General features: G+C 39.2%; 46 protein-coding genes, 5 pseudogenes and 1 other annotated feature (2 of these 52 running past the window's edge). Of the genes and pseudogenes, 33 read left to right on the top strand and 18 right to left on the bottom strand.

What is annotated here, in order from left to right:
• The 3 genes from pdxA to NSU02_RS18410 all read right to left on the bottom strand — a co-directional run.
• Positions 1–886: the 5' portion of a 4-hydroxythreonine-4-phosphate dehydrogenase PdxA gene (gene pdxA, locus NSU02_RS18420; RefSeq protein ID WP_339193548.1), read on the bottom strand. It extends 131 nt beyond the left edge of the window; only the first 886 of its 1,017 coding nucleotides appear in the window; it begins with the start codon at positions 884–886; its stop codon lies off the left edge, out of view.
• Complete coding sequence (locus tag NSU02_RS18415) at positions 870–2,192, bottom strand: four-carbon acid sugar kinase family protein (protein ID WP_339193546.1); 1,323 nt, start codon at positions 2,190–2,192, stop codon at positions 870–872. Before NSU02_RS18415 ends, pdxA begins: the two co-directional genes overlap by 17 nt.
• A 151-nt stretch (positions 2,193–2,343) precedes the next feature.
• The gene (locus NSU02_RS18410; protein WP_339193543.1) at positions 2,344–3,111 is read right to left on the bottom strand and encodes a DeoR/GlpR family DNA-binding transcription regulator; all 768 of its coding nucleotides are present in this window, start codon (positions 3,109–3,111) and stop codon (positions 2,344–2,346) included.
• 311 nt (positions 3,112–3,422) lie between these two features.
• On the opposite strand from NSU02_RS18410, the pseudogene NSU02_RS18405 reads away from it, so the two are divergent.
• Together NSU02_RS18405 and NSU02_RS18400 are read left to right on the top strand one after the other, a co-directional pair.
• Positions 3,423–4,610: pseudogene (locus NSU02_RS18405) on the top strand (YifB family Mg chelatase-like AAA ATPase); the annotation flags it as partial.
• Positions 4,603–4,791 (top strand): IS3 family transposase, encoded by a 189-nt coding sequence (locus tag NSU02_RS18400; protein ID WP_327848440.1) that lies wholly within the window; start codon positions 4,603–4,605, stop codon positions 4,789–4,791. The pseudogene NSU02_RS18405 and the gene NSU02_RS18400, both read left to right, overlap by 8 nt.
• A gap of 283 nt (positions 4,792–5,074) precedes the next feature.
• Here NSU02_RS18400 and NSU02_RS18395 read toward each other — a convergent pair whose 3' ends face one another.
• Entirely contained in the window at positions 5,075–6,613 is a 1,539-nt protein-coding gene (locus NSU02_RS18395; RefSeq protein ID WP_339193540.1) for an amidase, read from the bottom strand.
• Positions 6,614–6,794: 181 nt separating this feature from the next.
• Between NSU02_RS18395 and NSU02_RS18390 the strand changes: the two genes are divergently transcribed.
• From NSU02_RS18390 to galE, 5 genes and pseudogenes are all read left to right on the top strand, one after another.
• Positions 6,795–7,910 carry an IS4 family transposase gene (locus NSU02_RS18390; protein ID WP_339193538.1) on the top strand — a complete coding sequence of 372 codons (1,116 nt, stop codon included), beginning with the start codon at positions 6,795–6,797 and terminating at the stop codon, positions 7,908–7,910.
• Between the two features lie 371 nt (positions 7,911–8,281).
• Positions 8,282–8,452 (top strand): annotated as a pseudogene (locus NSU02_RS18385) (IS3 family transposase); the annotation flags it as partial.
• Between the two features lie 370 nt (positions 8,453–8,822).
• On the top strand, positions 8,823–10,181 hold the full coding sequence (locus NSU02_RS18380) for an AAA family ATPase (RefSeq protein WP_339193536.1): 1,359 nt from the start codon (positions 8,823–8,825) through the stop codon (positions 10,179–10,181).
• Entirely contained in the window at positions 10,165–10,722 is a 558-nt protein-coding gene (locus NSU02_RS18375; protein ID WP_339193533.1) for a hypothetical protein, read from the top strand. Before NSU02_RS18380 ends, NSU02_RS18375 begins: the two co-directional genes overlap by 17 nt.
• Before the next feature lie 43 nt (positions 10,723–10,765).
• A pseudogene (gene galE, locus NSU02_RS18370) lies at positions 10,766–11,745 on the top strand (UDP-glucose 4-epimerase GalE).
• A 454-nt stretch (positions 11,746–12,199) separates the two neighbouring features.
• Here the strand turns inward: galE and NSU02_RS18365 are convergent.
• From NSU02_RS18365 to NSU02_RS18350, 4 genes are read right to left on the bottom strand one after another with little or no spacing between them, the layout of a single operon-like run.
• Entirely contained in the window at positions 12,200–13,027 is an 828-nt protein-coding gene (locus NSU02_RS18365) for an energy-coupling factor transporter transmembrane component T (RefSeq protein ID WP_339193531.1), read from the bottom strand.
• Positions 12,999–14,729, bottom strand: coding sequence for an ABC transporter ATP-binding protein (locus NSU02_RS18360; RefSeq protein WP_339193529.1), 1,731 nt, complete (start codon positions 14,727–14,729; stop codon positions 12,999–13,001). Before NSU02_RS18360 ends, NSU02_RS18365 begins: the two co-directional genes overlap by 29 nt.
• A 50-nt stretch (positions 14,730–14,779) precedes the next feature.
• Complete coding sequence (locus NSU02_RS18355) at positions 14,780–15,334, bottom strand: ECF-type riboflavin transporter substrate-binding protein (protein WP_144597802.1); 555 nt, start codon at positions 15,332–15,334, stop codon at positions 14,780–14,782.
• A 31-nt stretch (positions 15,335–15,365) separates the two neighbouring features.
• Positions 15,366–16,235, bottom strand: coding sequence for an S-adenosyl-l-methionine hydroxide adenosyltransferase family protein (locus NSU02_RS18350; RefSeq protein ID WP_094244298.1), 870 nt, complete (start codon positions 16,233–16,235; stop codon positions 15,366–15,368).
• A 56-nt stretch (positions 16,236–16,291) separates the two neighbouring features.
• Positions 16,292–16,587 (bottom strand) — a binding site (T-box leader).
• A 732-nt stretch (positions 16,588–17,319) separates the two neighbouring features.
• On the opposite strand from NSU02_RS18350, the gene NSU02_RS18345 reads away from it, so the two are divergent.
• The 3 genes from NSU02_RS18345 (at position 17,320) to NSU02_RS18335 (ending at position 21,276) form a co-directional block, all read left to right on the top strand.
• On the top strand, positions 17,320–18,240 hold the full coding sequence (locus NSU02_RS18345) for an Rpn family recombination-promoting nuclease/putative transposase (protein ID WP_339195848.1): 921 nt from the start codon (positions 17,320–17,322) through the stop codon (positions 18,238–18,240).
• A 432-nt stretch (positions 18,241–18,672) separates the two neighbouring features.
• Entirely contained in the window at positions 18,673–18,912 is a 240-nt protein-coding gene (locus NSU02_RS18340) for a hypothetical protein (RefSeq protein WP_339193526.1), read from the top strand.
• 1,020 nt (positions 18,913–19,932) lie between these two features.
• Complete coding sequence (locus tag NSU02_RS18335; RefSeq protein ID WP_339193525.1) at positions 19,933–21,276, top strand: MFS transporter; 1,344 nt, start codon at positions 19,933–19,935, stop codon at positions 21,274–21,276.
• 463 nt (positions 21,277–21,739) lie between these two features.
• Here the strand turns inward: NSU02_RS18335 and NSU02_RS18330 are convergent.
• Together NSU02_RS18330 and NSU02_RS18325 are read right to left on the bottom strand one after the other, a co-directional pair.
• Positions 21,740–22,246: pseudogene (locus NSU02_RS18330) on the bottom strand (4-hydroxythreonine-4-phosphate dehydrogenase PdxA); the annotation flags it as partial.
• Positions 22,247–22,473: 227 nt separating this feature from the next.
• Positions 22,474–23,886 (bottom strand): PLP-dependent aminotransferase family protein, encoded by a 1,413-nt coding sequence (locus NSU02_RS18325; RefSeq protein WP_327847794.1) that lies wholly within the window; start codon positions 23,884–23,886, stop codon positions 22,474–22,476.
• Positions 23,887–24,230: 344 nt separating this feature from the next.
• Here NSU02_RS18325 and NSU02_RS18320 point away from each other — a divergent pair, with 344 nt between their 5' ends.
• The 3 genes from NSU02_RS18320 to NSU02_RS18310 all read left to right on the top strand — a co-directional run bounded on the left by NSU02_RS18320 (position 24,231) and on the right by NSU02_RS18310 (position 28,643).
• The gene (locus NSU02_RS18320) at positions 24,231–25,613 is read left to right on the top strand and encodes an amino acid permease (protein WP_339193523.1); all 1,383 of its coding nucleotides are present in this window, start codon (positions 24,231–24,233) and stop codon (positions 25,611–25,613) included.
• 225 nt (positions 25,614–25,838) lie between these two features.
• Positions 25,839–27,140 (top strand): 4-aminobutyrate--2-oxoglutarate transaminase, encoded by a 1,302-nt coding sequence (gabT, locus tag NSU02_RS18315; RefSeq protein ID WP_117017409.1) that lies wholly within the window; start codon positions 25,839–25,841, stop codon positions 27,138–27,140.
• 105 nt (positions 27,141–27,245) lie between these two features.
• Entirely contained in the window at positions 27,246–28,643 is a 1,398-nt protein-coding gene (locus NSU02_RS18310; protein ID WP_327847792.1) for an NAD-dependent succinate-semialdehyde dehydrogenase, read from the top strand.
• 31 nt (positions 28,644–28,674) lie between these two features.
• On the opposite strand, the gene NSU02_RS18305 is transcribed toward NSU02_RS18310, so the two are convergent.
• Positions 28,675–28,839: a hypothetical protein gene (locus tag NSU02_RS18305; protein ID WP_311066610.1), complete on the bottom strand. Its 165-nt coding sequence runs from the start codon at positions 28,837–28,839 to the stop codon at positions 28,675–28,677.
• A gap of 1,132 nt (positions 28,840–29,971) precedes the next feature.
• Here NSU02_RS18305 and NSU02_RS18300 point away from each other — a divergent pair.
• Complete coding sequence (locus NSU02_RS18300; RefSeq protein ID WP_339193520.1) at positions 29,972–30,397, top strand: SIR2 family protein; 426 nt, start codon at positions 29,972–29,974, stop codon at positions 30,395–30,397.
• A gap of 149 nt (positions 30,398–30,546) precedes the next feature.
• Here the strand turns inward: NSU02_RS18300 and NSU02_RS18295 are convergent, their stop codons facing one another.
• Positions 30,547–31,461 (bottom strand): tyrosine-type recombinase/integrase, encoded by a 915-nt coding sequence (locus tag NSU02_RS18295; RefSeq protein WP_066250192.1) that lies wholly within the window; start codon positions 31,459–31,461, stop codon positions 30,547–30,549.
• Positions 31,462–31,979: 518 nt separating this feature from the next.
• Between NSU02_RS18295 and NSU02_RS18290 the strand changes: the two genes are divergently transcribed.
• The 11 genes and pseudogenes from NSU02_RS18290 (at position 31,980) to NSU02_RS18240 (ending at position 42,420) form a co-directional block, all read left to right on the top strand.
• Positions 31,980–32,675, top strand: a complete 696-nt coding sequence (locus NSU02_RS18290; RefSeq protein ID WP_082829551.1) for a GntR family transcriptional regulator — start codon at positions 31,980–31,982, stop codon at positions 32,673–32,675.
• 7 nt (positions 32,676–32,682) lie between these two features.
• Positions 32,683–33,813: an LLM class flavin-dependent oxidoreductase gene (locus tag NSU02_RS18285; protein ID WP_066250196.1), complete on the top strand. Its 1,131-nt coding sequence runs from the start codon at positions 32,683–32,685 to the stop codon at positions 33,811–33,813.
• A 30-nt stretch (positions 33,814–33,843) separates the two neighbouring features.
• On the top strand, positions 33,844–34,428 hold the full coding sequence (locus tag NSU02_RS18280; protein WP_066250199.1) for an amino acid synthesis family protein: 585 nt from the start codon (positions 33,844–33,846) through the stop codon (positions 34,426–34,428).
• 16 nt (positions 34,429–34,444) lie between these two features.
• Positions 34,445–35,242, top strand: a complete 798-nt coding sequence (locus NSU02_RS18275; protein WP_261308780.1) for an alpha/beta hydrolase — start codon at positions 34,445–34,447, stop codon at positions 35,240–35,242.
• A gap of 1 nt (position 35,243) precedes the next feature.
• On the top strand, positions 35,244–36,728 hold the full coding sequence (locus NSU02_RS18270) for an aldehyde dehydrogenase (RefSeq protein ID WP_066250206.1): 1,485 nt from the start codon (positions 35,244–35,246) through the stop codon (positions 36,726–36,728).
• Positions 36,729–36,766: 38 nt separating this feature from the next.
• Positions 36,767–37,312 (top strand): NAD(P)H-dependent oxidoreductase, encoded by a 546-nt coding sequence (locus NSU02_RS18265; protein WP_066250209.1) that lies wholly within the window; start codon positions 36,767–36,769, stop codon positions 37,310–37,312.
• Between the two features lie 115 nt (positions 37,313–37,427).
• Complete coding sequence (locus NSU02_RS18260) at positions 37,428–37,703, top strand: hypothetical protein (protein WP_066250213.1); 276 nt, start codon at positions 37,428–37,430, stop codon at positions 37,701–37,703.
• 49 nt (positions 37,704–37,752) lie between these two features.
• On the top strand, positions 37,753–39,186 hold the full coding sequence (locus NSU02_RS18255; protein WP_066250215.1) for an aldehyde dehydrogenase family protein: 1,434 nt from the start codon (positions 37,753–37,755) through the stop codon (positions 39,184–39,186).
• A 266-nt stretch (positions 39,187–39,452) separates the two neighbouring features.
• Positions 39,453–40,838, top strand: a complete 1,386-nt coding sequence (locus NSU02_RS18250) for a cytosine permease (protein WP_066250219.1) — start codon at positions 39,453–39,455, stop codon at positions 40,836–40,838.
• Positions 40,839–41,019: 181 nt separating this feature from the next.
• Positions 41,020–41,526 (top strand): flavin reductase family protein, encoded by a 507-nt coding sequence (locus tag NSU02_RS18245; RefSeq protein WP_066250220.1) that lies wholly within the window; start codon positions 41,020–41,022, stop codon positions 41,524–41,526.
• Positions 41,527–41,806: 280 nt separating this feature from the next.
• Positions 41,807–42,420 (top strand): annotated as a pseudogene (locus tag NSU02_RS18240) (ECF transporter S component).
• Between the two features lie 239 nt (positions 42,421–42,659).
• Here the strand turns inward: NSU02_RS18240 and NSU02_RS18235 are convergent.
• Positions 42,660–43,816 (bottom strand): IS3 family transposase gene (locus tag NSU02_RS18235; RefSeq protein WP_339193515.1). Its coding sequence is split into 2 segments (ribosomal slippage): positions 42,660–43,558 and positions 43,558–43,816, totalling 1,158 coding nucleotides; the frame shifts between segments, so codons are not numbered across the junction.
• A gap of 133 nt (positions 43,817–43,949) precedes the next feature.
• Between NSU02_RS18235 and NSU02_RS18230 the strand changes: the two genes are divergently transcribed.
• The gene (locus NSU02_RS18230; RefSeq protein WP_339193513.1) at positions 43,950–44,771 is read left to right on the top strand and encodes an IS3 family transposase; all 822 of its coding nucleotides are present in this window, start codon (positions 43,950–43,952) and stop codon (positions 44,769–44,771) included.
• Positions 44,772–45,590: 819 nt separating this feature from the next.
• Here the strand turns inward: NSU02_RS18230 and nagA are convergent.
• Positions 45,591–46,775: an N-acetylglucosamine-6-phosphate deacetylase gene (gene nagA / locus NSU02_RS18225; RefSeq protein ID WP_339193511.1), complete on the bottom strand. Its 1,185-nt coding sequence runs from the start codon at positions 46,773–46,775 to the stop codon at positions 45,591–45,593.
• 506 nt (positions 46,776–47,281) lie between these two features.
• Between nagA and NSU02_RS18220 the strand changes: the two genes are divergently transcribed.
• From NSU02_RS18220 to NSU02_RS18190, 7 genes are all read left to right on the top strand, one after another.
• A complete protein-coding gene (locus tag NSU02_RS18220) occupies positions 47,282–47,833 on the top strand; it encodes a sigma-70 family RNA polymerase sigma factor (RefSeq protein WP_063388899.1) in 552 nt (183 codons plus the stop codon).
• Positions 47,823–48,581, top strand: a complete 759-nt coding sequence (locus tag NSU02_RS18215) for a hypothetical protein (RefSeq protein WP_066251127.1) — start codon at positions 47,823–47,825, stop codon at positions 48,579–48,581. The genes NSU02_RS18220 and NSU02_RS18215 overlap by 11 nt, the downstream gene beginning before the upstream one ends.
• A gap of 2 nt (positions 48,582–48,583) precedes the next feature.
• Complete coding sequence (locus NSU02_RS18210; protein WP_339193509.1) at positions 48,584–49,453, top strand: ABC transporter ATP-binding protein; 870 nt, start codon at positions 48,584–48,586, stop codon at positions 49,451–49,453.
• Complete coding sequence (locus NSU02_RS18205; RefSeq protein WP_339193507.1) at positions 49,453–50,706, top strand: hypothetical protein; 1,254 nt, start codon at positions 49,453–49,455, stop codon at positions 50,704–50,706. The genes NSU02_RS18210 and NSU02_RS18205 overlap by 1 nt, the downstream gene beginning before the upstream one ends.
• A gap of 11 nt (positions 50,707–50,717) precedes the next feature.
• Positions 50,718–51,851 (top strand): hypothetical protein, encoded by a 1,134-nt coding sequence (locus NSU02_RS18200; protein WP_339193504.1) that lies wholly within the window; start codon positions 50,718–50,720, stop codon positions 51,849–51,851.
• A gap of 872 nt (positions 51,852–52,723) precedes the next feature.
• Positions 52,724–53,644, top strand: a complete 921-nt coding sequence (locus NSU02_RS18195; RefSeq protein WP_339193501.1) for an Rpn family recombination-promoting nuclease/putative transposase — start codon at positions 52,724–52,726, stop codon at positions 53,642–53,644.
• Between the two features lie 117 nt (positions 53,645–53,761).
• Positions 53,762–54,100 carry a hypothetical protein gene (locus NSU02_RS18190; protein WP_339193499.1) on the top strand — a complete coding sequence of 113 codons (339 nt, stop codon included), beginning with the start codon at positions 53,762–53,764 and terminating at the stop codon, positions 54,098–54,100.
• A 333-nt stretch (positions 54,101–54,433) separates the two neighbouring features.
• Here the strand turns inward: NSU02_RS18190 and NSU02_RS18185 are convergent, their stop codons facing one another.
• The 4 genes in view from NSU02_RS18185 to NSU02_RS18170 are tightly spaced (at most 43 nt apart) and all read right to left on the bottom strand, a layout consistent with a single transcriptional unit that may run on beyond the window.
• The gene (locus tag NSU02_RS18185) at positions 54,434–55,855 is read right to left on the bottom strand and encodes a PepSY domain-containing protein (RefSeq protein WP_339193497.1); all 1,422 of its coding nucleotides are present in this window, start codon (positions 55,853–55,855) and stop codon (positions 54,434–54,436) included.
• A 34-nt stretch (positions 55,856–55,889) separates the two neighbouring features.
• A complete protein-coding gene (locus NSU02_RS18180) occupies positions 55,890–56,591 on the bottom strand; it encodes an ABC transporter ATP-binding protein (protein WP_339193495.1) in 702 nt (233 codons plus the stop codon).
• Positions 56,588–57,400, bottom strand: coding sequence for an ABC transporter permease subunit (locus NSU02_RS18175; RefSeq protein WP_339193492.1), 813 nt, complete (start codon positions 57,398–57,400; stop codon positions 56,588–56,590). The genes NSU02_RS18180 and NSU02_RS18175 overlap by 4 nt, the downstream gene beginning before the upstream one ends.
• A gap of 43 nt (positions 57,401–57,443) precedes the next feature.
• A protein-coding gene (locus NSU02_RS18170) for a nitrous oxide reductase accessory protein NosL (RefSeq protein ID WP_327848122.1) crosses the window boundary here: on the bottom strand, positions 57,444–57,671 show its 3' portion. 318 nt of this gene lie beyond the right edge of the window; the window shows 228 of its 546 coding nt (coding positions 319–546); its start codon lies off the right edge, out of view; the stop codon is at positions 57,444–57,446.

Here is a 57,671-nt window from a genome sequence, read left to right as displayed (position 1 = left end):
AAAATGGAAGACCGTTTGTAATCGAAATCGTTCTTTCAAAATCCGCCATCTTCCCGGCAATATGACCTTGATCATGGTAAAGGGATAGTACAGCATCATAACGCCCATTTAGTGCGTGATGAAAAACAGAGTCAGCAGGGACTGGCCCAACGGCGTTAATCCCTTTTTCTTGAGCCATTTGAATGCCTGGGAGAATCTCATCGATTTCTTCCCTTCCAAACAGCCCGTTTTCTCCGCCGTGTGGGTTTAATGCTGCAACGGCGATTTTGCGATTTTCCACTCCTAGGCGTTGCAATGCTTGATCACAACGAATTAAATAGTCGCAAACCCTCTCTTTTGTCATTGCGGCGATGGCGTCTTTTAGGGACAGGTGTCTCGTTAAAAAGAAAATTCTCATGTTTCTTACTTCAAACATCGTCAGTGGATCATGGGTGTTGGTCAATGCGGCTAATATTTCTGTATGTCCGATAAAAGGAACGTTTGCCGCTTTCAACGATTCTTTATTGATTGGTGTCGTGGCTAAAGCTGACACTTTTCCGTTAAGGGCTAGATGGACAGCTGTTTCAATATATTCATAAGATGCCTTTCCGCATTGTGCCTGAACTTTCCCCATTTCAAGGGTGTCTATGTTTACGTTGTTTAATGAGATAACATCTATTATTCCATGTTCGTATTTTCCATCTGAAGGATCTTTAATTTCACGGATGTTCAGCGAGATACTTGTAAAATTCATAGCCTTTTTCAATACTTCACTATGACCAATAACAAGGGGTGAGCAAACTTCATATATTTTTGGCTTATTCAAGGCTTTAACTGTGATCTCTGGTCCGATTCCTGCCGGATCTCCCATTGGAATTGCGATAATCGGTTTAGTTTGTGCTGACATGTTTTCCACTCCTTTGGTGATTGATTTTCATTTGCAAAAACCGTAAACTTTTATAAATGGACCGTTGGTCGCCAACCATGCCTCCCTTTGTGACGACAGGGAGTCCGTCCAAGTATCCTCCCGAGAAGTATCCGAATGATGTCAATGGGAGAACTTCGTCTTCAATTTCAATGCCATTTGCTCTTCCTACGGCGCAAAGGGATGCGGTTACATCGCCGCCGCTTGTGAAGCATCCAGAAATGGGATACTTGGAACTCTCGATAATTTTCCTGCTAATTACGGCAAGTCCGTCTGTTATTCTTTTAGCTAGTGCATCTTCAGATACTTGCTCTATATATGATAACGCTTTCAAATTGATCAGTTTATTCGCTGGGTGGTACGTAGTCACAATTAAGATGTTTTCTGTTTCTAATCTTTTTAGGCCAATGGATACGGCCCGTTCAACTTCTTCATTCCAGCTATTTGTGAAACTCGCTAATTTTTCTGGATTTACGTATACCGGGTTAGCGTTTGTTTTAGCTAAGAGATAATGAAGTTGTCGGCCGGTTAAAGAGGTCACACTTCCGATGACGATTAATATTTTTTGCGTGTTGAGTTCTTGATGTAAGTATAATCTTACATAGTAAGCGGTTAAGGGACCTGGATCGACGGGAACAATGATTTTATCTTTAATCTTTGTCATCGCAAGGGCAATTGTTTCGATATGTTCATCGTTTACTGCATCAACCACGATGATTCGGTTTCCCTGTTCGATTTCTTCCCGTAATTTATTGGTGATTCTCCCGACGCCGGAAAGAACGGCATCCAGCCCTATCAATGAGACTGAATGGATGCTTTGTTGTCGAATGATGTCTGGGACAAACGACTGATTGACGGGCATAAGAGGATCTTTGGCTACGTCGGTTTCCTGGACAGGTACACCATCAACGAGCAAATATCCCCCGGTTGTTATTCTTCCCGAGTCGGGAAAAGAAGGGACGACGATGGCGATAGAATGTTCGCCAAGTTCATTTAAAACGGTATCAATTTCGATCCCAATATTACCACGGATGGTGCTGTCAATTCTCTTGCAAAATATCTTCACATTCCATTGTTTGAGGTTTTTGATTGCCTGGCGTACGCGATTTTCCGCAATCTCCCTAGAAGCGTATCGGCTATCGGTATCAATACAAATAGCATCGTAGTTTTCTATATTTGTCAAAGGTGCGTTTCTGACGAAGGTAGCTGTTTTGAATCCTTGTTTGGCCAATCTGACTCCTGTTGCATTAGCGCCGGTCAGATCATCTGCAATTACTCCTATTCTCATAAGTATTGTTCCCCCTCCCTGTCTATCAAAATCGTTTATATCGCTGCCGATGGATCACCCCCTTATTTTTGTTTATCACCAAGCAGGACAGTAAGGGGTTTTTCATATGACGTTGATTTTTAGTTGAAGTTGGGACTGCTTATACTCATTCTCATTCAATAGGGCGTACAACAATCACGTTTACATGTTCACTATATTTACACTGGTCTTCTTGGCTTAATCCCGTGTCTGTAATAATCCCTTCCAACTCTGAAAGTTGGCAAACGAGAGAAAAAGCCTTTTGGTTAAACTTGCTGGAATCGGCCAGCAACCAAGTAGATTCGGCCGCTTGCATCATCAGTTTTTTGATTAGCGATTTTTCAAAAGTGGGCGATGTTACTCCTGATGCAATATCGACAGCATGGGCCCCTAAAAAGAAAATATCTGCATGGATGTTTTTCAGTAACTCTTGGGTAGGCCAGCCATACAAAGTACCAACTTGGTTTTGCAATTCACCTCCCGTCACGATCACCTTTAATTTACTTTCCATTAATTCGGCTGCAATCTTAATGTCATTAGTAATAACAGTTAAATCTTCCCTGTCTTTAATCAACCTAGCGACTTCAATAGTGGTCGTTCCTGAATCTAAAATGACATTAGCTCCTTCTGGAATCAATTCGACTGCTTTACGGGCAATGGCTTTTTTCTGCTCGATATTTTTTTCTTTTTTCGTTGAGTAAGGTGTTTCTTGAATTAGCGATTTCGGATGAATGGCACCCCCATGTGTTCGGACGATCTTGCCCTCTCTTTCAAGAAGAGCCAAATCTCTTCTGATCGTCATTGTTGACACGTTTAATTGTTGCGACAGTTCTTCGATATCCACTTTACCTTGGGTGATCAATTGTTTTTCAATCCATCGGCGTCGTTCTTTTGGCAACATGTGTATTCATCCTTTAAAAATGTTCGATTTTAACAATTTTTTGTTAACTTTTAACGATATTTTATTTCCATTTGTTCACTTTTGTCAATAAGGGAAGTAGAAAATTTTTTTTCAATTCTAAGATGGGTTCGGTGCCTGTCTCCGCTCAAAATTTATCTAAATATTTGTAATTGAAAGGTAAATGGAAGGGTATTACAATAATGGATAAGAACTAATGTTCTGTGATTGGGAGGGATGGATGAGTGACGGTGAAGATTTTAAGCATTGGGTTAAGGGGGTTAGGAGGGTATTGGGTGCGTGGGGTGTAGGGGATGCCGGGAATTACGGCGATGGTGATTGTTAGGTTGCCGGATGCGTCGGTGAAAGAGGCAAAGGAACGTGTTCTTGCTTCGCTTTATGCTTTCGGATGCGACTTTTTTGATAAAAGGCTTGTTGTTCATTTGTCTCCGCCGGAGCGGAAAAAGCATAGCCCGATGTTTGATTTGGCCATGGCGATTGGGATTTTGAAGGCAATGGGCAAGCTGACAGCGCCGGCTTCCTCCGATGCAGCGTTTTTAGGTTCGTTATCGTTGGATGAACGATTCAGCCGGTGGATGGCATGCTTCCAGCGATATTGGCAGCAAAGAAGCTCGGTTTTCAAAAAGTATACCTTCCGTATGATCCCACACTTCCGCTTTATCATTTGAAAGATCTCGATTGTATCTTTGTTCAGACGTTGGAAGAAACGGTGCAATATCTGCAAGGACAACGTGTTCTTTCGTTACCCCCAGCTTTTCGCACTCCTGAAATTATGGACTCCCCGCGAAAGCATCATCGGGATTTTCAATCGAGTATTGGCCATCATCAAGCAAAGCGTGCATTGGAGATCGCAGCGGCAAGCGGACATAACGTGTTAATGGTTGGACCGCCTGGGTGCGGGAAAAGTTTGTTAGCGGAAACGTTTTCGTCGATTTTGCCGGGTCTTTCTCATGATGCGCAGTTAGAGGTGATCAGTTTGTACCAGCTGGCAGGAGAAAAAATTGAGAGCGGCTATCCGCCTTTTCGTCATCCGCATCATTCTGCTTCATCGGTTTCTTTAATTGGCGGGGGAACGCACCCAAAGCCTGGCGAAGTGTCGCTGGCACATCGCGGTGTTTTATTTCTCGATGAAATGGCGGAATTTGCAAAAAAGACGCTGGATATGCTTCGCCAGCTGTTAGAGACGGGGAAAGTGACGATTAGCCGTATTTCGTCGACGGTGACATATCCCGCGGACTTTATTTTGCTTGGGGCAATGAATCCGTGTCCGTGTGGATATTTAGGCTCAAGAACGCGCTATTGCACATGTAGTGCGAAACAAATTCAAGCGTATCGAAATCGTGTTTCCGGGCCGATTTATGACCGGATGGATGTTTTATTACCATTGGAAGTCATTGATTTTTCCAGAAACGAGAGTTTCGGAATCTTCGGAAACCATAAGGAAAAGAGTGGAAAAAGCAAGAAGAAAGCAATATGAACGTTGTTTTTCTTCAAGACTATCAAACTCGTAAGCAAGCGGAACAAAGCATATTTGAATATATTGTGAGTTTTTATAATGATCAACGGATTCGTATGAAAAACTCTATTACAGTAGGAATCAAGATATTACAAAATGGCATTGTCGAAACAGATAACGATTATCACGGAGTTGGATCCTATTAACGCAGATTATAGATATTCTTTAGCTAGATAGAGACTAGAAAGAGGGAAATATATTTAAATAATTAGATGATATAAGGATCGAATATATTATTATTTCAAATAAAGTTTCAGAGAGTCTTATTTTATAAATACAATTGTTCGATGTTAGGCTAACATAGGAGGATGAAGGGACGGTTTTGATTGCTGAAAAAGAGACTGCTTTGAGGTATTCAATTATATCTGCGTTTTATTTAATAAAGAAAGCAGGCGAATCATCTGGATTATATAGATGATTCGCCTGTTTTTACCTGATTAAAGTAGGGGCCTTTCTGTGTTTTGTGGCTTGTTCGTAAGCGTAGGCCATTCCAATTAGTGCGGATTCGCTCCACATTTTTCCAAATAAGGCTAAGGCGAACGGGGATCCGTTTTCGAAATAGCCAGCTGGAACTGTGATCAATGGTAAACCGCTGATATTTATTTCTGATATTGTTGTTGATTGTATATTTTCCTCTTGGATGTTTGGAATTGCAGTCGGCATTTGAGGATAGACAAATCCGTCAAGCTGTTGGTCCTCCATCACTTGATAGATAATTCGGAGCAATTCACCTTTCACTTCATTGAATTCTGTCAAATCTGGTAAAACACTATGATCTGCCATAGCTTTCTCTTCATTGACAAAATCCGAAACTAAAGCAAGTGGTCCATCTTCTGTCCATGGGACCGCCCCCGCTTTGTCGAATACAGTTTTAATGGAAAGGGTTTTATCCTCTGGATCCAGATTTTTTGGGTACTTTTCAAGGTCATAAAAAAAAGTTTCCATTCCTAAGAAAGTATTTTTGGATGAAACATACTCAGCGAGCCCTGTCCCGGCAAACGGATCTTCAACTACCTCTGCACCTTGTGCTTTTAGCATTTCAATGGCAGAAGCATAAAGCTTTTTTGTTTCATCAGAGAGTTCCTGTGTACGCCATCCCGGTCCGTACAAGCCGACGCGTTTGCCTTTTAGATAATTTTTATTAAGAAAAGCAGTGTAGCCTTCTTTAGGAATATTCCCGATTGCAGCAATTGTTTTAGGATCTTCTTTTGAATACCCAGCCATCACACTCAGCATAATTGCAGCGTCTTGGACAGTACGAGCGTGCGGTCCCAAGACATCCCGAGTACTGCCGGCAAGAGGTGTCACCCCAGTTGTTGGGATTAATCCGAAGGAAGGTTTAATTCCAACTAAGGCTTGAGCTGCTGCAGGAACTTGAATGGATCCGGCCGTTTCTTCGGCGACGCCCAGCACAGCTAAGTTTCCTGATACAGCAGTCGCCGTACCACTGCTGCTTCCGCCTGGTGAAATCGACCGATTTACTGCGTTATATGTCGGACCGTCCCAGCTATTGTTTGCATTATAGGCACAACTAAAAGCAGGAATATTAGTCTTACCAAGAATAATCGCTCCCGCTTCTTTAAGTCTTGTTACAACCGGGGCATCCTTTGTTGGCATTAATTCGATCCCGCCTGCTTTTTTACAAAAAGGTGCCCAGCCAAATGTCGATGGATATCCTGCCATATCCACCGCTTCTTTTATAACAATTGGAATCCCTGCCAGTGGTCCAAGTTCAGCTCTTTCTTCATACAGACGATCCATTTCTTTCGCGTCTTCCAAAGCATTAGGGTTCATGAAGGTGAATGCGTTATAAATTTTTTCAAATTGTTCAATTCTATTTAAATAGGATTGAACAACCTCTTGAACTGTGTATTCACGATTTTTGTACCCGGCTATGAGTTCGTCTACAGTCACTTCTTCAAATCGGAAACCTTCGCCAACAGATTTTAGTAAAGTACTTTTTTCCAATTGTAATAACACCTCTTTGTTTTTATTTTTATATTCCCTAACACTAGCATTGCAGTAATTAAATCTGATGATTCAAAATGCTAAGAATGTTCAATTTTTTATTGATTTCGAAACAAAAAAATCCTTTACAATGGTAGTACAGGTGGTTCCTGTCCAAATCCAATCGTAAAGGATAACCGTTATGGACAAGAATACACTAATTTCATCATTTGGTAAATGGGTTTCACCCATAAATATTCAAAAACTTAGCGAACAAGTCAAAGAATTGAAACAGGACTATTACACAAAAAAGCTGACAACAGAAGCCTATATTAAACTTTTATTGGTAGCCCAGCTGCTCGAATTTAAGAGCTTAGAGGAAATGAGTGATGCACTTGTAGACGAAGATCTTCAAAAAGCACTCGGATTTGAATCGATAAGTGCCTCTCAGCTATCCCGAAAAAACAATCAGATCAACCCACTAATTCTTGCAAATTTGTTCTTGGATCTTGTTTGGAAAATTCAACGGTACCATTATCAAAACGGAAAGAATATGCCACTGAAAATCATTGATTCAAGTACACTCCCGTTGAATTTGACCCATTATAAATGGGCAAAATTCCGTAAAACAAAAGCTGGTGTAAAGCTACACTTACGGCTCGTTTTCATGGATAAAGACACCGTCTATCCTGAAAAAGCAGTGATTACGACAGCAAAAGAACATGACCGAAATCAACTCGAAGTCCTAGTGGATGATCAAGAAGCCATGTATGTGTTTGACCGCGGTTATGTGGACTATGAACGTTTTGATCGGATGACAGATGATGGCTATTTCTTCGTTTCAAGACTGAAGAAAAACGCAGTCATTCGTGAAGTCTATACATTTTCACTTCCTGATGATTGTCACGTTCTATCCGATAAAATGGTCTACATTGGTACCACACAAAATCGTACTGAAAATGTCTTTCGTCTACTAGAAGTTATGGACACAAAAGGGAACTTACTTCGTTTCATCACCAACCGATTTGATTTAAAACCAGAAGAGATAAGTGATATTTACCGATCTCGCTGGGCTATTGAACTCTTTTTCAAATGGCTCAAGCAACACGTAGAAATTAAGCACTTTTATGGAATGAGTGAAACAGCTATTCAAAATCAAATTTTCTTAGCCCTGATCACGTATTGCTTACATGTTCTCATTCAATTGGAGATGAAAAGTAAGAAATCCCTACTTCGAATTACTCGTTGGTTAAAGAGAGCTCTGTGGAAACCAGCTTATGTTTGGTTGCGAAAATTTGATGGGCGAGCCAGTCCATAATTTCCCTTTTGTCGTTGTCCCTCTGGTTTAACTGTATATATTTACCAAATGGACAGTGCCATCTTTCTTTAGGTTTTGTCTTTTTGGCACAAATTCACAAAAATTAATTAACAGAAAATTCTAACTTTATTTATGCAATGCTAATGATTCCCTAATACAAATTTAAAATCCTATTATTTGGATTGACTTAATTTTGTTACATATATAAAACTCACTGTATTAACTTGGCAGATCATCTTACATAAAAATTTGAAAAATCAAGAAATGTGTGCTAATGTTTGACGTTGGCAATCCAATAACCCGAACGTTTAAGATCAGTAAACCCTGCCTTAATTTTAATTAGATGAAACATAGGTCAATATAACAACCTCGCAATTCTGAAAAAGGAAGAGATCTACAGAGTCAACTATTTGAACTTTCAAGCTGCCAGAAGAGCCTTATTCGAATTTATAGAAGGCTGGTACAATCGGAAACGGATTCATAGCTGCCTGGGCTATATGACGCTACAAGAAACAGAAGACAGTATCAAAGGGGCAGCGTAGTGCTCTTCACAATTTTACAAACATCCGCTTTACATGGAGTGGCGGGTGTGGTAGGCTTGTTTGCCATGCGAAAGAAATTATTGCCCCTTTCGCCCTTCGCATAACACCACGCCCGCAGAGGCTCCATGTCAAGCGACCAGCGATGTCAATGAGATCAAAATTAAATTTCACTTATTGGTGTCCAAAATATTGACTTAAATCCAATGATCAACAGCAAAAGGGTGTAATGTATAGTGTATGCTTGCAAAGCTGTCTTGTTTGATTTTCATGTCATGTGGAGAAAATGGGTAGTGGACAATGTTTAAAGGAATAGAAATCATTATACAGTTTATATTATGATGGTGTTAAATGGACGATATTTATTGGAGTGATGATGGTGAAACTGGCATTCACTAATATTGGTATGGTGGAAAAGGCGGAAATTGAGTTAAATGGCTTAGTATGCATTGCGGGCGAAAATGATACTGGAAAAAGCACCGTTGGAAAATTGTTATTTTCGATTGTCTATGCACTTAATCATTTTGAGGAAATGTTTGAGCAAGATCGCACCCATTATTTATTAAATCAAGCAGAACTGTTTTATTTCAGGCTTCGCCGCTTAATTCGTTTATCTGACGAAGATCGTTTGTTTTTTGGAGTGGAATTTCAACATGAATTATCGCATTGGCTTAATTCTGGTGAAAATGTGACGGAGAAATTAACAGCAACAATTGAGAAGCGTCTATTGAAATTAGAACATTTGCACTTAGATGAAGAAGGAAAGAACCTATTAGCGGATATGCTTACGGAAGTTATTGACTTTTTGAATGTTGCCCGTGATGAGGAAAAAATAAAGCAAGAAGCAGTGGAAATGGTGATGAGAAGCGAATTTCAAAAATCCATTTCACGTCTTAACAATGAAAACGCTGAATCGCTTGTTTCGATTACGGAAAATCATCAAGAAATTCTTCGCCTGGCTTTAAAAAACAATCGTTTGACGGAATTTAAGTCGGGAGATCCTCTCTACTATAAGGATGTTATTTATATTGAATCGCCATTTGTATTTTACTTTATCGATTTGCTGCAACGATTTATGGCTAGACGCCTAATGCAAAGAACAAATCGGGACCAAAGCATTCCATATCATTTAAAAGATTTATTTGAAAAGTTGAAATCGAAAAATCCGCAAATGTTTTCGATGTCAGAACATATTGCGAAAGATGTAAGTGAAAATTCACTATATCATTCTCAACTTGAGAGCTTAATGGGCGGGAAAATGTATTATAAAGAGATGGAAGATGAATTTGTTTTTCAACGGTCAGGCGGGCAGGAAGAAAAGTTTGCATTAATCAATACAGCCACAGGAATTAAAGCGCTGGGAATTTTCCAATTGTTGTTGCAGTCGGGATGGTTGACGAAGAGAACGCTTCTTATCATTGATGAACCTGAAGTTCACTTGCATCCTAGCTGGCAAATAGAGTATGCGCGAATTTTGGTCGAGCTAGCCAAAAGTGAAGGGGTCCATATATTAGTAAATTCCCATAGTCCATATTTTATCGAAGCTCTTAAAGTTTATAGTGACCAAAAGGGGCTTGAAGAGGATATGAAATTTTATCATGCCCAAAAAATTAGCACGTCTTCATCTGTCATTCGAGATGTTACGAATCAGCTCGAGGAAGTTTTTCATCTATTAACAGAACCTTTTCACCAATTAGAAGAGGAGACATTGCGGGATGATGAAGATAGATGAGTTAAAAGCGCTATTGCAAAACAAATACAGTGAATTTTTTCAATCCATCGAGGATATCAGCAGGGATGATCAAAATAATGAAAGTCTTTGTTCTTCCCCCTTTGTTTGCTTATCTTTTGATAAAGTTATTCAAGATTTAGCAAGTAAAAAGGGGGAAGATGCATTAAAATCCCCCGACCTTCTTCATATTCAAGACAATCAATTGTTTTTTGTGGAATTTAAGAATGGCAAAATTGATCAAAAAGAGCGGCAAAGCCTTAGATTGAAGGCAATCGAGGGGCCTTTCATAGGTCTATATGAAATGATAAAAGAACATGATCCTTCTATATCATTTCATGACATCGTCAAAATAGATAAAGTATATTACGTAGTGTACAATGAGGAAAAAAATCCGCAAAAAAGAACAGCCGGGTTACTTAGACATTTGGGAGGGCAACAAATCCGTTTTTCTTTAAAAAAATATAAAGGCACTTTCATGAAGGACGTAAAAACGATATGTGCAACCGTATTTTTAGAATCGGTTGTTTCGAAGTGGAAATAGATGAAGAGTGTCTATGATTGATTAAAAGTTTAGTAGTTTTCATATCGATGGTGCTGGCTACATTGGCAGGGCAGTCACGGGATGAAAGAGCTGTTGCATAGAAAAAGGTCGCTGTGCTGCAACTTATCGACCGGTCATCGGTATTTAGTGGATGATCGCGCGGTGTTTGTGCAAGGGGATTTAGGGAACAAAGCGGATCTTGAACCGATGTTTGAAAAATACCCGATTCAAGCTGTCATGCATTTTGCGGCGAACAGCTTAGTCGGCGAATCAGTGGTGAATCCGCTGAAATATTATCAAAACAACGTTGCTGCTACATTAACGTTGCTAGAAACAATGTTGAAATATAATGTGAAAAACTTTATTTTTTCGTCTACTGCGGCAACGTATGGGATTCCGAATGTCGAATTAATTACGGAAGATTGCCCAACAAATCCAATTAACCCATACGGCCGTTCGAAGTTAATGATCGAACAAATTTTAGCGGATTTTGCTTCTGCGTATGGTTTGAACTATGTCGTCCTTCGATATTTCAATGCGGCTGGGGCGCATGAGTCGGGAGAAATTGGTGAGGACCATAACCCAGAAACGCATTTAATTCCGATTGTCTTGCAGCATTTGTTAGGTCAGCGCGACAAAATTTCTGTCTTTGGTACGGACTATAATACACCAGATGGGACATGCATTCGTGACTATATCCATGTCACCGATTTAGCGAAGGCGCATATTTTAGCGCTGGAAGTATTGTTGACTGGTAAAAAGAAAACTGCTATTTACAATCTCGGCAACGGCTTAGGTTATTCCGTTAAAGAAGTGATAGAAACATGTGAAAAAGTCACGGGACGTAAAGCCGTCATTGAATACACTGACCGCCGTCCGGGCGACCCGGCGCGTCTTGTCGCATCCTCGCAAAAAATTTATGAAGAACTTGGCTGGAAAGCGGAATATTCATTGGAACAAATCATCGAAAGCGCGTGGAAATGGCATCAGTGGAAAGGGACCAAATGGTCGAGCTGCCCTTGATGGGGCGGTTTGTTTTTATGGGCGCTGTTAACTGAATATTCGGTCTATTAATTGGTTAATAGGGCGTGCTGGCGGTCAGTTATGGAGCAGTCCATGCGTCACAGGTATATTTTCGTAAAAAATTTATGGAGGAAAAAGGATGAAGAAGAAACGTGTAGGAATAAAGGGATTGATGTCCATATCACGAATATGGGAAGATGAACTAGGAGTGATTGGCGAAACAAATGTGGGCAGTTCTGTTTAGGCGATGCGCATGAGTGTTTATTGCAAAATAAAAATACAGAGTTCTGCAACAAAAAAATGCAGAACTTGATTGCATAAAAAAAGGCTTGCCAGCTTAGTGGCCCGTGGAAGCAACCTGCCCACCCCTAAAATAGGGCTAATTTAAATGTTTTCACAAAAAAACGCACCCAGCAACAAACAGCGTTACTGGATGCGATCAGTAGGAGTATTTTTAAAACGGATTATAAAACCGGCTTCCATCATGGAATGTGATGATTAAGGTGACAATGAACAGAATAGTAAATAGAGCGATTGCAAAGTAGTCACTTTTTTGAAAAGGTCTTGCACTATACCATGTGCGTTTTTTGTTTTTGCCAAAGCCGCGCAGTTCCATTGCGTTGCTGATGGTGTCAATTTTGTTTAGGCTTGATAAGATAAGCGGTGTAAGGATGGAGGCGGCATTTTTGATCCGTTTAGGAAGTTTTTCTTTGCGGGACATGTCAAGGCCTCTGGCTTGTTGGGCGCGTGCTATATTCCGAAAATCCCGCTGTACGTCCGGTATATATCTTAATGCCAAAGAAACAGCATACGAAATTCGATAACTCACACCGATGCGATTGAGGGAAGCGGCGAATTCGCTCGGATGAGTCGTCACAATAAAAAGCAAAGCCGCTGGGATCACTGTGAAATATTTTAACGTAATATTCAATTGGTAAAAAAGTTGTTCCAATGTGACGTTATACCTTCCTGATATTTCAAATAACACATGGCTGGAGCCGTAAATTTTTACTCCTTCTTGCGGTGAAAAGACATAAATGGCAACATTGTTTATGAAAAGAAATACTAAAATAAATACAACAACAAACAATATCTCTTCAAGTTTAATTTTTGAAATAATAAAAATGAGAATACTAATTAAAAATAAAAATAGTAGAATACGAGTGTCGTATGTCAGCATAGCTGCAGTCGACCATAAGATAAAGCATATTAGCTTTGTTACACCTGTCAACTGATGAACAGGAGATTTTCGGTCAATATAAGATAGCATCTCGGCTGCCAACCTGCCTTACCTCCCGATCATATTCTATGAAACGTTCCACAAACTTCCTCGGTTCTGGTATTCCTGTTTTTAATGCCAGGTTATAAAGAGACGTTTCCTTTAAATTTGCCTGTTCAATGATGTCAATATCAGAAAGGACATTGACAGCTGAGTCATCGGCAATTTTCCTGCCTTCTGCAAATACAATCGCTCTTTCTGTATACTCCAGCATTAAATGCATATCATGAGTAATCATCATAATCGTGACGCCTTGCCGATTTAATTGAGCAAGAAACTCCATAATATCAGTATAATGGCGAAAATCTTGTCCGGCAGTTGGCTCGTCCAAAATAATGATTTCTGGTTCTAACACTAAAATGGAAGCAATCGTAACCCGCTTTTTTTGACCGAAGCTTAATGCTGAAATCGGCCAATTCCGAAATGGGTACAGCCCGCAAATTTTTAATGTATTGTCGACGCGTTCTTTTATTTCAGCTTCCGCTACGCCGCGAACCTTTAAGCCTAAGGCTACTTCGTCAAAAATCATATGCTTTGAAATCATATGATTTGGATTTTGCATGACCATGCCGATTTTTAACGAGCGTTCTTTAATCGTTTCGTTTGTTATATCCTTGCCGTTAAACAATATGCTCCCTGAGGAAGGCTTTTCAAATCCACAAATTAATTTTGTAATTGTAGATTTCCCTGCTCCATTTTTTCCAACAATGCTCACCATTTCCCCTTTGTTAATTGAAAAAGAAACATCCTTTATCGTTTCGTGACCTGGTGAATAGCTAAACGAAATATTTTTCAGCTCTAAAATTGGTTTTCCTTCTTTACTTGGCGTTTTTGGATTTGAATCTTCAAACCATTCCAACAAGTTTTTTCGGCATAAATCCGCTTTAAACTGATTGAAATCAGCAGGATGCATATCTTCAGTTAGTTCGCAACCGGCATATTTGACCGCTTTAATATATAACGGCTCCCGTATATTCGTTTCTTCTAAAATGTTAGTTGTTAAAAGCTGGTCAGGGCTCATATCAGCTACTATTGAGCCGTCATTGACCACAATAATGCGATCGACATGGCGATATAAAACATCTTCTAAACGGTGTTCAATAATGACAACGGTTGTATTCGTTTCTTTTTGGATTTTGTCGATTAAAGCCATTGCATACTTTCCAGTAGCGGGGTCAAGGTTTGCGAGCGGTTCATCAAACAACAGGATATCCACTTTGTCAACCATTACACCAGCGAGGGAAACCCTCTGCTTTTGCCCGCCTGACAAATGATGGACAGAGGCAGGCAAATAATCATCCATTTCGACCATTTTGGAAGCATCTTTTACGATCTCGAACATTTCCTTTTGCGGAGTGCAATCATTCTCCAGTGCAAAAGCTATGTCTTCACCAACAGTTAATCCTATAAACTGGCCATCAGGATCCTGTAAAACAGTACCAACCATTTTTGATAAAGCAAAAATATTTAACTCCTTTGTTTCCTGACCCATTACTTTTAAACTTCCGGTCATTTCTCCTTTATAAGAGAAGGGGATTAGACCATTGATGCAGTGGCCAATGGTGCTCTTCCCAGATCCTGAAGGCCCAACGATTAAAACTTTTTCCCCTTCGTAAATGTTTAAATGAATATTTTTTAATGTTGGATTTTTTTGGCTATAATACTTAAAGCTAAAATTATGAAATTCAATCACTCGTTTTCTCATTCGTAAAAGCTCCTGTAAGTAAATATGTTGTCAAAACTCACAATGTGCTTTTATTCTTTATCAAGACTTCCTTTTTGACTGCGTGTTTTTGCATAGAGTAAAAGAAGAAGTGTTCCAATGACGGCAACTGTTACCATATTGGAAATTCCAACAACTAATCCTTGCAGGAAGACTTTATTTGCTGGCTCAGCATAAATCAGTATATCAAGAGAAGGTGCGACAAGGAACCAGCCGATTGCTTGAACAATCACCTGAACAATATTAAATGTAATAATTTTTTTAGTGCCGAATTCACCAGATTCGATATCGATGCTTTTAGAAGCCAGACCAATTAAAAATCCGACAAGCAAGCTGACAACAACCCAACTCCACCAAATAGATCCATAAAATATTAAGTCTTTTAACGCATGACCGATAAGTCCGATTAAACCGCCTGCGACAGGCCCAAAAATAATTGACATAAGTGCTAAAAATGCATAAGTTGTTTCAATATTGGAATTTGGTATCCCTGTTGGAATGGACGCAAATCTTCCCAGAATAACAAAGACAGCTGCTCCAATTCCGATTGCTACGATTGTTTTGATCGATAGATTGTTTTCTTTCATGAACTTCCTCTCCTTTTTTTTATTTTTATGATTATATTGAATTTCCATTATATACGAAATTCGGTACTTTGCAGATAGTGATTTTCCATTTGGCACCTGCTTCAATATGGTAGGCCTTCGCAAATGATCCTTGATTGATTGCCACACCGATTTTGTCGAGCGAATTGACGTAAAGCAAAGGCTCGCCCAAATGACTATCCGCAAATGATCTGCCAAACGTCATAATATTTTTATATACTTGTCTTGTTTCATTTTCAATCGTTACTTCAAAAGAATCTCCGTAATCTACGTCTAACTTCTGAAACAAGCTGCGATCAATATTGGTCCATAAGTTTCCAAAGCGGACATCAAGTATATCAATATTCCCTTTAATCGCACCATTTTGAATATAGGCTTCTAAAACTGGCAGTTCAATTAGCGAATCGATTGGAATTTCCGGCCCCACCTGTTCAAACGTAATCACTTCGGATGCAAGCCGTGCGCCGGTATAAGCGTAAATATCACGTCCATGGAAGGTATAAGAATGCCCGGAATTTGGCAGCCGGTTTACCTTTTCATCGATCAGCCTTGCTTCTTCGATCCCAATATACTTCTTTATATGTGTGATCGTTCCATTGTCGGGTGTCACAATATATTGGTTTGATTTTGTCTTCACAACAATGCTTCTCCGTTCTGAACCGACACCCGGATCAACAACAGAAATAAATACCGTCTCCTTTGGCCAATACGATATCGTTTGGTACAGCCTATAAGACGCTTCCCAAATATTATATTGGGGAATATCGTGGGTCAAATCAAAAATCCTCAGGCTGGGATTAACATTCAAAGCGACTCCATACATTGCACTGACAGCTCCATCGCTTAATCCAAAATCAGTTTGAATAACTAAAAAACGATTCATAAATTTTCCCCCATACATTGTTGTTTTATAAAAAAAACCACGTCTTTATCTATATAGATAAGGACGTGGTTTTGCTCACGTGGTACCACCTTACTTCACTGTTTGCTCGCACAAAACAGCCTCTGCCAGTACTACGGGCTTAATCCCTTCATACTGTGGTATTTGTAACGAGTACCAAACTCGGCGGAACCTACTTGTACCTTCGTGCTTTGTTGGGATAAAACACGAAAATAATACTTTCAGCACGCAACTCAGAGGCCATTGTTCGGGTTCGTATTTTTGCTTCTTCTCAGCTACCGAAGCTCTCTGTGAAAAATAACTGAACCTTACTTTTCCTCTTCATAGTTATTGTAAGAAAATTATTAACAATTTTTTAATTAATTATAATCACCGCCGCGAACATGTCAAGCGTTGGAATACGAAAAGTATGGAATGTGGCGGGGATTTGGTGCGGTGTGCTGGATATTAGGCTTGATGTGGAACTTTTTTAGGTCTGATGTGGAAAAGATTTAGGTCGAATGAAATATGTTTGTGCGTGTGTGGAACAAACTTGGTTCGGATAGTGAACAACCTTTTGCACGGCTGTACTTCACCCGTAGTGGGCTTAAAAACGCAGATATGCTTCGGTATACTGACGGTTATCCCCTTTCCCGACGGTCACCATGGCAGGATTAAACACACCGGCACTTTGCTAATTAAAATGGTAACCTAAGAAAAATGAGGAAGGATTACTCATGTTCTTGTTTTTTGGAAGACAACTAGAATCTATTTCTAAGGAAGGAGGCACTTGCTGTGTAAAAGGGCTTACCTTTTGGTATAGTTTTTGGCTCTGTGCAAAATTTGTCGAATCATTGGTGATTGAAAGATAAGATAAGGTGTATTACAATAACATTATCAGAACATACGTTCTGAATGTATATGGTGACAAAGTTTTCATTAGAACGTCTGCTGGTTGAGATTTGTCAAGAAGTGCGTTTTGTAAGGCGATGCACTTTCTTTTATCTGAAAAATCTGCAAATAACTTCGGCTTTTCTTTAGATAAACCTCAGCTCCCCTCCAAATTCTCCTCGAAAGGATGATTCCCATTATGAAGGAATACCTCGATTTAAAATTGGATTTTATGTTTAAACAATTGTTCGGCCATCCGAGCCGAAAGCAGCTTACAATCGCTTTTTTGAATGCGGTTTTGCATCGGACAGGCCATGATCGTATCATCGATGTGCAGTTTGATAACACAGAGCTGGCAAAAGAGTTCGAAGAAGGGAAAATGAATCGGCTTGACGTGCTCGTGTGGACCGACCGAGGCGAGCGGATTAACGTGGAAATTCAAATCATTGACCAGCACGATATGCCGGAGCGGATTTTGTATTACTGGGCGAGGCTCTTTTCCCAGTCGCTCTTCAAAGGCCAAGGGTACAGCGAACTTCCTCCCACCATTATGATTGCAATTCTCAACTACCCGCTCTTTCCGCATGAAACCGATCGGTTTCACACCATCTTTCATATCCGCGAAGATAAAGAACAATTTCTTTGGAGCGCGCATCTTGAATTTCACGCCATTGATTTATCACAATTTATGGTAAAATGGAAGAAATATAGACGTGATGTGAAGCGATCTTCGGAGTGGCCCTGGTTGATGATGCTGTCAGCGGTGGATGCCCGGAAACAAGAGATTGATGAGACGATTCTCAAGGAACTGGAGGTGTTGGCGATGAACGAGCAAGAAATTCGCGAAGCATTGGAAGAGTGGGAGAAGATAAGCGTCAGTTCGGAAAATCGCTACGCGTATGAAATGCGGCTGAAATGGCTGCGGGATCAATTGTCCAATCTTCTTGGCGAGCGGCGTGCGGGGATGGAGGAAGGGTTGAAACAAGGGCTAAAGCAAGGTCGGGAGGAAGAACGGAAGAACATGATCCGACATATGTCGGCGAAAGGAATGGCAGCGAAAGATATTGCCGATCTCACTGGACTTGCGGAAGAGGAAGTGCGAAAGTGGTTGAAATAGATTGCCTGTCATTTGTCGAAGCCGTTTGACAGTGGTTTAGGCTTATTCATCCGAAGAAGTAGTGGAAACGTTAGAAAACCTGCCGCCTAATAAGGCTTTGCTGCGCCATCGAAAAATAAATGTAGCACTCGGTAGGCGAAAAAAATGAAAGTGCTCTTGCATGAAACTGAAGATCGCACTTTCCTTTTAAAGGACTTTTCCATGCAAGAGCTATTTTATATCCCCTAATTTTTGAGCTACGGGTATTATTCAATAGAAACCATGCTGGTCATTCAGCATGGTGGTATCATGGACTCTAGCGATTGGGCAAATCGCCGAATTCCCTCGGGAATGGATTTTGTTTCTACTCGGCCGTAGGTAAAACGTATATATTTAATTAATCATATTGAAAATAAAAAAGAGTCACAATCTGTATCTCAAATATTAAGAAGTATGCCAGTTTGGGGAAAATGGTACGGACCTGGACATGGTGGCGGTGTACCAAAAAATAAATTAGATTCTTTATGTATGACACATGATCTTTGTTATAAAGTAAAAGGATATTTCGATTGTGGCTGTGATAAAGCTTTAGTAGCTGGGATAACTGCCGCTCTTCTATTTATGAAATCTGACGAAAAAAGAGCTGCCTTAGCAGTAGCAGCTTACTTTAGTATAGCACCTTGTAAAAAATAATAGAGTGGGGAATTAAATGATTTATAAACTTATCATGTTTATAATATTTTGTATTTTAATGTTTATAGGATATTTAATTGAATGGATTACAGGAGGAAGACCTTGAATTTAGGATCATTATCTTAGTCAGTTCTTGAAAATACAAAACATCAGCTAGTACTTTCGCTTGTTGACAAAGTCTCTGCTTAGACAGTCTACAAGCTTTATTACTATATCTAAAAGTTTGACAGAGTACACTAAAGAAAAGCCCGAAAATACTGGTGTTTTGTACTATACCCACAACACGGGGGTGTCTAATAAGTTGTTTTTACGGCATGATTTTACGTAATAGCCGACCAAGCCCTAACTTTTCCCATACCTTTCGGAACAGATAAACCGGCCCAAACTCTTTTGTCCAAAGCACGGAGACAGAAGAGGAAGAGCCTTGCCCGTGAATTCGGTCAAAGTAACGCTCTGAAAATTTGGCTAATCCCTCGATTATGTTATCGACAGAGCCATTCTCTAATAAATGTTCTAACCTCCCTAGATTACAAAGCGTTTGTTGCCGAACTTTATTGTCTACACGAAATGTACGACAAATTTGTAGTAGATATTGACGAACAGAACCATTTTTATTTTTTTGCTTGGGTCAGGTGCCTGTCACCACTCGATGCCCTGTCTGAACTCAAGGGATGGTAAAAAAAGTATACATATCCGTCTGTCATGACAAGGGATGAGAGTCCAAAAGCACTTACGCAGGAAATTCAAAAAATGGTTCGCTAACCTATGACTTACACCTGTTTTCAGCGAACCAAAAAAGCTCCAACAAAGTCTTGACTGACTCCGGAAAACGATAATCATACACTAATGCATATTCATCTGTTAAAATATTAATTATATTCTGACAAAAATAAAACCTATCGTTTTCGGAAGCAAGAGGTATTCTTTCGAAAAATTTACATCCATGAAACAAAATCATTAAATATACAAAGTAATCTATATATGGAATAAACGGTTTGCGGCCGTTTTATCACCGACAGAATGGGGGAGGGTGCAGTGGAGAAGATTGCCTCGCATGCGTATGAAAAGCCGGGCTGGAAACTGTATGTTTCGTTGCCGATTTTATCGTGGGCGTTGTATGATTTTGCGAATACGATTTTTTCCTCGAATGTGAATACGATTTTTTTCCCGCTTTATGTTTCGGAAACGGTGGGAAAAAGCGAGAGCTTGAACCAAATCGCCAGTACATTTATTTCGTATGCAAATGCGTTAGCCTCTTTCTTTTTAGTGATATTTTCACCTTTATACGGCACATGGATTGACCGGACCGGGAGAAGAAAGAAATGGCTTGGGATTTTTACGACTCTTTCGGTTACGGCAACTTTGCTTATGGGTGTTGCCGGATATTCGAATCTTGGGAATGCCATGTTTGGATTGCCGGCGTCTTTTGTCATAATCGTGCTTTTATTTGTCGCAGCAAAGTTTTTTTACCATTCGAGCCTTGTTTTTTACGATTCCATGATTTCCAGTTTGGGGAATAAACAGGAAATACCGCTTATCTCCGGTTTTGGCGTTGCTGTCGGATATGTCGGAACGCTTGTCGGGCTCGCTGTGTATCCGTTTGTTGGAGAAATGGATTACTATCGGGCTTTTATTCCAAGCGCCCTTTTGTTTCTTCTCTTTTCTTTCCCGCTGTTTTTCTTTGTCAAAGAAGAAGCCGAAAAAGCCGATGCCTTAAAGCGAAAGGCCGGATTTTTTGCAGGCTATCGGGATATTTATGCAACATTAAAAGAAATGAAAAAGTATCAAAACATTTTTACTTTCATGATTGCTTATTTCTTTTTGAATGATGCGGTGGCAACGACGATCGCCATCATGTCCGTTTATGCCAAAGTCATTGCCGGGTTTACGGCAGGGGAGTTCATCCTTTTATATTTAGTCTCCACAGTTTCGAGTATTATCGGTTCCTTTCTTTTTGGCTATATTACGAGAAGCAAGGGAGCCAAAAAAGCGGTTTTGTATGTCGGCATCGTGATGTGCATCGCACTGGCGATAGGGGTGCTTGCTTTTTCCAAGCTATCTTTTTGGATTGCTGGGAGTTTGTTCGGCGTCAGTTTAGGAGCGATGTGGGTCACTTCGAGAACATATATAGTCGAACTTTCCCCGCCAGATAAGCAAGGGCAATTTTTCGGACTGTTCGCTTTTTCTGGAAAAGTGTCAGCCATCATTGGTCCAGCGATTTATGGAAGCATTACCCTCCTTTTTCATTCATATGGAAACATTGCCAATCGGTTGGCGATGGGATCGCTTTTGATGATGGTGCTCCTTGGCATTTTCTTTTTGCAGAAGGTAAAGCCACAGAAGCCTGCCGCGCCGAAAAGCTGATGAGAGGTTTTAAGGAGGACATTGCCGAAAGCTATTCCGTCATTGAAATCATGGAAGCACAAATAACTACCAGCCGCCATCTGGGCGCTCTTGTTCGTCTTTCTTGTTGCCTCATCGCTAAAAATTTATGAAGAACTTATTTTAAAAATTGGTTCTAAAATGAATTGACTTAACCGGACAAAAAATTAAGGTCAAGTAGATGAACAACCATATCTGAGCATACTGCTTATTTAGCATAAATGATTCGAATAGAAATTTTACATGGAGTGGCGGACATGTTAGGCTTGATGCCTTGCGAAGCAAGGATTGGCGCTCGCTCCTTTCGCTAGGAAACATGTCCGCAGAAGCTCCTTGTCAAGCGATATAGACCTAAAATTTTATACAGGGAATGGAATATTCGTATTTTGTCATTCATACATTTTTTAATTGCCAAAACAGATAAATTAAGCAAAAAGGTTGGTGTTTAAACTTTCGGAGCCAGTTCGACAGCGGCGCGAATGGCTTCGAGCATGCTGCGTTCGTCCGCCAGATTTTTTCCTGCGATATCAAAGGCTGTTCCATGGTCGACAGATGTGCGTATGATACCGCCTTTGAGGCTGACGGTGATGTTTACTCCGGCTTCCAGCCCCAGCACTTTAATAGGGGCGTGCCCTTGGTCATGGTAGCAAGCGACAACAATATCAAAATCTCCGCGCACCGCACGGTAAAATAATGTATCTGCCGGATATGGTCCGGTTGCATTGATTCCTTCCACTTGTGCTTTTCGGATGCCGGGAATGAGTTTTTCCTCTTCCTCTCCATTGCCAAACAGTCCGTTTTCTCCAGCGTGAGGGTTGATGCCGCACACGGCGATGCTTGGGTTTTCTTTTCCAGCTCTTGTCAACGTTTCATGAGCCAGTTTAATGACTTTGTAGGTCCGATCGGAGAAGGGAAAAAGGCTTTTAAGAACCTTCCCCATGAGTCATGTCAGATCGAAAAATTTTAAATAAAATTTCTTTTGCTCTTAAATGGGTTGTGCGTATAAAAGCTGATAGTTCTCTTTTAACTACGGACAGATATTATAAGTGAAAGGGAAAAGGTCACAGCGGAAAATAGAAATTGAGCATTCTTAACCAAGATGAATCATTTTAAAACATTATGGCATTGTTCCTAAAGCGGCTATTCGTCCGATGTAAAGTTGTTGTTGTAGAAATCTTTTTAATAAATAACACGGTACAATCTATCTACGGCAACTGGTATGTCTTCATTTTTTATATTGGCAAATCCGATAACCAAAATAATTTTTTTCCCTTCTTCGATATTGCCTAGTAAATTGAATCTCTTCATGGAGTATATTTCAAGTTTTTCTTTTTTTGCTCTTTCTTCAATTTCTTTATACCCTTTATCTGTTTTGAATTCCGCAATGAAATGAAGTCCTGCCGGCACATTTTTAATCTTAATGCCATTTCGAAATTTCCATTTCAATTCCTTAATCAGGTTTTCTCTTTTTATCTCATAGTGATTGTTCATGCGCTTGACGTGTTTTGCGTACTCGCCGCTTTCAATAAAATAGTGAAGCGTAAATAAATTCAGTGTATTGCTTCCCTGTATCCAATATGAAAAATGTCTTTTGTACTCTCTTAATAAATCGGGAGGCAAAACGAGATAACTGATTCGGAAACTTGGCATGATCGTTTTGGAGAATGTTCCTGCATAAATCACGCGTTGATTCCGATCTAGGCTTTGCAGCGACGGAATATTGTCCGTTCCGTATTTAAATTCGCTATCGTAATCGTCTTCTACAATATACCTTCCTTCAGAAGCCGAGGCCCAATTCAAAAGTTCAATTCTTCTTGAAATAGGCATAATGATTCCGGTCGGGAATTGGTGTGACGGGGTGATAAAAAGGAAATGTGGATTCAAAGCTTCCACTTTCTTGATGTCTATTCCTTTTTTATCAAGATCGATTGGAAAAACTTCAAAATTCATATCTTTTAATAATTGGTAGATGCGAGAATACCCAGGGTTCTCAATTGCAGCTTTTATATTTTCCCTCTGCATGCCCAACACTTGACGTAACAAGGGCTGTGTCCCGGGGCCGATAATCACTTGTTCTGGTTCGCATTTAACACCGCGTGTAAGCGCAATCATACGCGAGATGGTTTTTCTCACAAGGTAAGGACCTTGAGGATGAGAAATGTCCGAAAGTTCGTTTTTGTGATTTTTTATTGCTATTTTTTCACACTTCATCCATTCTTTAAACGGGAACATGGAGATGTCAGCCGTCATATGTGATAAGGAAAGCCATCCCTCATCTTTCTTGGAGAATTCTTCTTTTAAATCATCTGGAAAGTTCATTTTAGCCTCTTTTTGATTGTTGAACTGTGTAATATTTTCCACATAGTAGCCTTTTCTTTCAATTGCGTAAATATATCCTTCAGCCAGGAGCTGCTCGTACGCATTTGAAACCGAATTAATGCTCACTCCTAATTTTTCTGCTAATTTTCTTTTGGAAGGCAATTTCTCATTGGTAGGGATCTTTCTCTCTAAAATCGCTTCTTTTAACGATTTATAAATTTGTTGATAGATATGATTTGACTTATCCTTTTTATCTATTTGAAAAAATATCATGATCTATCTCTCCCTCTGGTACCTGAAAAATCAGAAAACTGGTACTTTTCTTTTAATGTATTTATCATAATATTATTTATTATCAGTGTAAATTATCAGGATAAATGATGTTAGAAATAGTAACATAAAAAGAAAATAAAAATGTAAGGGGATTCAGGCTTTTATTTTTCCTTAGAATTGTTTTTAGTCTATGCGATTTCCGTTATTAATGCAAAAGCTGTGGAGATGGTTATAGAAATGTGCATTTTCTAATTATGTATTCGTATGTGACGGAACAAAGCTTTTGTTTTCTACAATGTTTTATAATAATACTTTCTTAATAAATTTAAAAGGGAGTGAGAGTAATGAGTAATAAATTTTCAAAATCAATGTCAAGAGTCGATGTTCTATTTCTTTCTGTTGGAGCAATGCTTGGATGGGGATGGGTTGTTCTTTCTGGTGATTGGATAAGTAAAGCAGGTTTTCTAGGAACGGCAATTGCCTTTTTGTTAGGTGGGCTGCTTGTTACTTTTATTGGTCTGACCTATGCAGAGTTAGCAGCTGCAATACCTGAAACTGGCGGTGGATTAGTGTTCGTCCAGCGAGCCTTTAATGATAGGTTGGGATATATTGCTGCATGGAGTGTCTTGTTTGGATATGTATCAGTTATTACCTTTGAGGCAGTTGCATTACCTACCGTCATTGATTATATAATTCCTGTTGATCACCAACTCTTTTTATGGAATCTCGGAGGATGGGATATTTATTTAACTTGGGTTTTGATTGGATCCTTTGGTTCGCTGTTGTTGACATCGATGAATTATTTTGGAATTAAACCGGCTGCTATTTTTCAAAATATTTTAACTATTGCTGTTATTTTAATAGGCTTAGTTTTAGTTTTTGGAGCATTTGCAAATGGAGGTTCAGTGCATACGAATTCAATTCTTGGAGAAGGAGTGGGGGGAGTGATGACTGTTCTTATCATGATTCCATTCCTATTTGTAGGGTTCGATGTTATCCCGCAAATCGCTTCAGAAGTAAAAGCACCACCAAAAGTAATAGGTAGGATACTTATTTTTTCTATTATACTGGCCATTGTTTTCTACATTTTAATTGCATATGGGGTATCAGTTGGATTAACACCGTCTCAACTCGAGGTTACCCGACTTGCTACTGCTGATGCAATGACGAATCTATTTAGAAGTCCAGTGTTTGGAACAATTCTTGTGATTGGTGGGGTTGCCGGAATCGTGACAAGTTGGAATGCATTCATTATTGGTGGAAGTCGAATTTTATTTGCCATGGCGGAGAGAGGGATGATTCCAAAATGGTTTGCTTACATTCATCCAAAATATAAGACACCGACACATGGCATTATCTTTTTAGGATTACTTGGTTTTTTTGCACCATTTTTAGGGCATTCAGCTTTAAACTGGTTTGTAAATGCTGGTGGCATTGGAATTGTCATCGGTTATATGCTTGTTTCCATCTCATTTATGAAACTTAGAAAAACAGAACCTGAATTAGAACGTCCATATAAGATACGAAATTGGAAATTAACTGGAGTCATTGCCATAATTTTAAGTATTATATTTATTACTTTTTATTTACCTGGAATGCCATCTGCGCTTGTTTGGCCTATGGAATGGTTAATTGTGTTTGGGTGGTATGGAATCGGAACAATCTTGTATCTGTTTGGTTCTAGAAAAGACTCTGTGAAAAAATTTAAAGATGTCTCGTCGACTTAGCCTTTGACGAGAATCCCCTTTAAAGGATTTCTAATTTATATAGAAAGTGAATTGGAAGGTAAATGAGAACAGTGTGCATTTTAAGTTTTTACCATGTCCCTAGCTTTATAAAGAGTGTTTAACGTTTTAACTGGTACCTGAAAAATCAGAAAACTGGTGCTTTTCACTATAACAGAAAATTGACATAATTCGTATATATATTGATTTTGAGGAGGCAATGAAAAAATGGCATCATCGACAACGATGGAAGACTTGCAGGCTAAACGGAAAAAGTATGTTCCTAAAGGGGTGAGCAATGGAAATTTAAGTATTGCGCATCATGCAAAAGGGGCTACCATCGTAGACATTGACCAGAATGAATGGATAGATTTTGCAGGGGCAATCGGAACTTTAAATGTAGGGCATAGTCATCCCAAAGTAACGGCTGCGGTAAAAGAACAGGTTGATAAATTTTTGCATCCTGGTTTTAATGTGATCATGTACGAAGGATACATTAAGCTGGCGGAAAAATTATGCAAGATTACTCCAGGCAACTTTGATAAACAAGCAATTCTTTTTAATTCGGGGGCTGAAGCAGTCGAAAATGCAGTTAAAGTGTCCCGTAAATTTACAGGCAGACAAGCGGTCGTTTCATTTGTCAGAGGGTTTCATGGAAGAACGAATCTGACGTTGAGCATGACGAGCAAAGTCAAACCATATAAATTCGGATTTGGTCCTTTTGCTTCAGAAGTGTATCAAGCTCCTTATCCATACTTGTACCGAAAACCGGATCATATGACAGATGAACAATATATTGATTGGACGATTGAAGAATTCAAGAGGTTTTTCGCTGCTACTGTGGCACCTGAAACGGTTGCTTGTATCGTAATGGAACCTGTTCAAGGGGAAGGCGGTTTTATTATCCCACCGAAGAAATTTGTCAAATTTGTCAGGGACTTCTGTGATGATCACGGTATTGTTTTTGTGGCAGATGAAATTCAAACTGGTTTTGGCCGTACAGGCAAATTGTTTGCAATTGAACATTTTGATGTTGTCCCGGATTTGATTACTGTTTCCAAGTCATTGGCTGCCGGGTTGCCTTTAAGTGGTGTAGTAGGCAAGGCGGAAATTTTAAATGCTGCCGATCCGGGTGAACTGGGTGGAACGTATGCTGGGAATCCTGTAGCTTGTGCCGCCGCACTGGCAGTCATTGATATCATCGAAGAAGAGGATTTGCTCACAAAATCAGAAATACTGGGACAAAAGATTGAGAAAAAACTGCTGGAATTACAAGCGAAACATGAGTTTGTGGGGGAAATTCGCCGCTTAGGTGCTATGGTAGCGGTGGAGATCGTAGATAACCGTCAGAACAAACGACCGAATAAAGAGAAAACGAATCAAATTCTGAAATATACGAATGAACATGGTCTTTTATTGCTTTCAGCTGGTATTGATGGAAATATTATACGCTTTTTAGCTCCGTTGGTTATTACTGACGAGGAATTAAATAAAGGGTTATCCATATTGGAAAAAGCTTTTGCTCAATGAACTGGGTGAAGAAACTGAGGATAAAATTGCCGGGAATCCATTAACCAGTGGCGTTATATATTATTATATCCCGGCAAAGAAAAACCCAGAGGGAGGTAAACCTTGATGGCAGCGACGATTAAAGTCACGAATCCTGCAACAGGTGAGTTGATCCAGGAAGTAAAGGCAGATACAGAAGAAGAGATTAATCTTGCATTGCGGAGAGGGCATGAAAGTTTCCGAAAGTGGTCAAAAATAAATGCACATGAACGATCGAGACTATTAAAGCTTTGGTCTAAAAAAATCCAAGAACATAAAGATGATCTTGCAAAGATCATGACAATGGAAAGCGGTAAACCTTTGCACGAATCATTGGGTGAAGTTGACTATGCAACTAGTTACATTGATTGGTATGCAGAAGAGGCGAAACGGCTTTATGGACGAACAATTCCTGCAAATACGGAATCCAAACGTATCATTGTCAGCCGCCAACCGGTAGGATTGGTTGCAGCCATTACTCCTTGGAATTTTCCAGCCGCAATGATGACAAGAAAAGCTGCACCGGCATTGGCAGCTGGATGTACATTCGTTGTGAAACCAGCAGAAGATACCCCGTTAACAACGATGAAATTGATTGAGCTCGCTCATAAAGCCGGAATACCAGCGGATGTAATTCAATGTGTGAATGGCTATGGCAGTGAGGTAGGAAAAATATTTACGGAAAGCAAATATGTCAGAAAAATTACGTTTACCGGCTCGACCCCTGTAGGAAAATTATTGATCAGAGACAGTGCCAGTACGGTTAAACATGTTTCAATGGAATTAGGCGGCCACGCACCGGTCATTGTTGCACATGATGCTGATATTGACTTGGCGGTAGAACAAACGATAGCTTCCAAGTTCAGAAATGCCGGTCAAACATGTATTTGTGCAAACAGAGTTCTAGTGCATGAAAGCATTGTAGAGGAATTTGCTGAAAAATTAACAAATGAAGTTAAAAAATTAAAAGTTGGAAATGGTTTGGAAAAAGGAACTCAAATTGGGCCAGTTATTAATGAAAAAGGCTTTAATAAGATTGTCTCGCAGGTCAACGATGCAATCAGTAAAGGTGCTGAAGTTCTTTGCGGCAATAAATACAATGCAAATAAGGAAAAAGGCTATTTCTTTGTTTATCCGACGGTTCTCAAAAATGTCAATGAGAACATGAAGATTATGCAAGAGGAAACATTTGGACCCATTTTGCCAATCACAACGTTTCAGGAATTAGAAGAAGCTGTTAATATTGCAAACAGCACGCCTTATGGTCTGGCCGCTTACTTTTTTACAAATGACTATAGAACAGGCATCTATCTGCATGAGCATTTAGATTTCGGAATTATCGGCTGGAATGACGGTTCTCCATCTGCTGCCCACGCTCCTTTTGGAGGAATGAAAGAAAGCGGAATCGGCCGTGAAGGTGGAGTGGAAGGCATTGAACCGTATTTGGAAACGAAATATTTGTCAATCGGGGATATTTATAAATAAAGGACTTTTTGCAGGGAGCTTTTAACAGCTGTTAATTTTCAATTTGATAGAAACTAATCGGTTTTTCATAAAGTTGGTTATATCCACCATCCATGATCAGAAATTCGATTTGGAAATTTGTACAATCTGTCACATTTCCGATCAATGTTGGGTCGACTTCTCCATCGTTTACATGAGTTGGAGTTACTTCGATCACAATCGGTAATTCACGTATCTACAGAAAGATGCACTTTATGGCCAAACCAAGTGATTTTATTGCTAAAAGAATCAAACTTTGCTCCCCAATTTGCATTGCCTGTTTGTTTTTAGGCTTGTTCTTTTCATAGGCGTTAATGGCGGCACTATCGATAGCCTGATGCCCTCCATTGATCACGCCTTCAGCTTGGCCTATCTGGACAAGATCATAAAAGATTTTTTCTGCTAGATTTTTTTGAGTGTGTTCATGGAAAATACTGTACTAAAAGTAGAGATAGATGGTGCAGGTCGACCGATTTAAACCGCATTGATAACGGAATGAATGTCTTAATCCAATCGGTTACGAAGGGCTGTAAACGTATCAAAACCTTTTAATGGAGCAGCAATAAGAGCTCTTAAAATTCCTTTCCTTAGAATGACCTTCAGCCCCCCTTGGGGTGAAGAATTGCTTAGCAAAGGGACGTAAATCAAGAGCACTAAAAAAGATTTGGCAAATTTTCTTTAGAATCTAAAATTTACAGTTCTTCAAAAAGGAAAATAGACTTTCTTGTAGAATGTACAAAGTGACTTCCCCCTAGCGAATTATTGTGTTTAGGCCACATCAAAAATTCTGCAAATGAGGGGTGAAGTCCTTTTTTCTTTTGAGAGTCTTATGGCTCTTAGAACAAAAAAATGTAAAATGTTCAAATAAAAAACTTGATTAGAAGTTAAAATTTTTTTATTTTTGTTCTTAATTTCTCTAAATTTCAAATGGTTCAGGTATCAATATTTGGATTTCCACAACCTAAGTTTAGTATCGTTGATAACTGGGCACTTCATAGTCAGCTTCCAGTTCATTAGGGTTTCTGTTTTTTTCCAAAATAAAAGGGCAGAGAATCGAAAAATCCTTATGCAGTGATATGCAAAGGGGCTATACATGGAGAGAGCTTTAGGTTTTGCTAAAATTATTGAAGCTGACGCTTGACTAAAGAATCATGGCTACAGAGGATTCACGCCAAGCCCTTGATGGATAGATCACATATATGTATATTTATACATAATTTTGATATAGGTATACTGCAACACTCTGTTCCGATTTTTATATAACTACAAATTATGATAATGCTTTAACAGATTATAGAGATGATTTCGTTATGCCATTATGTATGGATGATATAGAAGATATCCAAGAAGTTTTAAATGAGAAAAAACATAGAGTTATACATTTACATGGACATATCGACAAACCAGCATCAATGATTGTAGATGAGGATGACTATAATAATTTTTACTCTGATGATAAAATTACTAGCAAACTTTACTCGATTTTGGGAAACAGAAAATTATTGTTCATTGGGTTCTCTTTTAATGACTATTATTTTAAAGATTTGTACTCAAAAATAATTAAAAATATTGGCGGAGAACACTTCATCATCGTTCCCAACCTGCACGTCTTTGATGCAAAAGAATACTTAAAAATAAACTTAATCCCTATAGGAATTAACGTCAATAAAGATAATAACGGTAAATATTTGAATTATGTTAAAGCACTCAAAGTTATATTTGAACAACTAACATAGTAAAAAACTGATAATAAGCAAACTGATTTCTAATCTTTGTACTTTCGATTAGGAAACAAGTCTACTACTCACCTCACTCCATGTTAATACGGTGTTTCAGCTGAAATAGAGAGGCCTACGTTTTCACGAGCGAAATAAAATAATTCAAATTAGAACTTCGGCAACGCCTCGACCGCATCCGCCAAATCGCTGTAACTGTCCTTTAAGTACCGGGAAGTCGTCGCGATGTGGCTATGCCCAGCGAGTCGGCGCACTTTCTCAATATCGTTGTTTGTCGCCTTTAACATCCACTTGCAGAACGTGTGGCGAAACATATGAGGCGTCAGCTTTTTGCCTGGTGGACTGTAGCTTTCGACCATGCGCTGAATACCGCGTACGGAAAACTTCGGTGAGCGCTGGCTGTAAAAGACGTAGGGAGATGCGTCCACGTGCGGCTTCTTTTTTGCCATCTCTGCTCGAAACGCCAGCCAATCCTGAAGCTCCGCAAACAGGATGTTGGAGATCGGGACCGTGCGCACCTTCATCCCCTTGTTGACGATCCGGAGGCGCTTCATGTCGAGGTCAATATCCGTAAGCTTTAAGTTCGACAACTCCTCCAACCGCAAACCGGCGTAGACAAACAGGTACACGATCGCCCGGTCGCGACGGTATTTCTCCTCTGGATCCACACCGCGGCTATGGATCGGCATTTTCCGCATTCGATGCAACAAATCTTCAAACTCCTCCTCCGTCAGCCACATGATCGTCTCCTGATCTTCGTCGGCCGTTTTCAAATCCGAAATGCCTTTCATCGGATCCTGGTCGAAATACCCTTTCTCCACTGCCCAGCCGTAAAAACTGCGCAGCGCGTTCAGCCGCCGGTTGATCGTTGAGGTCGCGAGCGGTTTCCCTTCTACCGGACTTAACATTTGCTGGATCCATTTGCGGATGTCCGCCGAGGTCACATAGTCGCCGAAGCGCAGATCCAAGTCCTTCAAAAACTGATTCACGTCATTCAAGTAGGAGATCACCGTGTTCGGGGAACACCCCTTCTCCTTGAGGTACGTCTCGTATTCGTGCAGCATTGGATTCACCTCGATCTTATATGACGAGTTTATTTTGTTGCTTTTGGCAAAACACCAGAAAAAATAACCTTATGTGACGAGTATATCATAGAAAAACTGAGATCGATAGACATATAATACAGATTATATGATAAGTTTAGATAAAAAATATTAGAGACGCAATAAATTTAACATCGGCGACCCGTAGTCTTTTGGGAGCTGTCCTGGTTTGCAGTGAATGAGCCTTTCCATATCATAGATCGGATTGATAATTACAGGATTACAATGCTTCTAAACAATAAAGAAATAAGAACTTCCTACTAATTTTTATTGGATCATCATCAAAAACTGTATTCGGTCTTTAAATTTTGTGGTGAATAGCCTTCACTTGTTACTAAACATTAAACATCTTGTGTGCAGTTTAATGGATTATTTATCAAAATATATTGACAAATCTAAATATTATAAATTAAAATTACATCGAAGACATCTTGTATGGTACATGGTACATGGCACATAGTTTGTTAGGGGGGGATAAGTTGAATTTTTCAGTATCAACTGAGAGCATTCATGCGCAAGTAACAAATATCATTCGTCAGGCAATCGTTTCAGGACAATTAGCTATGGGTGAAAAACTTTCTGAAGCTGCATTAGCACAGAAATTAGGTGTAAGTCGTACTCCGGTTCGCGAAGCTTTGAAACAACTACAAAGAGAAGGTTTGGTGGAAATCATCCCACGAGTAGGTACTTGTGTCACCAAACCAACCGAGAAAGAAATTACGGAGTTGTTTGCATTAAAAGAAGTTCTTGAGGGACTTGCAGCCGGACATATGGCTCAAAGAGAAAAAGTACCTGAGTTACAGGAGCTAATAAAAGCTATGGAAGACATGGATGAGGCAGCAAAAAACAGAAATATTGATGATTACGTTGAAGCTAATGATCGCTTTCATGACGCTATTATTAGAGGATCTGGAAACAGCAAACTTCTGTATCATTTTAATCTCTTAATTAACCAGCTTCCTTACAGACGCTTTGTTTATATGACACTTGATCAACCCCAACGTTTAGAGAAATCTGTGGAAGAACATCGACGTATCGTAGAAGCGATTACATCCGGAGACCATCAATTAGCTGAGAAAATGATGAGAGAGCATGTGAAGGCAAGTGGATCAAAATTAATGGAATTCATGAAAGCTGAGTTGTTTCGTGATAATAAATCAAAAACAGGGAGGTAATCTAAAGATGAAATTCGGTATATTCGCGAATCTGGCGGGTCCTGGTAGACATAATGAATTTCCCAAAGTTCTTGATGAAGCAAGAGAGCAAGCGGTTTATTGTGATCAGGCAGGATTTGATTCTATTTGGTATACGGAGCATCATTTTGGTCATGAAGGTAACGAGTTGATACCCAACCCAATTTTAATGGGAGCAGATATAGCAGCACGGACTAAACGAATTCGGATTGGTCAAGCGGCTAACATTATTACTTTTTGGCATCCACTGCGTTTAGCAGAAGATATAGCTTTGTTGGATCAATTGAGCGGCGGACGTATTGAAGTCGGAATTGGACGCGGATTGTATGGACGAGAAGCAATGAATTTAAATCAATTAGCTGATCCACGTGATCAGGAAAAGAATAGAGCGTTATTTGAGGAAACCTACGAAATTCTGATCAAAGCTTGGTCCCAGCGTTTCTTCTCCCACGAAGGTGAATTTTATCAATTTCCTGCACCAGGATTGAAGTGGAATCACCCGTTAAGCCCACCGTCCGAAGAATATATGGATATGGAAAAAGGTGAGATCAAAAAGATTTCCATTATGCCGCCAACCTATCAGCGGCCACATCCTCGGATCTGGCAAGTGATTGATTCACCGAGATCTATTAAATGGGCCGCCGAGCATCAAGTGAACGGAATCTTCTGGATGCCTACGGTGAAAGAGTTAAAAAGACGCTTTGAATTATATCGGGAAGCTCTTTCAGAGGCAAAAGGAACTCAGGTAGAACTTGGAGAAGGCCTTGCTCTCGTTCGAGACTGTTATGTAGCTAAAACGATGGAAGAGGCTAGAAGAGATGCAGAGGAAGCCGTATTGCGTACTTATCGTTGGATTTGCCATTGGCGTGGATTTGGCAATCTGATGAACCCTGGTGAGGAATTAAAACCAGACACTCAACTTAGTTATGAATTTTTGCATCCACGCAATTTGCTTTTCGGAACACCAGATTACGTAGCGGAAAAAATTCAAGAGCTTAAAGAAGAGCTTAATTTGCAGTATTTGTTACTCTGGACGAACCATGGTAACCTGCCTCATGAAAAAATTATGCGAAGCATTAAATTATTCGCAGAAGAAGTCATGCCGAGATTTAAAAAATAGGATTTTTTACTTAAGAATACTGGAGGAGAAATGCTAATGTTGGAAGTTCGCAAGGTATACACAGTTGTCGAAGAAACTTGGGTCGAGGGTGGCAAAGAAGTGAATCCACCGATCCGTACCATTTCAGCTATTGCAGTTATTCGTAATCCATGGCACGGACGCGGGTACGTAGAAGATTTAAAACCAGAGATACTAGCTTGTGCTCCTAAATTGGGAGAACTGCTTGTAAAAAAGTTGTTCGAAGTTATAGATTCTCCCGATGAAGTCGAGGCCTTCGGTAAAGCAGCTCTAGTAGGTGTAGACGGAGAAGTAGAACATGCGTCTGCATTGATCCATACCTTCCGGTTTGGTAATAAGTTTCGTGATGCTGTACAAGGTACTAGTATTTTACCTTTCACCAATAAACGGGGAGGCCCAGGTTCTTATATTACGGTTCCTATGGTTCATAAAACGGATGACTCAAAGCGTTCTCATTTCATTACCTTTGAAATTAACATACCTGATGCGCCTCGATCAGACGAAATTATGGTTGCAATTGGTGCTTCTACCGGAGGACGGCCGCATCCGCGTATTGGAGATCGCCATCAAGACATGTTGGAAATGGGATTTAAATAATATGAGGGGGTTTTTGATGAACAGGCAATTTACCTACTATACTGACGTCGGGAAGGGTGAACCTGTTATTTTAATTCATGGTGTTGGATTAGATTTAACGATGTGGGAGCAACAAGTTTATGCATTATCTTCACAATATAGAGTGATTAGCTATGATATGATGGGACATGGCAAGTCAGCCTGTCCCCCCGTTCCCTATACCCTATCTCAATTTGTGGAACAATTAGATGTTCTATTTTCTAATCTAGACATTCCACAGGCACATCTGATCGGATTTTCAATGGGAGGACTAGTTGCTCAAAGCTACGCGATCCAACATCCAGAAAAATTATCTTCTCTGACTCTCATCAGTTCTGTCGCTAGACGAAATGATGAGCAGCGTAAAGGTGTGCTTTCCCGAATAAAGGAAGTAGAGGAACATGGGCATAAGACAACTATTAATGCTGCGATAAAACGATGGTTTACGCGTACTTTTATATCCGAGCATCCAGAGGTAATTAGGCGTATTCGCTATCGTTTAGAAACAAATAACCCTGATGCTTACCTTGCTGCTTATCGAGTATTCGCAACAGCAGATGCTGAGGTATATGATCGATTACCTGAAATTAAGTGCCCGACATTGATTGTAACAGGGGAACTCGATCAAGGCTCAACACCTGAGATGGCTGAACTTATGGGAAATTTAATCCCACATTCCGAAGTCGTGATAATACCGGGTATCAAACATATGTTACCTATCGAAGCAGGGGGTCAACTAAATCAACTTTTGCTTTCAACATTAGAAAAGTATAGTGGAAGGGAATGGAAAGAATAGAATGAGTGAACTTAAAAGATACAAAATGTATATCAATGGGGAATGGGTTGAATCAAGTAGTGGGGAGTATTTTGAAAGCTATAATCCAGCTACTGAAGAACCTTGGTGCTTAGTGGCCAAAGGAACAGCAGAGGATGTGGATCGTGCTGTAAAAGTAGCTCACCAGGCTTTTGAAAGTTCTAAATGGTCATCTATGACATATACCCAACGCGGAAAACTTTTACGGCGTTTAGGAGACTTGATTGCTGAACAGGTTGATAATTTAGCGAAATTCGAAACATTAGATAACGGGAAGCTTATCCGTGAAATGCGGGGACAACTGCAATACCTACCAGAGTTTTATTATTACTATGCAGGTTTAGCCGATAAAATTCACGGAGAAACACTCCCTATCGATAAACAAAATATGCTCGTTTTTTCATCACGTGAACCTTTGGGAGTTGTGGCTGCAATTACTCCTTGGAATTCCCCGCTCTATCTTACGACATTAAAGCTTGCTCCAGCCTTGGCAGCGGGTAATACCATAGTTATAAAACCATCAGAGGTTACATCTGCGTCTCTGCTAGAATTAATGCCTCTAATTGAAGAGGCGGGGTTTCCACCGGGCGTTGTAAATGTTGTAACCGGATTTGGCGACCCTGTAGGAAACAGTTTAACAAGTCATCCGCTTGTCAGACGTGTTGCCTTCACCGGGGGACCGGAAACAGCGCGGCACGTTATCCGTAATTCTTCGAACAACTTTGCTCGGCTTACTTTAGAATTGGGAGGAAAATCCCCTAATATCGTTTTCGATGATGCTGATCCTGATAGTGCAGCCCTTGGTATAATCGCGGGGATTTTCGGAGCTGCTGGTCAGAGCTGTATAGCCGGATCACGAGCATTTCTTCAGAAAAACATTTATGATCGAGTGCTAGAGAAATTAGTAGATCGTACTTCTAAAATCATCATTGGTGATCCAATGGATTCAAAGACTGAATTAGGCCCATTAGCTACTGAATCACAATTAAAAAAGGTGGAATATTATGTAAGTTTAGGAAAAGAACAAGGGGCACATCTTATTTATGGTGGAAAGAAACCAGCGTCTTTAAAGAAAGGATGGTATTTTAAACCAACTATTTTTGAACATACGGATACCAAAATCCGTATTGCTCAAGAAGAAATTTTCGGTCCCATATTGAGTGTCATTCCGTTTGAAAAAGAGGAAGAAGTGATTGCACTAGCCAACGGAACGAATTATGGATTGGCTGCAGGAATCTGGACGAATAATTTGTCAAGGGCTCACCGAGTTTCCAAATCTTTAAAAGCTGGGATTGTTTGGATAAATACCTATAGAAGCATTTCTCCTATTGCTCCTATTGGTGGATCGCATTGGAGTGGATACGGGCGAGAAAGTGGGTATGAAGCGATTTACGAATATACCCAAAGCAAGGTCGTTTGGGTAAATACTTCATCTGAACCGATGCTAGATCCGTTCATAATGAGGTAAGCAATACATTTATCAATACAACATAGGGTGGGATACTTTTGAAATTATTGGGTATATCTGGGACAATTACAGGATCAAAAACACGGATCGTTGTCGCAAAGGTTTTAGAAGAAGTAAAGCGATATCATCCAGAAGTCGACATCGAGTTACTGGATATGAAAAATTATGATGTCCAGTTTTGTGATGGTCGCGATCCTTCTACTTACACTGGGGATACAAAAAAAGTCATCGATATTGTTAGCCTTGCTGATTTCTATATTATAGGTACACCGATCTTTCAAGGATCCATTACCGGGGTTCTCAAGAATTTATTTGATTTGGTGCCCCCACAGGCTCTCCGGAACAAGGTCATGGGATTTGTAGCGACAGGTGGCACTTATCAACATTATTTGGTGATTGAAAATCAATTAAAACCAATCGCTGGTTATTTTCGAGCCTTTGTCTCTCCCAACTATGTATACGTTCACAACGACCATTTTAGCCCGCAGAACGAGTTAATTGATCAGGAAGTATTGGATAGAATCAGGAAGCTAGCCAAAGAAGTGGTTTATATGCAAATGTCTCTAAAAGAAAATAAAATATAACAACGAACATATATGAAATAATTCCCTCAATCAGTATGTTTTGGTTACAATCTAACGATTTCTCCCTCATAGAATATCTTATTTTTTCTAAATTATGACGAGAGGAGGATATAGAATGAATCCAACAATGGAAGAGAAGATCAACTTGACCGATTTGTCTTTTACGCGCTTTTGCTGTGAAAGATACGGGATCAATAGAGGAATATATAATACCATTGATTCTTGGTTTTTTAATCAAGGATTCAGAAATATTTTAGAGAGAAGAAAAAAGATATTATCTTTTCTTGAATTCGTTCAAAACAAGCATACCCTAAACAGAAGTTCTAGATGTAAGTTTGGAAACGGTGGTTTAACTATCAAACTACAAGAATATTTTTATTCTCAAACTTAAATCCCGATAAAGCAATGTGGTTGATTGAAATTATTTGATAATAAGGATGATGAAGAGCATGAGAAGAAAATTGTTCATCAATGGAGAATGGGTGGAAACTAAAAAATATTTTTCCTTACATTCTCCTTATTCTGAAGAAATAATTGCTCAAATTCCTGTTGCAACAGAGATAGAAGTGGAACAAGCGATCGAATCGGCCTACTGTGCTCAGAAAGAGATGGAAAAAATGCCTAGCCATAAGCGCGCAAAAATTTTAGAAACCTTATCTTTACTGCTTGAACAAAGATCCGATGAAGCAGCGCGAATCATTGCTCTGGAAGCTGGTAAACCAATTAAAACAGCAAAAATAGAAGTAGATAGGACTATTCAAACATACAAATTTGCTGCTGAAGAAGCCAAGCGGATTTATGGCGAAATATTACCGTTAGATGCGGCTCCGGGTGGAGAAAATCGCATTGCCTATACAGTACGAGAACCGTTTGGGGTCATAGGAGCAATAACACCTTTCAATTTTCCAATGAACCTAGTAGCCCATAAAATTGGGCCTGCAATCGCTTCCGGAAACACAATCGTACTTAAACCAGCCTCCCAAACTCCGCTATCTGCTTTCTTTATCGCCGAACTTTTACAACAGGCTGGCTTACCTAAGGGGGCACTCAATGTTATTACGGGAAGCGGTAGCATGGTTGGTAACATGATTGTAAAAGATGAAAGGGTCAAAATGATTACATTTACCGGTAGTCCAGCTGTAGGGATTTCTATTAGAAATAAAGCGGGGTTGAAACGAGTAACTTTAGAACTCGGTTCAAATTCTGCGGTAATCATTGACAAGGGAGTAAGAAATCTAGATAAGATTGTTTCCCGCTGCGTAGCTGGTGCATTTTCCTTTCAAGGACAGATTTGCATTTCTCTACAGCGAATTTATGTCCACGAAGAACACTATGATGAGTTTGTTGAAAAATTTATAAAGCAAACAGAGATGCTAAAACTGGGCGATCCTCTTGATCCAGAAACAGACCTGTCCGCATTAATTTCGCCTAACGATGTACAACGCTGTCTAGATTGGATTGAAGAAGCTCGAGAATACGGAGCGAAAGTTGTCTTAGGTGGAAAAGCAAAAGGCAACATCTTGCATCCTACTGTAATATTAGAGGCGGATCCTGCGTTAAAAGTATCCTGCCAAGAAGTGTTTGCGCCTATTGTTCTAATTAATAAAGTAAGATCAGTGGAAGAAGCCATAAACTTGGTAAATGATTCACGTTATGGCTTACAATCTGGAATTTATACTGAAAATATTCACACAGCAATGATAGCAGCGGAAAAATTGCATGTTGGTGGGGTCATGATCAATGATATTCCAACCTTTCGCGTTGACCATATGCCTTATGGCGGTGTGAAGGAGAGTGGTTACGGGCGGGAAGGGGTGAAATATGCAATTGAAGAAATGACAGAACTAAAGCTTGTCGTATGGAACCGGAATTAGATCTCTTCGCTAGCCTTGAAAATTAAAATACTGACGGGGCGATCCTTTGATAAAAAAGCCAATGACCTAATTTCAAACAAATAAGAATCAAAAAGGCAAAAAAAAAAGCATATCCTAAAAAATTAAATTCTATTACTCATTTTAACCCATTGACCAGTTCGTTTGTCAAGAAGTGCGCTACATGCGCTAATAATGAAGCGCGTTTAGTAAATAGATTTTTATTTCGTAAGCGTTGTCAACAATAATCGTATCGGGAGGTACAACAAATGAAAATTGAAACACGTAGTATTGAATATATACCATCAGAAGAGCGGCATGGGAGAGCCAGGGATTTATTCCCTGTATGGTTTGGAGCAAATATGCATATAACAACTCTTGTGGCAGGAGCACTAACAGTCACCTTGGGGCTTAATCTGTTCTGGAGCTTGGTCGCGATTATTGTGGGTAACCTGCTTGGAGCGCTTTTCATGGCATCCCACTCTGCTCAGGGGCCGCAACTTGGGATTCCACAGATGATCCAGAGTCGGGCTCAATTTGGGGTTATTGGAGCAATTCTACCATTATTCCTTGTCATGTTTATTTATTTCGGCTATTTCGCAAGCAGTGGATTACTTGGAGCTCAAACCTTAAGTAGTGCACTTTCAATCGATTTGAATTGGAGTATCTTGATCATGAACGCGGTATGTTTCATTATTGCCCTTTATGGCTATGATTTAATTCACAAGATGCAAAAATATTTCTCTTGGTTATCTTTCATTATCTTCCTAATTGCTACCTATATTATTATTTTCCAATTACCAATACCGGAAAATAGTTGGGCACTAGATCAATTTAATATGTCAGCATTTTTACTAGCTGTAAGTATTACCTCGACTTGGCAATTATCATATGCACCATATGTTGCGGATTATTCACGTTACCTCCCAATCAACACTAAAACATCTCACACATTTTGGTACAGTTATTGTGGTACAGTTATTGGTAGTTCTTGGATGATGATTTTAGGTGCTATTTTAACTGCGTCAATTCCGTATTATCTTGAGGATTCTGGAAGTAACTTGGCTAAATTATTCGGTAATTTCTCCATTATTATGTATATCGTTATTGTTCTTGGGCAATTATCAATCAATGTATTTAACTTGTACGGCGCATTTATGTCTACAGTTACAACGTTAGAACCATTCTATAAATTTCGCGTCACACCGAAAGTTCGAATGTGGTTCCTACTTTGTATAACGATTATAGGCACTGCATTATGTATTTGGGGGCAAGGGAATTTTCTTTCGTTTTTCATGAATTTTATCTTTTTCATCAGTTATTTTCTAATTCCTTGGACATCTATCAATCTTGTTGATTATTATTTGTTGCGTCGAGGTCTTTACAGCGTTAAAGATATCTTTGATGTAAATGGTTGCTATGGAAAAGTAAACTGGATTGCCATTATAGCATTTGTTGTAGCAATTCTCGCTGAAATTCCTTTCATAAATACTACTATATATGTCGGATCTTTCGCAAAAGCATTTGATGGAGCAGATATTGCATGGGCTGTAGGGTTAGTTGTACCCGCCGTACTATATTACTTTCCTATGAAACGTAAATTACATGATCCCATTGATATGACTGGAATGAATAACTATATGAATACACCTTAAAAATATTTTCGCTGACGCAAAATGAATAACTCTATTTGTATCATGGACATCATCGCAATATAGAGCAGAATCTATAGGTGGACTTGCTGCTTATCAAATCATTCCAATATGCCACCCTTCAAGTTTGGAAGTCCGCAAAGCCTTGATAAATCAATATTTCTAGAGGGAGGAATAGATATATATGTTCTCAAAAGAAGAGAAGCAACGTTTATTCAAAGAAGTAATGGGAAACTATCCAACAGGAGTAACTATCATTACTACCACATCCAGCGATGGGAACCCTGTCGGATTAACTGTGAACTCATTTACTTCAGTTTCACTAGACCCTCTCATGGTGCTTTGGTGCATTGATCATAAGGCTTCGTCCATTAATGACTTTATTAGTGCTGGGAAGTTTGCCGTACACATACTGGCTGGAGACCAAAGAGAATTATGCAAAACATTTGCAAGCAAAGGTGTCGATCGTTTTAACACCTGCCAATGGACTTTTTCCAGCAATCACCTTCCTATTATTGAAGATACTTTCGCCGTACTTCAATGCCAAACATTTAAAACAGTGGAAGCTGGTGACCACACAATTCTCATTGGAGAAGTCATCGACATCCAAATGAACAATAAAAAGCTTCCAATGCTGTATCATCGTAGACATTTTGCCACTATCCCAGCTGAATTTTATACAACACAATAAAGGCAATTCATTGCAAAGATCCTATAGGATGTACGGTGAACAACAATGAGAAACGAAATATATGTAATTATATTCAGATAAAACAAAAAAATTACAATGATAAGACGATTAAGTAAGTACTTTTCTCCATATAGACACAACAGTTATTGGATACAATTTACAAACTATAAAGAATAAAAGGGGTTGTTAGCGTCACTACGATTAGAGTGTATTTCATTGTTACCAACGCGATAACCCCTTTTTTTGTAAGAAATAGGTCAATGATAAGATGGGAAGGAGTGTGAATAAATGGAACGTACGTACTTTTGTATTAATCGGCGTTTCGACGATTTGTCATACTTATTAATGATGCTCAGTTTTCCAATTCTCCTGTTCCCCAACTTTTTACTGGTCGATTTTAGTGATGTATCAGCCTTAATAGTTTCTTTATTATACGGACCACTTGCAGGCATACTCATTGAAATGTAAAAAAATGTGCTAAACTATTCCTTTACATGTAGCAATACTGGTATTCTAATTGGTCATATTGCAAATTTTATAGCCGGAGTTACTTTTATTTTACCAGTATGTTACGTCAATCAAAAAATTCAATCAAAGAAAGGAATAATATTTGGCTTATCGACAGAAATAACTGAGATGGCGTTAGTAATGTGTGTGTGTTAAACTAATATGTCTTTTTACCTGCTTACACATTGTTTCTTAAAGCTCCCGTGTTGAATACTCCCGACCTGAAACAACTCGTTATATTCACTATTTTACCATTTAACATTATCAAGGGGGGCAATTATTAGTATTGTTTTTGGGATATTGTTTTGGCGTCTCTCTCCATGGTTACAAAAGCAATTTACATATCATGAAAAAAAGATGATATATTACTTGACAGTGATTTTGTGAGCACACGCCTCATCAACCATTTTTATAAGGTGTATAAAAATGTGGTGAACAAACGAGAATACATATACACAATAATAAAGAAATGATATTAGGTCAATAAAGTAGACACAAAAATTTATAGATTTTTTTTCGCAGCTACCGCGCTATCGCTTGGTGGCCTTTTAAAAATAATTACGACGTTGTCCTAATTATTTTTAAAAGGTAAATTTTCGGGTCTAACTATTCTATTAATATGTTCATTAAGCTCCCTTTTTATAGTACATACGTTCGTATTCAGATGGCGAAAAATACTCTGTTGCGGAGTGAATACGTTTATTATTGTAAAATATTTCTATATACTCAAATATGCTCTTTTTTGCTTCCTCCCTTGTTTTATAACGAGTCTGATAGATTAGTTCTTTTTTTATAACCCCATGAAATGATTCAATACAAGCGTTGTCATAACAATTTCCTTTGCGGCTCATGCTACATTTCATTCCGTATTCCATTAGCTTAGCTTGATAGTCATTTGAAGCATATTGACTCCCTCGATCAGAATGATGGAGGATAGAACCCTGTGGTTGTTGACGCTGATAGGCTTGCTTTAAAGCACTTAACACTAGCTCCTTTTTCATGGAACAGTCTATATGCCAGCCGACTATTTTCCTTGAATACAAATCCATCATACTAGCTAGATAAAGCCAACCTTCATCCGTTGGAATGTATGTGATATCAGCTACCCATACTTCATTTGGTTTCGTAACAGTAACATGTTGGTTTAAGACATTTTCGTGGACCGGATGGTTATGTTTTGAGTTAGTGGTAGCCTTATGCTTTTTCACGGTACGAGACTTCATTCCCTCTTTGTTCATTATGCGGGAAACCGTCTTCTGTGAAACCTTCATGCCTTCATGATTAAGCTTTTTGGCAACCTTTGGACTCCCATACAGTTGGCGAGATTCGATATACACACGACGCACTTCCTGCGTCCATTCTTCTCGACGCTCTTGTCTAGCACTTTTGGGACGATCACGCCATTTATAATAACCGCTTCGAGAAACTTTCAATACTTCGCACATCTTCTCCAATCGGTAATCGAAGCGATGCTCATGGATAAATGAATCTTTTACCGATGGTCTTTCGCGAAGAAGTGCATCGCCTTTTTTAAGATGGAGTTTTCCTCCTCCAGATCCCGAATACGTTTCTTCAGTTCACGAACTTCGTGGTCTTCGGATCGAAACGTTTGGGTTTCTGTTATTTCAGGTTCTTGCTTATATTTTTTCATCCAGCCGTGAAGAGTATTTTCGTTAATTTTGAGCTCACGAGCCACTTGTGCAACGGATTTCGCTTCCTCCAAAATATAACGAACAGTTTGACGCTTAAAGTCTTCCTCGTACCGCCTTTGTTTTTTTGTCATGTAGACACCTCATTTTTCAGTCTATTATTACTATAATAATCTGTGTCTACTTTTTAGTCTAACATCATAATATGTGACTTCATTGAAAAACACCAACACGAGTTTCGTGTAGTGAAGATGTGCCAAGTATTAGGTGTTTGCAAAAAGTGGATATTATGCTTGGAAAAAGCGTGAAAAGAGTCAACAAAAGAAACGAAAAGAAAAGCTAACAGCAAAGATTAAACGTGCACATTTAGAATCAAGAGGCCTATATGGTAGTCCTAAAATTACAAAGGTACTTAACGAACAAGGAACGAAGGTCTCACAAAAGACGGTCAGCCGTATTATGTGTGAGAACAATATTCGCTCAAAAACTATGAAAAAGTATAAAGCAACAACCAATTCGAAGCATAACTTGCCAGTTTATCCGAACTTATTAAATCAACAGTTTGAAGTAGACAAACCAGGTAAAGTGTGGGTTGGGGATATTACGTATATTTGGACTCGTGAAGGATGGCTGTATTTAGCTACGATAATGGACTTGTTTTCAAGGCGGATTATTGGTTGGTATATGAGTAAAAGAATGAACAAAGAGTTAGTAATAACAGCATTAGAACGAGCAATAAGAACTCAACCACCTAAGGAAGGGTTGGTCCATCATTCAGATCGCGGTAGCCAGTATGCATCTAAAGATTATCAAAAGTTATTACGTGAACATCATATCAAGACAAGTATGAGCAGAAAAGGAAATTGTTACGATAACGCTTGCATGGAATCGTTTCATAGCGTAATCAAGAAAGAACTTGTTTTTCTTCAAGACTATCAAACTCGTAAGCAAGCGGAACAAAGCATATTTGAATATATTGTGAGTTTTTATAATGATCAACGGATTCATTCTTCTAATAACTATATGTCTCCTATTGCGTATGAAAAACTTTATTACAGTAGTAATCAAGATATTACAACCTCTAGATAAGATTGCGGGTGAAACTCTCAATCTTATCTAGAGGCCACCAAGCGAAAGCGCGGTAGAGTTCAAAGTGAAAATCTTAATTTTTTGTTTCCATATTATTGACATAATACCAAAATGGTATTATCCCCTACAGGTAGACAGTAAAAAAAGAGGCTATTTGATATGACACCTAGGAGGGGATTTTTTATGGAAAAAAAATCGAAAACACTATGATGGAAATGCTAATTTAACTATGTACAAACATGATTGTTTAAAGCTATATAGTTTCTCTCATTGCCTTAGGGCAACTTTACATGGAGAGACGGGCATGATAGCCTTGTTAGGCGGAGCCAGCTATTGATATTGCTGGCTTCTTGGCTCGTAAGTCATGTCCGTAGAGGCTCCATGTCAAGTTATTACTATCCACTTAATAACATAATTATCCATAAAATCATTTTTGTACATCACTATACAATCAAAATTGTGCATTCTTATTTTGACATTTACACTATGATAGCCATATAAAAGAATTGTATCCAGTAAAATATAATCAGTTTGGAGAACTCTAACCGAAAATCAAGGGAAAACAAGATAATCCTATGAAAAATAGATCAAAGCGTCATTACGGAATAATCCAGACTGACTGATTATTGCTGAAACAAGGGGTTCAGAGCTTATATATGTTTAGATCAAGATGCTTTAAATCAAACTATTGAAACGATGGAAAAGGAAGCTGTTTTAAAAACGGATCATTTTAGCAAAATTCAGTTCTTGTTTACCTAATCATTTGTGCTGCTTTCATGCTCATATCACCGTAATCTTTCGCTGGCAGCAATATCTTCGTCACATTTCTTGTTGTGAATAGGTAAGTTTTCCGCGGCAAAATGTCATTACTACTTCAAGGCGGTCATTTAAAACAACTAAGTCAGCATCTTTTCCTTTTGCAATGCTTCCTTTGCGATCATAAACGTTTATTTGTTTAGCAGGGTTAACGGCTGCCATTTGAATAATGTCTTGAAGCGTACATCCGGTGTAAGCCATCATGTTTTTGGCTGCATCATTCAGCTTCAAAATACTTCCTGCCAGCGTCCCATCCCGCAAAACTGCCCGATCTTCATTCACTCGGACTTCTTGGCCTCCAAGTTCATAGATTCCTTTACCGAGACATTTCGCTCTCATTGCATCCGTGATTAAAATAAGCCCGTCATTTCCTTTATTTTGATAAGCAAATTTCACCATTTCCGGACACACATGAATGCCATCTGCGATAATTTCGCACAACACCTCATCATGCATGAGCACTGCTAGAGCAGCTCCCGGCTTGCGATGGTGCAATCCGCTCATTCCATTAAATAAATGGGTTGCATGGGTAATGCCAGCTTGTATGCTTTTAGCAGCTTCAGCATAAGAAGCATCTGAATGCCCGATGGAGGCGACAACTCCTGTTTGTTTTAAATAATCGGTTAATTCTATTCCACCTTTTCTTTCAGGCGCCAATGTCACAAGCTTTATCGCTCCGCCGGACATATGCTGCCATTTTTTAAATAACTGCAAGTTCGGTTCGAGAATATTTTCTGAGTGCTGTGCCCCTGCTCTTTTAGGGGAAATAAACGGACCTTCCAAGTGGACTCCTAACACTTCTGCATATCCGGGTTCATTCGCTGTTTCCATGTACTTTCTTACATTGATCAGAGCTTTTTCAATCCGCTGTTCAGAGCTTGTCATCGTTGTTGCTAAAAAACTCGTCGTTCCTTCCCGGGAGAGTGCCGCTGCCATTTTGCGAATTGTCTCATCGGTTCCATCCATCGTATCAGCGCCTGCTGCTCCATGAATATGCAAATCGATAAAACCAGGAATAACTGCATATTTGTTTTTGCTTTCAATTTTTTCAACCCGTTCGTCTGTAACAGTCAGCTTTTCTTGAGGACCAACTTCGAGAATTTTCCCATTTTCTATTAATACATATCCATTTTTGAAAACTCGTTCTTCAGCATATACCGTCATATTCGATAATAAAATCTTGTTCATAAAGATCTCCTTTTTCTAGTAACAATCTCTATTTAAATTGTATGTATGTGGAACAAAATGTTAAATGACTTTTATGGGATTTTTAAGCACATATATTGGGTCTATCCGGAAAATTGAAAAAATATGAAACTACTGCTTCCAGATAAAGAAGACTTTAATAATTCTTTTTAGCAGCTTTTCCTTTAAACCGCAGTCGTTTCAGTATTTTGAAGCAAACATATCGTTCATCTGCATGCCGGAATACACATTATATCACAATCGCTTATTCGTAATGTAAGCTTCCGTTCTGAAAGAAACGTTTTTTCGCTAGTGTGCATAAAGCAGACCGGTCCAATCAGTAAGGATATGTCGTTAAGCGAATGACACGCGAACAATCAAGAGACTGACAGCTGGATAAAGAGGCTGAATAATTTTTTTGATTTTCGCAAAACTTTTTATTTATTATTTGCGAATATATAGGTAGTGATAGAAGTTTTGAGCTTTGGGATTGGAAGTGAAGCTTCACGATGGATCAAGAGAAGAAATGGATAAAAGCAATACAGAAGCGGGCAAGTGAAAAAGCGGCAAATAAGCTGATCTCTTATTATTACAAAGAGATTTATGCGTTCGTATTTAAACAAACGTTTGATCAAGAATTAGCGAAAGATTTGACGCAGGAGATTTTCATCAGCATGCTGCGCGGCATTCACCATTATGAGGGGAAAGCGGCGTTCCGGACATGGCTGTATAAAATCGCAAAGGCGAGAATCATCGATTACTATCGCTCGAAAGAATATAAACAGCAGAAGAAAACGGTCAATTTGTTAACAGATCAGCGGGAAAGTGATGATGTGCTTTTTACAATCGAACAAAAGGACGAGGTAAAACAGGTTTTAAACCTGCTTGAACGATTTGATCATGAGAATCGACGAATTGTGCAAATGAAAATTTTTGCAGGCCAAACATTTGCCGAGATTGCCGCAAAGCTCCAGATAAAAGAATCAACCGTAAAAACGAAATATTATTCTACATTGCGAAAAATCAATGAGCAGTTAAAGGAGGATGTCCATGGCCATTGATAACGAAAAAATTCCTTTTCCTAGCGATAAGGAGATCAAACAAGAAATTCAGAAGATTATTGCAAAAGGCATGAACAAAAAGCCTTCCTTTTGGCAATATATGTTCACTATGTATCGCGAAGTCGGTTTCCGCAACGTCTTTCGTGATCTGACGGAAATCGCTTTTACGATTGTTTTAACTATCGCTGTTTTTGCTATGTTTGTTCTTTCAACGGCAGAATATTTTTCATGGACAGCCTTGGATGTATATACATTCATCTTTTGTTTTTCACCTGTTGTTTATTTTGTCATCGTTTTTTTCTTTTTTATTTGCCAAAAGCAAAAGCCGGCGTTTGAGGTGGAAATGACTTGTAAATACAATGTGTATCAATTAGCAGCATTCCGTATGTTCATGTTCAGCATTTTCGCTATGCTCGCCAATGGAGTCATCATTTTCTGGCTGGCAACAGAGTTTTCCATTCATTTTCCTTTTGCCTTTTTATTATCTGTTGCATCTTTATTTCTTTTTGCTGCTGCTTTTTTGTATGTATTGCTTTATGTACCGACAAAAAGTGGGAAAATTGCTTTATTTATCAGCTGGATTGCCGCAAACTTGTTTCTTTCTTACATGAACAGCTATGTTTATCAAGCCTTTTTGTTAAACGTTCCGTATTTTATTTACATCATCATCGGGATGGCTGCGATGTATATATATGTTCATCAGCTTAAGCTGTTTTTCGTCAAAACCAATATAAAAGGAGTTTTGTAAAGATGCTAATTGTCGACCATGTTTCCAAATATTACGGCAATTTTATTGCTCTTGAAAATGTTCATTTACAGTTTGACAACGGAATTTACGGACTATTAGCTCCAAATGGTGCTGGGAAGACAACATTGATGAAAATGCTTGTCACACTCATCTTTCCAACAAAAGGAGAAATTCGTTACAACGGAGAAAATATCATCCATCTCGGCAGCAAATACCGCGAGCTTCTCGGTTATTTGCCGCAGCAGTTCGGATATTACAAGCATTACACCCCTGCAAAATATTTGCTTTACCTTTCAGCTTTAAAAGGGATTTCAAAGCATGAAGCAAAAGAAAAAATACCGAAGCTTTTAAAGCTCGTTGGACTTGAAGATGTCATGCATAAAAAAATGAGGAAGTTTTCCGGCGGGATGATTCAGCGGGTCGGCATCGCCCAGGCATTGCTGAACGATCCAAAAATTTTGATTCTTGATGAGCCCACTGCAGGACTTGATCCGACCGAACGCGCCCGTTTCCGCAAGCTTTTAACCCAATTAGCAAACGATCGGATCATTATTTTATCAACGCATATTGTGTCTGATGTCGAATCGATTGCCAATGAAATCATTATGATTAAAGATAAAACGATTTTATATAAAAAGCCGATACGTGAATTATGCCAATTATTGTCCGGCCGCATTTATGAGACCGCAGCTGATTTTCAGGATGCAGAAATCTTTCGGAAGCGATTTGCAACAATTTCGGAAAAGCAAGAAAATGGCCAGATGATCTTTCGGTTTGTTAGCGACGAACAGCCAAATGAAAATTGGAAAAGTGTTGAGCCGACATTAGAGGACGTATTTCTTCATGTATATGGAGAAGGAGCGCTGGCATAATGATCAAATACGAATTAATAAAAGTTGTCAAGTCGCCGATCTTTATCATTTTACTATTATTTTTTGTGGCGTTGAATGGTTTGATTATTTTCGACCATAAAAATGAACGGGAAAATTTACCTGTTTTACAAAACATAGTTGAGCAATACGGGACGAAAATCGATGATGAAGCATTGGCAGGTATGAAAAAAGAAATCGATCATGAAATGGTATGGGTGAATGAGCTGAATCCAAAAAGCGGGAAGCAGTATCAGTTTCCATATGAGTTTATAAAAGGCCATGAAGCGTTTCTGTACCAACATCTTACGGATCGTGAATTAAACAGGCTATTCAATCTCAACTTGTTCACTCAATATTATGAAACCGCTAAAAGCGTCGATGATATTTACAGCGAGCTGGATGCGACAGAGTTTGCCCGGCAACAAATCAAGAAATACGGATTAAGCGGGGAGGCAGAAGAAACGGTGCTGAACCAAGCCAATCTTTTAGAAAAGCGGCTGCAGCAGCTGGTGAAAAACGGTGAACATCGCCATTTCTTTTATTTAGGATCAGTCTATGAAATGCATTCCTTGCTATTTAAAAAGCTTGGCCGGGCGATCGCTTTTGAAGGAATGATCCTCGTTGTTTTAATCACAGCATTGCTAACTAATTATGAATTTGAACACCGTACATTCTTTGTTGCATTTACGAGCAAACGCGGGAGAAATTTGCTATGGGACAAGCTTGCTGCAAGTGTAATCGCTAATGTGTGTGCTGTTATGTTGTTAATCGCGGCGACATTGATCATTTACTTTTCTGTCTATGATTATTCTAATCTTCTGTTTGTGCCGATTAGCAGCTATTTTAATAGCGAAACGTCTTTTCCTTACATATCGTGGTGGAATCTATCATTCTTGCAGTATGTTTGTTTATTTGTCGGCTGTTTACTATTAAGCCAGCTGCTGTACATGCTGCTCACCTTCAGCTTATCTATATGGCTGAAAAACAGCTATCTTGTTTTCTTTACATTTGCTCTGTTCGCTGGTGTTAGTTTATGGCTTCCAAGCGTTGTTTCACTGAATAGTAAATTTATCTTGATCATGCATGTGAATCCTTTTTATTTAATTATGAATCCGCATGTATGGTTTATGGGAAACAACATTTTTACGATGTTTCCATATTTTGAAGCTGTAACGATAGCAGCGTGGGCGGTCATATTTATTCTATTAGGATTCTTCAGCATGTACAAATTTAAACGGCAACCATTAAATTAGGGGGAAGAATATTGAGAGTTTTTTTATACGAACTAAGAAAATTGTTCAATTGGAAGGTGCTGCTGCTTATTTTGTTCATCAGTTTTCTGTTTTACAAGCTGTTTTTAAGCTTTTATTTTGAAAATTTCCCTAATGGACGGCCTGCAAAAGATGAGTTTATGATTACGAAAGAAATGATCAATAAATATGGGCATGAAATGGACGAAAAAGAGTTTCAACATTTTAAAAACTGGTATAAGCAAAAAAAAGACGAGGCCAATGCCTATTTAAAATCACAACAAGATGCGGAAAAACTAGGCATTACAACATATGAACAGTTTCGACAATTGGATTTAACAAATAAACAGTATGCAGATTTTCATGAAAAAGTCGTGTTTGTTGATCAAGCAGATGTTTTTTGGGAACTGCAAGCATTCGAAAATATCATTGAACAATATGAATCGAAAGGGAGGGATATTGAATCTTATACCGATGAAGATCAGCAAGAACGTGTAAAACAAATCATGGCTAACAAGGATGTCAATTCTGTTCTTCCATATCTTGTCTATGAAAATTACAATGAGCTCACCCGCTTTTGGACGGTTTTGATTATTATAAGCGTTGTCATGGTAACATGCCGCGTTCATATTACAGACAGACTAAACAATGCGATCAGTCTGCAATACACGACGAAAACCGGTCGGAATTTGTTTTCTGCAAAACTTCTTGCTGCTTTAGCAGCCACAGCATTGATCACAACTGTGCAGATCGTCATTTTTTGGTTTTTCTATCTTGGGAATGGTACGGAAGCTTTTTTTCCGCTTTCCATCAATTCGTTCTATAATTCTTACTATTTTTGGTTTGACTTTACATTTGAAGGCTATATCATCACAACGGTGATTGCTACTTATATTGTTGCCATTGTTGCGGCGCTCTTTTCAGTATTTTTCTCACGGATCGCACAAAACTACATCACATTGATCGGCTCGCTTGTCCCGATCGTTGTGCTGCTAAGCTATTGTACTTTAAAATACCTTGTTGGCGAACTGTTTGCGATTCTTCATCCGCTTATGCTTACAATCGGCACCTTTCTTGTATTGATCGCGATCAGTACGATATTTATCATTTACAGAATGAAGCAGGAAAAGCTTGTTGATCTTATATAAGCCAAGCAATAGCGGACAAAGCACGATCTTGATGATAGCGGGCTGGAGATCGATGAAGCAGGAATTCACGGGGTTGCTTCCTTCTTCTGATTTTCCTTCCTCCAGCCTCGATAAAATAACAGACAGTCTGATACGATTTACATTCATTTTTTAGAGCTTCGGCAAGCAATCAGAAACATCATGCCGCTATACCTTCTGATTTTTATCTGCCTATTTTTTGACTGATTTCTATAAATCCCTACCATTTTGAAATTTGATTGATCGAGAGGGGCTCGAAACTTTAAGACAATCAATCTCATTAGAACAATTTTAGTGTCGGCTATTCAGTTTATGGGATTCGAAAACTTTAAGACGATGAATCTTAGACTTTGCCAGCAATTTTTTCTACCTACGCTATATGGTTTAAGGTGGACATTTCAGGAGGCTGGCAAGGTCTTTTTTATTGAAGTGCATTACTTTTGGACACCTGTATCAAGCGGAACGATGAAGGTTTCCGTCATTTCTGTTTTTTTCTAAATCTAAATGTTTTTCCTCTTTTATATTCATTATTGTTATATGATGAAGTGAGGCTTTAACAGCATTACTTGAGCGTTTACAGTAAAACTGAAAAAAATGCCTTTCTCTGCTGTTTTGAATTGTAGCGGCTGGAAGCGTTCAAAAATCTAGTAAAAAACTTCATTATTTAAATTCCTATTAATAAGTTTGAAATTTTAGGTTGACATTTCTTATAGGTAGTTTTATATTATTTACAGAACATGTGTTCTGTTTGGTGTGAATATTAATACTTGTCCCTAGTTATTACGATTTTTAATCTTTCCCCCTCTTATGTTTTCCTCTTATTTTTATTCTCCCTCGAAAGGACGATCTTCACTATGAAAGAATACCTCGATTTGAAGATAGATTTCATGTTTAAGCAGCTGTTCGGCAACCCGAACCGCAAGTCGCTTACCATTGCCTTTTTGAATGCGATTTTACATCGGAGCGAGGCAGATCGCATTGTCGATGTTCAGTTTGAAAGCACAGAGCTGACGAAAGAGACAGAAGATGGAAAAATGAACCGGCTTGATGTACTGGTGCTGACGGATCGAAGCGAGCGCATCAATGTGGAAATTCAAATCGTAAATCAGCACGATTTACCGGAACGAATTTTGTATTACTGGGCGAGGGTTTTCTCCCGGTCATTAGCAAAAGGACAGCCGTACAGCATGCTTCCCCCTACCTTTATGATTACCATCCTTAATTATCGGCTTTTTCCTCATGAAACGGAGCGATTTCATACGGTTTTCCATATACGAGAAGATGAAGAACATTTTCTTTGGAGTCCGCACCTTGAATTTCACGTCATTGATTTACAGCAGTTTATGGTAAAATGGAAGAAATATAACAGAGAAATAAAACGATTGCCAGAGTATCCGTGGCTGATGATGCTGTCAGCAGTAGACGCCAAAAAGGGGAAAATCGATGAGTTTATGCTCAGTGAACTGGAGGTGTTTGCGATGAATGAGCAGGAAATTCGTGAAGCGCTGGAAGAATGGGAAAGCTTAAGTGTCAACCCGGTAAACCGTTATGAATACGAAATGCGTTTGAAATGGCTTCGGGACCAATTGTCAAACCTTCAAGGCGAACGGCGAGCAGGATGGGAGGAAGGGCTGAATCAGGGCCGGGAAGAAGGAGTTCGACAGGTAGCCATAGAAATGCTTCGTTCAGGGCTAGAAGAGGAAGTTATTATGTCGGTTACAAAAATAACTGAAGAAGAGCTAGATGAACTGAAGAAGAAACTATTGGATGAATGACTTTTTTGACCATGAGTAGAATAGTTCATTTTATGTGAAAAGAGGTATGAACTAAAATTTTTTTCATGTCTCCAGTGGATGGCGAAAAGTGAAAAATCGAAACTGGAGGTGTTTGCGATGAATGAGCAGGAAATTCGTGAAGCGCTGGAAGAATGGGAAAGCTTAAGCGTCAACCCGGTAAACCGTTATGAATATGAAATGCGTTTGAAATGGCTGCGGGACCAATTGTCAAACCTTCAAGGCGAACGGCGAGCAGGATGGGAGGAAGGGCTGAAAAAGGGAATGGAAGCAGGATTGAAAAAAGGGTTGAAGCAGGGCCGGGAAGAAGGAGTTCGACAGGTAGCCATAGAAATGCTTCGTTCAGGGCTAGAAGAGGAAGTTATTATGTCAGTTACGAAATTAACTGAAGAAGAGCTAGATGAACTGAAAAAGAAACTATCGCCTCACTCCTTTTAAGCGGGAAGGAACGAGACTCTCATTACATGATCAATTATTGCCTGCTGTTCAAGTCAATTCTGTTAAAAAGGAAGTTACCTGAATTTTGTGGACGAGATAGAGGAGTTATACTTGTTATTCCAGTAAAATGGGAGTGCTGCAAAAGCATGTGCCAACATTGAAGACGCCTGCCAGCGCGCACGAACTTGAAAACTTTTCTCCTTTGACGGGGATTCACGGAATCAGACGTATGCAATCGATGAGCTGACAGGCGGAATGATTTATTGGCTCAGGTTCCAGTAAATGGTTGATAACAAATTATTCATTATTCGTGTGATGCTCCCATTTAGCTTTCTATCCAATCCACTGTTTTGCAGTAGGAATTCTTTTAATGACGAAATAATCCAAAACCCACACTATCAATAGTGATGCGCCTACTAATGGGAAGAAAAGACCTAGAACAATGACAATGACGGCTACTCCCTTTAACATTTTAAAGTTTTCTGGCAAAGCCGGAGCACCCAATTTGCCTTTCGGTTTTCGCTTCCACCACATTATAACGCCACTTACAACAATCATTATAATGCCAATAGTTAATGCAAGCATGAACAGCTGGCTAATGAATCCAAATTCTCCTTGATGAAATGCAATGCCTAGTGAAATTAATTTTCCCAATGCACCATAGTCACTCCATGCAAATTTAGCTAAAACTTTTCCACTGTATTGATCAATATGCAGTGTTTGTTGCGCCCAAGGCAGTGGGCGGTTAGGATAGACGTCAGCAGGATCTAGAAAGATCGTATATACACCGGTTTCTCCATCAGGAAATGCAATTCTATATCCCGGTTGGACGTTGTTTTTTTCTGCAATTTGCATAACTTTATCAACAGAAATTGTTTTCATTCCTTTGGGACTTGATTCGGGCACAGGTAAGTTTTCAGCTGCCCAAGGAACATCTGCTATTTCTTTTGTTGGAATTGTTGATTTAGGAAATGCATATTTTTCCCATGGTTGATCTCCTTCCGGGTTTCCGGAAATGGGATCAACGATATGATGTGCCATGCTTCCCCAAACACCGGACCACATGAGTCCAGAAAACAATTGTACAACGATAAAAACAGAAAGCCAGATTGCTGTAACGGCATGCATATCGCGCCAAAACGTGCGGTTTCTTTTACTCAGGTTTATTCGCGGAATCAATGTCCCAAAAAGAGATTTTCTATTTCGCGGCCACCATAAGTAAACACCAGTAATAATTAGGATAATGAACCAGCAAGCGGAGAGCTCTACTAACCAGTTTCCAATGGTGCCGCCCCATAATTCACCGTTATGCAAATCTTTCACCCATGCCATGAAGCGTGCATTCTCATTTAACTTTCCAATAATGTCGCCGTTGTATGGATTAACAAACACAGATATACTTTCCCCGTTCACCATTATTTCAACCTCAGATGACCTGTCCGGCGCAAAGGAAGGTGTAAAACCTGTAATTTTTGCATGTGGATAATTCTTTTTCACTTCATGAATCTGTTCTGTAGATGAAATTTTATGCTGTCCTTGTTGGACGTAATAAAGATCATGGTACATGTAATTTTCAATTTGTGGTTTAAACAGGTAAATTCCTCCGGTAATAGACAAAAAAATAATCAGCGGTGCGAAAAAAATCCCTGCGTAAAAATGCCATCTCCATACTGTTTTATATAAAGAAGCTTTCGTTTGTTTATCAGTGAATGCTTTTGAATCCTTTGCTACTGCATCTATTCTTTCAAATTCCATTTTTTTCACCCTTTTTTAAGCAATGACAAAACTTTTATAGATCATGTCGATATAACCTCAACAATTGCAATGCGGTTTTTTCCTTATGAATTGTATTTTTCATATGGTCAATAATAGAGCCTTCCTTTATAAACAGAATTTGATCGCCTGCTTCTGCGGCAACATCCATCATATGAGTGGAAAAAATGATGATTGTGCCTTTCATCTTTTGTTCTTTTATCAAATTGACAAACTGATCAATCCAAAATGGGTCTAAACCATTTGTTGGTTCATCTAACAAGAGCAGTTTTGGATTTCCTAACAATGCTTGTCCTAATAATAGTCTTTGCCTCATTCCTTTTGATACATTTTTCACTAGTTCTCTTTTAAATTCTTCCAAACCTATTTTTTTTAAAATGTCTTGTACAGATGATTGATCTTTTTTCCGCAGTTTGGCATAAAATGATAAAAATTCTTGAAGCGTCATGAATTGCTGAGCATGAAAATCATCGGGCATGTAGCCGATCTGCTCGATATAGTTTTTTCTGTTTTTAATTAGACTGACATTGTTTAAAACAATGTCCCCGGAGGACGGTTTTGAAATACCCGCCAAAATGCGAAGAAGCGTGCTTTTTCCGGCTCCGTTTCCGCCGCATAATACGATGCATTCCCCTTTTTTTGCTTCCAGTGACATGGAAGAAAGCACAACTTTTGTTTTATATTTTTTTGAAACGTCGGAGACTTGTAATGTTGTCATTGTCTTTTCTTCCTTTCAAGCTTCCAGACGGAAAATGCAAGCATGATGCTTGAAAAGATGAACATATAACCGACGAACAGCACCCATAACGCTTTTGTTTGCATAAAAGAGATGAGCTCGTCGTATGATTGTCCAAAAACAGCTCCGCCGTCAAGCTGAACAACAAATACTATGCGGAGCAATTCCGCCGGATTACAGAATAAAGATGCCTTTAAAAGCGGAGCTATCATCGGATAAGGGACAAAGCTCAAAACGGAAATGACTGCAGTCGGCCATATCATGATAAGAAAGAACCACACGCCGACCGAAAGTATGAGAGCTTGCCATCTCGTTTCTGAAAACGAGCCAATGGTCAAGCCGATGACGAGAAAAAAACATATTAGCGAGATAGAAAAAATATATAAAATGAGCACCCATTTCAAAGATAATGAACTTCCCAATAAAGTGCCGACCAAAAGGCTCAAACTGAAGCTTAAGCTGAAGATGGCAGATTGTGCGGTCAATTGCCCGCAAAGCTTCCCAACCCAATAGGCAATAGTCGGCAACGGATACGTGCATAAAAGACTCCACTGGCCATTTTCCATTTCATTCGCGATGGAAAACGATCCAGCCACCAGCATAAACAGTGGTACGATGTACAGCACAATGTTGGCGATTGTGCCTGTCATGTTTGTATAGCCTGTGAGAGCAGGGTTATTCCGCTCTAACAAAAATAGTAATGATAAAACGAAAATCCATAGAAACACAAACGTGTAAGAAGAACGCTGCCTGATTGTCAAACGCCATTCGGCTTTCCATATGTTCCGCATAACTCCTCCCGCTGTAAAAAAAGGGCACTTATAAATTTGCCCTTCATTCATGTGAATGATCATTGCCCTCATCCATGTGGCTGTGGTCGCCATTCATATCCGTATGACCATCCTGCATATTCTTTTCCATCATTTCTTTATTCATTTTCCATTTATGATCTTGCAATTGATCGAAGTTTAATATTTTTCCGCTATTTTTTGAAATGAAGGCTTCAGCATCTTTTTTATCTTGGAAAGAAATGACGTTGTAGGCCATTGGCGTCCGTATCGA

Origin of the sequence: Aeribacillus sp. FSL W8-0870, from assembly GCF_037963755.1 — a bacterium.
GTDB classification, from domain to species: Bacteria; Bacillota; Bacilli; order Bacillales; family Aeribacillaceae; genus Aeribacillus; species Aeribacillus composti.
This window is presented reverse-complemented; position numbering and strand designations above follow the sequence as displayed.

What these genes read in the sequence shown, in the direction of transcription:
- NSU02_RS18190 (WP_339193499.1), top strand. Translation starts at nt 53,762, where the DNA reads ATGAATGAGCAGGAAATTCGTGAAGCGCTGGAAGAATGGGAAAGCTTA.
- NSU02_RS18340 (WP_339193526.1), top strand. Translation starts at nt 18,673, where the DNA reads ATGCCAGTTTGGGGAAAATGGTACGGACCTGGACATGGTGGCGGTGTA.
- NSU02_RS18260 (WP_066250213.1), top strand. Translation starts at nt 37,428, where the DNA reads ATGAATCCAACAATGGAAGAGAAGATCAACTTGACCGATTTGTCTTTT.
- NSU02_RS18215 (WP_066251127.1), top strand. Translation starts at nt 47,823, where the DNA reads ATGGCCATTGATAACGAAAAAATTCCTTTTCCTAGCGATAAGGAGATC.
- NSU02_RS18180 (WP_339193495.1), bottom strand. Translation starts at nt 56,591, where the DNA reads ATGACAACATTACAAGTCTCCGACGTTTCAAAAAAATATAAAACAAAA.
- NSU02_RS18245 (WP_066250220.1), top strand. Translation starts at nt 41,020, where the DNA reads ATGTTCTCAAAAGAAGAGAAGCAACGTTTATTCAAAGAAGTAATGGGA.
- NSU02_RS18250 (WP_066250219.1), top strand. Translation starts at nt 39,453, where the DNA reads ATGAAAATTGAAACACGTAGTATTGAATATATACCATCAGAAGAGCGG.
- NSU02_RS18195 (WP_339193501.1), top strand. Translation starts at nt 52,724, where the DNA reads ATGAAAGAATACCTCGATTTGAAGATAGATTTCATGTTTAAGCAGCTG.
- NSU02_RS18320 (WP_339193523.1), top strand. Translation starts at nt 24,231, where the DNA reads ATGAGTAATAAATTTTCAAAATCAATGTCAAGAGTCGATGTTCTATTT.
- NSU02_RS18335 (WP_339193525.1), top strand. Translation starts at nt 19,933, where the DNA reads ATGGGGGAGGGTGCAGTGGAGAAGATTGCCTCGCATGCGTATGAAAAG.
- NSU02_RS18285 (WP_066250196.1), top strand. Translation starts at nt 32,683, where the DNA reads ATGAAATTCGGTATATTCGCGAATCTGGCGGGTCCTGGTAGACATAAT.
- NSU02_RS18175 (WP_339193492.1), bottom strand. Translation starts at nt 57,400, where the DNA reads ATGCGGAACATATGGAAAGCCGAATGGCGTTTGACAATCAGGCAGCGT.
- NSU02_RS18350 (WP_094244298.1), bottom strand. Translation starts at nt 16,235, where the DNA reads ATGAATCGTTTTTTAGTTATTCAAACTGATTTTGGATTAAGCGATGGA.
- NSU02_RS18185 (WP_339193497.1), bottom strand. Translation starts at nt 55,855, where the DNA reads ATGGAATTTGAAAGAATAGATGCAGTAGCAAAGGATTCAAAAGCATTC.
- NSU02_RS18390 (WP_339193538.1), top strand. Translation starts at nt 6,795, where the DNA reads ATGGACAAGAATACACTAATTTCATCATTTGGTAAATGGGTTTCACCC.
- NSU02_RS18355 (WP_144597802.1), bottom strand. Translation starts at nt 15,334, where the DNA reads ATGAAAGAAAACAATCTATCGATCAAAACAATCGTAGCAATCGGAATT.
- NSU02_RS18255 (WP_066250215.1), top strand. Translation starts at nt 37,753, where the DNA reads ATGAAGAGCATGAGAAGAAAATTGTTCATCAATGGAGAATGGGTGGAA.
- nagA (WP_339193511.1), bottom strand. Translation starts at nt 46,775, where the DNA reads ATGAACAAGATTTTATTATCGAATATGACGGTATATGCTGAAGAACGA.
- NSU02_RS18375 (WP_339193533.1), top strand. Translation starts at nt 10,165, where the DNA reads ATGATGAAGATAGATGAGTTAAAAGCGCTATTGCAAAACAAATACAGT.
- NSU02_RS18275 (WP_261308780.1), top strand. Translation starts at nt 34,445, where the DNA reads ATGAACAGGCAATTTACCTACTATACTGACGTCGGGAAGGGTGAACCT.
- NSU02_RS18415 (WP_339193546.1), bottom strand. Translation starts at nt 2,192, where the DNA reads ATGAGAATAGGAGTAATTGCAGATGATCTGACCGGCGCTAATGCAACA.
- NSU02_RS18360 (WP_339193529.1), bottom strand. Translation starts at nt 14,729, where the DNA reads ATGAGAAAACGAGTGATTGAATTTCATAATTTTAGCTTTAAGTATTAT.
- NSU02_RS18410 (WP_339193543.1), bottom strand. Translation starts at nt 3,111, where the DNA reads ATGTTGCCAAAAGAACGACGCCGATGGATTGAAAAACAATTGATCACC.
- NSU02_RS18310 (WP_327847792.1), top strand. Translation starts at nt 27,246, where the DNA reads ATGGCAGCGACGATTAAAGTCACGAATCCTGCAACAGGTGAGTTGATC.
- NSU02_RS18210 (WP_339193509.1), top strand. Translation starts at nt 48,584, where the DNA reads ATGCTAATTGTCGACCATGTTTCCAAATATTACGGCAATTTTATTGCT.
- NSU02_RS18300 (WP_339193520.1), top strand. Translation starts at nt 29,972, where the DNA reads ATGCCATTATGTATGGATGATATAGAAGATATCCAAGAAGTTTTAAAT.
- gabT (WP_117017409.1), top strand. Translation starts at nt 25,839, where the DNA reads ATGGCATCATCGACAACGATGGAAGACTTGCAGGCTAAACGGAAAAAG.
- NSU02_RS18325 (WP_327847794.1), bottom strand. Translation starts at nt 23,886, where the DNA reads ATGATATTTTTTCAAATAGATAAAAAGGATAAGTCAAATCATATCTAT.
- NSU02_RS18270 (WP_066250206.1), top strand. Translation starts at nt 35,244, where the DNA reads ATGAGTGAACTTAAAAGATACAAAATGTATATCAATGGGGAATGGGTT.
- NSU02_RS18295 (WP_066250192.1), bottom strand. Translation starts at nt 31,461, where the DNA reads ATGCTGCACGAATACGAGACGTACCTCAAGGAGAAGGGGTGTTCCCCG.
- NSU02_RS18280 (WP_066250199.1), top strand. Translation starts at nt 33,844, where the DNA reads ATGCTAATGTTGGAAGTTCGCAAGGTATACACAGTTGTCGAAGAAACT.
- NSU02_RS18380 (WP_339193536.1), top strand. Translation starts at nt 8,823, where the DNA reads ATGATGGTGAAACTGGCATTCACTAATATTGGTATGGTGGAAAAGGCG.
- NSU02_RS18220 (WP_063388899.1), top strand. Translation starts at nt 47,282, where the DNA reads ATGGATCAAGAGAAGAAATGGATAAAAGCAATACAGAAGCGGGCAAGT.
- NSU02_RS18400 (WP_327848440.1), top strand. Translation starts at nt 4,603, where the DNA reads ATGAACGTTGTTTTTCTTCAAGACTATCAAACTCGTAAGCAAGCGGAA.
- NSU02_RS18205 (WP_339193507.1), top strand. Translation starts at nt 49,453, where the DNA reads ATGATCAAATACGAATTAATAAAAGTTGTCAAGTCGCCGATCTTTATC.